Genomic DNA, 57671 nt, shown 5'->3' with positions numbered 1-57671 from the left:
CAGGATTGGAACTGTTTGGAGGGTATTCTCACCCAGACTATATTCCACTTGTAAAAGTGTTGGTGGATTGCTATGATAAACTGAATGATTACGACAGAGCTATTGAGTTGCAAAAACAAATATGTGAAAGAATTGAGCAAGAAGAACCAGAAGGAAAAGCAAGTGAGAATTACGGATATGAGTTGATAGAATTAGCCACACTCTATTTAGCCAATAAAGACACGATTCATACAGATTCATGTACACAGGAGTTACGAAAGAATCCTTATATGGAAAAACTTTTAAAAGAACATTAGGAGATTAAAAAATGAAATACTATATTCTCTTACTTGGGTTACTTCTATTTGCTTGTAATGATAATACACCTTTACAAACGTCAGTTACAGTAAATGTTTCAAAAGCAGGAACGTTAGATTCTTTATTGAGTAATTATAATAAAGATGCCATTGACACATTAATTGTAACAGGGATAATCAATGAAATAGATTTGATTACTATCAAGTATATGAGTAATCTTTCTTATATTGATTTAGAAGAAACAGAGTTATCTTTAAGTATATCAAAGAATCATATCTTAGTAAATGGTAATCGGAATCTAACTATAAAGTTACCTAATAATCAATCTTTATTCTATTCTTTGAATCCTTTAAATATTTATTCCGAGGATAATGAACCTTTAGATATAGATGGAGTTTTTTTAAAAAGTAAAGATGGATTATTTTTATATTCACGAGATCATCGAGATAGTATGTATATCGTATCTAAGTCCTCTAAAGATAGAAAATTCACTTATAAAGATTTGTCCATACATCGTGAAAGTTTTAAAGGAGTTGATTTACCTCGTATATTTATTAGTTATAACCAAAAAGTAAATGGATATAAAGTAAATGTGATGTGGTTTCCATCAGATAGTTATTACTTTGACCAAAGTCCAGCTATTTTGCATTTTCAGAATGACACCAGTGAGTTTTATATTTACAATCCATCATACCATGAATATGGTATATATGAAAAATATGGAGAAAAAACGACACCTAAAGATGGAGATACAATTTATGTAAACTACACTTCAAAAGAATCAAGTAAGTATGCAAAAGATTATGGATATTTAGCAAGTAATGAAATTCCATTTTTCTTTCAAGATGTTGATTTTGATGGAAAAGATGAGCTACTGGTTACCAATTGGCAATGTGGTTCAAGAGGTTCAAGTACGTATGATGTATATAAAGTGAACCAATATTATGAATATCGTCTTGATATGATTAAACTTACAGATGCTCCTTTCTACAAAATGGAAAATGGACAAACAGAATTTGATCCAAAAGAAGAAACTATCAAACTTCATTTGAATTTTAGTGCTTTTGAGTATGCTATACATACTTACAAAAAAGTTAAACAAGATAAAATAGAATGGACAGAACCAGAAGATTCTTATAAGTTTGAATTAGTAAGGGTTGATATTCATAATCAATACACAGATAGTAAAGAACATAAGGTATATATTAAAGATGGATATAAGTATAAATTAGTAAAAGATGAAAAAACACCAGTTAATCAAAAAGATAAATAGTATCATTATATTACTCTCACTTGGATTATGTTTGCTTGGTTGTAAAGACAATGTGCCTTTACAAATATCTGCGATAGGAAATGTTTCAGATACAACATCTTTAACTGTGAATTTAAAAAAGGCAGGAACATTAAAATTGGTATTGAAGAGGAAGAATATAGTTATTGATACATTGACATTAAAAGGTAATATCAATTATTTGGATATGTTCTATTTGAGTGAATTGGATATAGTTTTGCATTTAAATTTGAAAGACGCTTTTTATGAACAATATGATAGTTGTCACGAAGAATCTGTTAATTTTGAAGGATTATCCAGATGTTCTAAATTGGAAACTATACTTTTACCATCAAACATTAAGTCTGTATCTTTTAACGCTTTTGTGGATTGTATTAACCTTAAAGAAGTGCAAATTGTGGATTCTCTCAAATATACAGGACAAGATGCTGTTGAACTATTTAAAAATGAATTTACCAATCAGTTTTATAATGAATTTAGGCATATCAACTTTAGGTATAAACAACCTGTTAATGGATATACTATAAAAAGGACATTGGTTATCACAGATTATTGTCCTAAACTTTATTATAAAGAAGACGAATCTTCTGTTATGGGGTCTGTTGTTCTTGAATTATCTAAAAATGGAGAACAGTATTATATCACCCATTACCCTTTTTATTTAAATTCTTCTGCATTTTATGGATATAATGAGTTTATAAATGGAAGTTTTTTCTATTTAAATTATAATCATGATAGATGTTCATTCTACTTTGAAGATTTGGATTTTGATGGAGAAGAAGAGTTGATATTTAGTCATTATCATGAAGGACAAAGATTTAATTCAAGATTAGTTGCATATTCTCTTGAAAACAGGAATGGTACAGCTAAACAATTTTATCAAAGAACAGATTCTCCTTTCGATCAAATAGATGCTTTTACTACGTTCAATAAAAATAAGGAAGAGATTGTACTATTTTTTAGTGGTGGATCAACTAATTGGGAAAAAAGAATCTATAGAAAGTCTTTTAGAAATAAATATTATATAGAAAGTCCAAATAAATTCGATCTAATGGAAATAATAGAACTTAATGGAGATACTATTTCTTATTATACGAATAAAAGAGAATTTATAAAGAAAGAACGATTTCTTGAAGAATAGTTTTTGTTGTTTTCTTATTTAAGGCTCCCTTCCAGTAGCAAGGATATAATAAAAGTACAAGCAAAATGAAAGAAAGAAACAAATGGATTGAATTAATGGAAAATGTTCAAATTGGAAGATTTGAATTTGAGCATTGGAATATATATTATACGTCAGAAGGGGATATAGAAGAAGATACAAGCCCACTAGATGAAATATTTGAAGATGGTGGATTTGTAAATTTAGAAAATTATGGTAACGTTTATAAATACTACAATCCTTTTGCCTATGATACATTGTTTATCAGGCAGCGTTATATTTACAACAGGCTTGTAAGGGAATATCTTATTCCAGAAACACAAGCAATAAATATAATTGCATACTATACGAACAAGACAGGATTGTATGAGCAAGAATTACAAAAGTATTTTCAGCATGATATATGTCTAAACAATCAGATCAAATCAATGGCTACATCAAAAAATATCATTGATTTGAATGAAGAAGAATATGAAATTGCAACAGTGCTACGAAAGTTACTAAATGATCCAGACAAGTATTATTCGATATATACGGAAGAAGAGATTATTCAGATACTTCGTAACAAAACGGATTATGGTATAACACGTCTTTCATTTAATATGACAGACGATTATAATTGTCACTCTTTCATAGAAGAAGAACCAAAGATGCCTAAATTCACATAAAATAATCATTAAACACCATTCAAATGAAACAAAATGTATTAACTTAGCAATCAAATGAAACAGGATTATAGTTGTTTCATTAAATCTTTTCTGCAATTGAAAAGATCATATTTGTGGCTTATTCACAGCCATTTTAGAATAAAACAAAAACAATAATAAACGAAGTTCTTTAATATATTTGTATATTATTGTAAAATAGCACTTTACAAACAAAACGATGTTTTTTAAAGGAGTTTATAGCAAGTTACCCATAGTATGACCGACACGATGGGCCGTATGCACGGTGACGCTCAGTTCGCTGGTTCTTCATCTGTTCCTGCTCACGTAGAAATGATGGGATTCCTGGGTATGGGTAACAACCCGATGGTAGGTGCTACGGTTGCCGTAGCGGTTGCTATTGAGGAAGCTATGAAGAAGTAATCAACTAAACAATAAAATAATTGTTTATATAGACTCCTGTAATCTTGATGGTTGCAGGAGTTTTTATTTTACTTATCAAAAGGAGGAAAAGGATGACACTAAACATAGACCAAGAGAATTGCATCAAATGCGGGAAATGCGTACGGGTATGCCCTTCGGATATATTCACGCAAGAAAGGGCTGGAGAGACGATCAGGCTGGTACGTGTGGAAAGCTGCATCGTTTGCGGGCATTGCGTGGACGTATGTCCGACGGGCTCCGTGTCGCACAGCGAATTCCCGCCAGAGAAAACGCATACGATCGATTACAGCCAAATGCCTACGCCGGAGCAGGTGATGTTGCTGATCAAGTCACGCCGTTCCAACCGGACATTGACCTCGAAGCCCGTCCCCAAGGAGATGCTGGACAAGATCGTGGAGGCCGCTCATTCTGCGCCGACGGCGACAAACTCCCAAAGCCTTTCGTTCACCGTCGTCACCGATCCGCAAAAGCTACGGCAGGTGAGCGATTATACGATAGGTGTGTTCAACTCCTTGGCGAAGCTATTATTGAATCCCGTCGTGAAATGTGTGGTCAAGCCGTTTATGAAGGATGTCTATAAATACGTACCGGTATTCAATCGGTTGAAAGAGGAACACAAGGCGGGTAAAGATCTGATTCTCCGGAAAGCCACTGCCCTGCTACTGATCCATACACCGAAGTCCAACCGGTTCGGAAGTGAGGACGCTAACCTCGCTTATCAGAACGCCTCCTTGATGGCGCAATCGCTTGGGGTAAGCCAGATCTATATGGGCTTTGTGCTCACCGCCATCCGGCAGGAAGGAAAAGATACGCTCGCCAAGACGCTAGGGATCGACGGCAAGATACAAGCGATCATGGCGCTCGGCATACCGGCTTTCAAGTACCCGAAGTATACGGACCGGAAAGAGATCGTCAAGAACTATATCGAATGAGACTTGATGGAGACAACCTTGTCGACCGGGGTATGCGATCCATTGGATTACGCATCGTAAGTCAATGGATTACGATACGTAAGTCATTGACTTATAGTTCGAATCTCATAGGTTTACCGGGCTAGGATCACTCCCGATCACCAGAACTTATTATGCTCCGGGCTGTATTCAAAACCAGCGTCTTTAAGCTTTGTAAGAAGGGATTTCTTGTTCACTTGCAAATCCTCGCATAAATCGTCGAGGGAAGAATAATTGTCACGAAGTTTCATATTGATGAAGCTGAATAGCATCATCGGATCGTTTGGTAATGACATAATCTTACGAATAAAAATGTTATCTATGTTTTACAACACAAAGATAATGCTTTTTCGCCAGATGGAACCCAGACACGATCCTTATTATTTGAATATCGGTTCGCAACAAAACAATCCACAAACTGGTTTTAAATAACGAGAACTTATAATTCAATTGAATGACATGAAAAAATATGTATTAGTAGTAGCGGTAGCCGCAGCCCTATTCAGCTGTAGCGGCAACCCAAAGGCAGACGCCACACAAACAGACAAGAACAAGCTGGAAACTGCCCAAGTACCGGATATGCACAACGCAGAGACCTCCTTGGATTACTGGGGTGTTTACGAAGGGACATTACCAGCCGCCAGCTCGCCGGGTATTAAAACGGCCTTAACATTGAACAAGGATAAAACCTTTACCCTCCGCTCCGAATATATTGACGAGAAAGACGGTATTTTTAATGATAAGGGAACTTACACGCTGGACGGTAACGTCTTGACGGCGAAACAAGAAGGGGGAGACATCACGTATTATAAGGTAGAGGAAGGCCAACTGAAAATGCTGGACCAGCAAAAGCAACCCATCAGGGGCGACTTAGCCAAGTTCTATATCCTTAAGCAAACAAAGAAATTCTAGGATTTATCCCCATAAGTATATACTTTCAAGGGCAAAAGCATACCCTTTTGTACATGAAAGTATATACTCATTTGCCTAAACCCAAAACTATTCCTACCTTTGCGTTCCTATATAACTATATAATTACTCCAATGAGAATAGCCGTTTAATTTATCTCAAGATGTCGTTCTTTCCATCCGGAAAGCCCTCTATCCGTATAGGGCTAATTTCGTGACGACAGATTCGAGGCTATCGTGAAACCGATCATCATCGGTATTTCTTATCCATTTTAGTATCTCACATTTTAAATCAGTTCACACTATGAGTATCGTAGCGCAAAAAATCACGTATATACATCCGAACAATCAAGTCTTATTCAAGGGGATCGACTTAACGATCAACAAGGGGCAAAAGGTCGCCTTAGTCGGGAACAACGGATCGGGAAAATCTACCTTCCTCCGTATCTTGGCCAGGACCTTGCAAGCGCAAGAAGGGGAGATTATCTATCCGACCCCACCCTATTACGTACCCCAGCATTTCGGGCAATATGATAACCTGACGGTGGCCCAGGCCCTACGTATCGACGGGAAACTAGAAGCCTTGCGGGCGATTACCAAGGGCGACGTCTCCCTCTCTAATTTCAACACGCTGGCGGATGACTGGACGATCGAGGAACGGAGCCTCGCCGCCCTGCACGCTTGGGATTTGGAGCATATCCTCCTCTCCCAACCGATGCGCACATTAAGCGGCGGCGAGAAAACCAAGGTTTTCCTCTCCGGGATCGAGATCCACCAACCCTCGATCCTGCTATTGGATGAGCCGACCAACCATCTGGATAGGCGTAGCCGGGAGAAGTTATACGATTTCATCACGTCTTGCCGTATCACCTTGTTGGTCGTCAGCCACGATCGTACCTTATTGAACCTATTATCTTCCATAGCGGAATTATCCGTCGGGGGGATCACCCTTTACGGGGGTAATTATGATTTCTACAAGGAACAAAAAGAACAGGAACAGGCTTCCATGCAAGAGAAACTGGAAGCGAAGGAGAAAGAGCTTCGCAGGGTCAGGAAAACCGCCCGTGAGGTAGCCGAGCGAAAACAAAAGCATGAATCCCGGGGAAAGAAACAAAGCATCCAGAAAGGAATCCCCAAGATCATGATGGGTGCCTTGAAGGAGAACGCCGAGAAAAGCGCCTCCAAACTAAAAGAGGTTCACGAGGACAAGATGGAGAACCTTGCTAACGAGCTAAAGCAAATGCGCTCCTCCCTACCCAACCTTCAAGGCATGAAACTGGATTTCAGCGCATCCGGCTTACACGAAGGCAAGATATTGGTTACCGCCAAGGAGATCAATTTCGGTTACGCCGAGGCCGGCGATCTATGGCCCTCCCCGATGAGCTTCCAGATCAAGAGTGGGGAACGGTGGCTGATACAAGGCGATAACGGTTCCGGCAAGACGACTTTGCTAAAGTTGATTACCGGCCGGTTGTCGCCTCGTCGCGGTTCCTTGATCCGTGCGGATTTCTCCTCTATCTATATCGACCAAGAATACTCGATCGTCCGGAACGACCGGACGGTGTACGAGCAAGCGCAAGCCTTCAACGAGCGTCATTTCCAAGAGCACGAGATCAAGACATTGCTAAACCGTTTCCTCTTCCCGCACGACACGTGGGAGAAGAGCTGCGGGAAGCTGAGCGGAGGCGAGAAAATGAGGTTGGCATTCTGTTGCTTGATGATCAGTAACCAGGCTCCGGACCTGTTTATCCTAGATGAGCCGACCAATAATCTCGACATCCAAAGCATCGAGATTATCACCTCTATGGTCCGTGCGTACAGGGGCACGATCTTGCTGATCTCGCACGACGCTTATTTTATCCGGGAATTGGGTATCCACCAAATAATAACTACCTTCGCGGGTAGGTTAAAGACGAATTTATGAAGACGTTACTTGACGTGCATACCCATACGGTAGCCAGTGGGCATGCCTTTAGCACCCTGCAAGAAATGGCAGCGGCCGCCTCCGAGAAAGGATTGAAGTTACTAGGTATAACAGAGCATGCCCCCGGCATACCGGGGACGTGCTCCCCGATTTACTTCCGTAACCTGCACGTGGTTCCCCGCCGGATATACGGTGTCGAGTTATTGCTCGGGGCAGAATTGAACATCATCGATTATAAGGGTACGATCGATCTGGGCGAGGAGTACTTCCCTATGCTGGATATCCGGATAGCGGGTATCCACTCGCTTTGCTACAAACCGGGAACGGTCGAGCAGAACACGGAGGCGATGATCGGGGCGATCCGCAACCCGCATGTCCACATCATCAGTCACCCGGGAGACGGTACGGCAGAGGTGGATTTCGAGCCTATCGTATTAGCGTCCAAAGAGCATCACACGTTGCTGGAGATCAACAACAGCTCTCTCAACCCGGTCCGCAAAAAGCTCACCGCCAGAGATAATAACCTCACGATCTTGCGCCTATGCAAGAAATACGAGGTTCCTGTGATTTTAGGTAGCGACGCACATATATCTTTCGATATAGCCCGGTACGATCATATCTACGAGTTATTGCAAGAGACACGATTTCCGGAGGAATTGATATTGAACGACAAGGTAGAGGCGTTCAAGAAGTTCATAGGGAGATAAGCGGTGCCTTACAGCCGGGCAGATACACGTGCGTACCCGCCCAGTTGCACCTTTACTTACAATGTTCCTTTATTAATTTGTCCACGACAGGATCACCCAACTCCTTCGCCTTGTTGAAAGCCTCGCACGCTTCCGCCTTCTTACCCTGACGGACGTAGCAGATGCCTCGCAAACGATAGCAAGAGGCGAAATCCGGAGCGATCCGCAAGGCATTCTCCAAGCTCCTCAACGCCTGATCATAGTTTTCCATACGGATATATACGGACGCTTCCTCCGCCGGATAAGTCGGGTCGCCCGGATTCAAGCGGATAGCGGATTGGATATCGGCCAAGGCGCCGGGGAAATCGTTCATGTGGAACTTCGCTTGCTCGCGGTAATAGAAGAAACGGTCGCCGACCTGTCCTTTCAAGAGATCGTAGTATAAATCATAATCGTCCACGGCCTCCTTGTATTGCATCAGTTTCAAGCGGAGATCCACCCGTTCCAAGATATAGGGAGCGGCCTCATTCGTTGGCGGGTTCCCGCATTTGGCGATGGCGCTATCCAGCAAGGCGATGATATCCCCGAAGTTAGCGCCCCGGATATTCGCCTTCGCCTTCGCCGCCCAATACCAAGAGGTAGAAGATACCATATCACTATCATTCACCTTCATATAATCAGCGAATGCCTGCTCGAAATCTCCTTTATAAAAATGGATATCCCCTTCCAATTGGCGATAGACCGGCAAGTCCTCCTCCCCGATCGCCTTTTGTATCGCCTCGGTAGCGGCATCGACGGTCCACTGCTCCTTATTCAAGGTCGTATCCGCAGCGGCCACACCGTAGATCAACTTGGCTCGGTTGAACCAGATATCCCCTTTCCGCTCGCTGAAGCGGGAAGCCGTGTTTATATCTTCCAACGCCTTATCCAGATAAGCCGCCTGCTCGGCCTCCGTAGGAGCCAGATCCGCACGGTGGTAAGCGTAATGATTGGCACGGTTCAAATACCCGTCGGGAGAATCCGGGAAAGTGGCGATGAAATCATTCAAGGTAGCCAGATACGTCTTCGGGTCTTGCGAGCTTGCCATCAGGTATAAGGAGACCTGCGCTTGGCTTGCATCCGACGGCCACGCCTTCCGGATACCAATCCGGCTATAGGTGGAATTAAAGGCGTCCGCCGACTGAATCGTCAAGCTATTCGCGTATCCCGCCGAGACCGCATAGGAATCTTCCTTCTTCCCCGATGCGTCTTCCTGCGCCAAGCCGAACACCTCGCCGTCCGTCGTCAATACAGGAGCGTTTACCTGCCCGCTCTCCAGCGCCATCGACAATTTATAATAGCTGAACGGCTCCTTCAACTTACTGACCTCCGAGACCGGTCCTTCCCCGAACTTCGTGATCTTACCGGTCGAGTAAGGTATCAGATAAGCGGTAGCTCCTTGCCAGATCGGCTCACGGGCGATCGGCAAGAATACAGCTTTCTTCGGAACCTCTACCTTGAACTTGATCACGTCATATAATTCATCAGCCCCCAAGATGCGGCTTACCGGATATTCTTTTCCGTCAGCGTCGGTCACGGTCGCCCTCGCCGCATCCTTAAACAAGGAATAACCGGACAACGCCTCACCGGTCTCGGTAATGAAAAATCCCGTACCGGACGCTTTCTTCTGGTTATCTTTTCCATAAGTAGTGACGGTAACCACCGCCTTTCGTTGCTTATCCATCCATTTGGGCGCTTTCTTTTGCGCCGCCACCCAAAATACTTGGCAACAAATCGTAATCAACAGAACAATTCTTCTCATTTCGTTTTCATGTTATCAGAATATACGTCGCAAATGTAAATATTTATACCGGATAGGCGAACAAATTAGGGAATTAATCTATTATGATTATATTTGCGGAAACACTAAAAAAACCGCAAGATTATGAGACTAAAAACATGTATGCTTATGTGTAGTTTATTCATGGCGAGCTTAGCCTCTGCTAGTAACTTCGCCTCGGATTCTTTCAAGACCAAGAGCGGAAAAGAACTGACCATCACGTTCATCAAGCACGGCAGCCTGATGCTTACGTACGACAATCATTCGATACAGGTAGATCCTGTCTCCGAATACGCCGATTATACGACTTTCCCGAAAGCCGATATCATCTTGATCACCCACGAGCATGGCGACCATCTGGACCCGAAAGCGATACAAGCCGTCGAGAAAAGCGGTACGGAAATCATCGCCAACGAGAACAGCCAAAAGAAGTTGGGAAAAGGAAAGATCCTCAAAAACGGCGATACGGATACCTCCATCAGCTATATGAAGATAGAGGCCATCCCCGCCTATAACACCACACCCGGACGGGATAAATATCACCCCCGCCACCGGGATAATGGCTATATCCTCACGTTCGACGAACTAAGAGTCTATATAGCCGGCGATACGGAAGACATCCCGGAGATGAAAGACCTGAAAGACATCGATATCGCTTTCCTTCCCGTCAACCAGCCTTATACCATGACCGTCCCACAAGCGGCTAAAGCGGCCAAGATGTTCTCGCCTAAAATCCTATACCCTTACCATTACGGGGATACGAAGATAGGCGAATTGAAAGATGCCTTGAAAGGTTGCGGCATCAACGTCAGGATACGAGAGCTACAATGACGACAAGGCACGGCTCGCCTTTAAGATATTCCGCCGGTACACCCAACAAGCCAAGAGGAAATAAACAACGCATTGCAACCACAACGTCACGTACTCCACACCGACTTGCTCAATCGACGCTCCCATCGAGTTGAGCTGTATAGGCCAGCGTAGTGGGAGCCGCCGGAATGATATAATGGGTCATTTGCCAATACTAAGGCATCAATTCCAAGAGACAAGAGACTCCGGAAAAACACCAACATCTCCAGACGACGCTTGTCGTCTGGTACATGATCAACAGGGACTCATTCCCTCGTGCCACCCGGGTCTCGAAATCAGAGGGAAGATACAAAATACCTACAGCATCCCCCTCCTTCATCCACTTCTGCGCCTCAGCTTAATCCAAACCGTCGGCGAGCGGTCTTCGTAACCAATCCTAAAAGAGGCAGAAGCCACATATTATTATAAAATCATCCTTGAAAAGTGGATAAACCGCCAAGATAACGGATTGCAACGAATCATTCAAACAATGCGTAACGCTTAATGCCAGCAATACCAAGAATGCTGTTTTATTTACCGGCTGTTTTTTAGAAACCCGCTCTATAACTGTCCCTTTGTCTATTTTATCTCGTGCTCATTAACATTTCAAAAACCGTACAGAAAGTTAGCTAATTTCTAGAAAAACAAAACTTAAGAGACTATTTTAATCATAGTTAATACAACCATTCTTTCGGTTCTTTTCATTTCTTTATGTTAATCGGCTTAATCTTAATACCTATGATACTTGTTTTCTCAGTGATACTTCAGAGCTGTATCCTGAAGTGAGCATATATCTTATAACTCACTCCCAAAACAAACGTCAAAGTCCCTTACCTGCTATCATTCCGACTCGAAGTTAAAGATTGAAATCATCCACGGAAACAGCTCTGAAGTTTTTTATATTTACTCCTCTTCTTCTCCCTCGTTCGCAGAATGTAAGATAAAGGTAGTAGCGCCAATCGTCACGATCGTACCTTCCCCGATACGTACTTGTTCTTTTTTACCAACCAATACATTTTTCACGAAAGTCCCAGTCAAGCTGGGAAAGTCACGCACCATATAAATGAATCTGTCATTAGCATCTTTCCTCACATGGATCACACAATGCTTACGTCCCATACTCGGATCACTCGTGATAATAGGGACATCCACTCCTTCCGTATCCTTATTACGGCGACCGATCACATTATCTCCCATCACTAATGGAAGATCTTGCTTAAAGGCAAAAACATTCTCGATGACAGTAATATAACCACAAGAGAAATCCGGCTCCTTCACCTCTTTTTCCTCACCGGTAGCCGTCTTCACCACCTTTCGGCCCAATTTGATCTTAAATTGCGCTCCACACTGCGGACAAACGAAGGCTAATACCTTCCCTTCCGGATATTTGGTCTCATCAAAAGACAACTGATTATCACATTTTGGACAGAATACTCTTTTCATACACTTAAATACAGGATCTAGTATTACAAACGGAGCGCAAATTTACGAAAAAACCTTCAGCTACACTCCTAAAATCTCATGGTTATGATTTTTTGAAAAAAAAGGCTATCCGTCACGGACAGCCAATCTCAATTGTTAACCTTAAATCTAATACCATGAAAAACACAGTGCAAATATAGAGGTTTTATGTTATGTAGCATAATATTTTATTTGCAAATCTCATCTACTTAAACAGATTTAACAAAATCATGTTCTAGAACATAGTTATTAACAATAAAATCATTCGCTCAGACCTAATAACTTCCCCAAAAATCGTCAGGAGAACGGAGATCATTAGCAGGCATCAATTCTTTTTCAAACGAAGTATCCAACTGTTCCAGCAAACACTTCGCCAAACGCTCCTTTTCCTTAATCAAGGATTCCACGACACGATCCACTTTCGTCTGAACCGCATGTTGGTATTCCATCAAACATTCCATTATTATTTCATTCGCACATCTGCCCCCCACATCAATTTTTCCCGAAGCGTCTGATAAAAAGTATGGTTATAGCGCTTGATGACTTTCGTCGTATAATCGGCCTTGCTCATCTTTAATTCAATACCTGCCGGGAATATTTCCGAACGCCCATCCAATGAGATCAGAAAATATTTATTCCGGCTCTCTACCCGAAGCGTTATTACATCTGAATCCGGAATTACCAACGGACGCACGTTCAAGGAATGCGGAGCTACTGGGCTTAAGACGATGCTATTACTTTGCGGGACGATAATCGGTCCGTTTACGCTCATCGAATAGGCCGTGGAACCGGTAGGTGTAGCCACTACCAAACCATCCGCCTGATAAGAAGTCAGATATTCCTCATTCAAGAATGTGTGAATCGTAATCATCGAGGAACTATCACGCTTCAGCACGGCGATCTCATTCAAGGCATAATTATATCCGCGAAACGCACGATCTTCCGTATATAAACGCAAAAGGGTTCGTTCCTCTACCTTATAGTAATTCTTAAAAATCTCATCCAAGGTATCCTCAACCTCATTACTGCTGACATCCGCAAGGAAACCCAGCCGGCCGGTATTAATACCTAAAATAGGAATATCCTGTTTATTTACCCGAGCCGCCGTACGAAGGAACGTACCATCCCCTCCCACGCTAAGCGCTATATCCAGATCAAACTCATCACCCTCTAATAACCCACTCACCATAGGCTCGAAACCAAAAGCATCGGTAAGGAATGTATAAAAAGGACTGTCCACATAAATATCAGCCTCTTGTTCACGCAGTTTCTCGAACAGGCGTTTAATCAAATTCTGTCTCTCGATCTGATATTCACTTCCAAATATTCCAACTTTCATTCTACGCTCCTTACTTTACATATTCATATAATGTAATAACTCATTCATCCGCTGCTGCAACATATCATCCACCATCCCCTTCTCCATAAAATGATAAAGAACCGTATAATTGAAACGTTCAAGACTACGGATCACGGGAGAGGCATCTTCCAAATCTATCTTAAGGGTTATAAGCAGACGACCCGTATCATTATCTTGATGAGATAGCAAATTAAGGACATGAGCATTATTCGCCTCTACCAAACGGGCGATATCCGTTAAAGAATAATCCTGTGGCATCATTTCCAATACGATCACGCTTCCGGCGGCCTCTGCGTTGCATAACTCGGATAAAACATCCACCAAACAATCCCGGGTAATCACCCCCAAATAAGTTCCGTCCACAGAAACCACAGGCAACAGACTCAACCCATACCGCGTTATCATTGCCAACGCCTCATGTAAATGTCCGTTTTCCGAAATCACCGGAGCGAATAAAAACGGTTCACCGATCATAGCCGAAAGATCCGGCATCGCCAATAAGTCCTTCTCCGACACTAAACACTCGTATGCGCTATCACTCAATAACGGAAGATGCTTGAGCTTAAAATCCTCCATTAACGCCAACGCATATTCCGCTGTGTCAAAATTTTTTAACACCGGAATTTCCTTTGTTATGAAATCTTTCACCAACATTATTCTGTTAATTCCCTAAATCCTGCTAAATTTGCCGATACTTTTGTGCAAATGTAATGAAAGAAAAAAGATATACGATATACAATGACAAATTTAAGTGTAAACATTAACAAGGTCGCTACTATTCGTAACGCAAGAGGTGGCAATATGCCAAACGTGCTGAAAGTAGCGCAAGACTGTGAATTATTCGGGGCACAAGGAATTACGGTTCATCCCCGTCCGGATGAACGACACATCCGCTATAGCGATGTTTATGGACTAAAACCTCTTATCCGGACAGAATTTAACATAGAAGGCTATCCTTGTGATAAATTCATCGACTTGGTATTGAAGGTAAAACCGACCCAAGTCACATTGGTTCCGGATGCTCCGGATGCCATCACGTCGAACGCCGGTTGGAACGTAAAGGATCATTTCAATTTTCTAAGCGAACTGGCGGACGCCTTTACCTCACAAGGAATCCGTACATCCATCTTCGTCGGAACAGACTTGGCGAATATAGAACTAGCGGCAAAAACAGGTACGGACCGTATCGAATTATATACGGAACCTTATGCGACCTATTATCCGAAAGATCGTGACAAAGCGATCGCTCCTTTTGTAGAGGCCGCTCAATTAGCAAAAAACTTAGGATTAGGCGTAAATGCAGGACACGATTTGAGTCTGGAGAACCTTGCTTTCTTCAACAAAAATATCCCTTGGCTGGAGGAGGTTTCTATCGGCCATGCCTTGATCTGTGACGCACTCTATCATGGTTTGCATGAAACGATCGCTTTATACAAAGCATGCTTAAATAATTGAGAATGGAAAAGAATTGAATATTGAAAATTATAACCTATAATTCGAAACGATGAGTATTTTACTTTCACTACAGGCCGTAGGCTCTCAAGCGGCAGATCAAATGCCGGACTTAACGGCAGTTACCGTTCCCACAGAAACGGAAATCAATGTGATAGACCTTGCCTTTAAGGGAGGTTGGATTATGGTGGTATTGTTACTGCTATCTCTGATGGCTATTTATATTTTTGTTCAACGTCTGATCATCATTCGTCGTGCGGGAAAAGAAGACGAAACGTTCATGAATCGTATCAAAGACTATATTCATGAAGGAAAAGTAGACTCGGCTCTCAATTTATGCAGGAGCACCAACACGCCCTCTGCCCGTATGATCGAGAAAGGTATTACCCGTTTGGGCCGTCCGATGAACGATGTACTTGTAGCGATTGAGAATGTAGGAAATCTAGAGATCGCTAAACTGGAAAAAGGTTTCCCCCTGATCGCAACGACTGCCGCAGGCGCTCCCATGCTCGGTTTCCTTGGAACAGTAACCGGTATGGTACGTGCTTTCTTCGATATGGCAAACGCAGGCACCAATGTTGATGTCTCCCTATTATCCGGTGGTATCTATGAGGCCTTGGTAACAACCGTTGGTGGTCTGGTAGTTGGTATTATTACATTGTTCGCATACAACTATCTGGTATCCCAAGTAGATAATGTCGTGAACAAGATGGAGGCCCGTACGATGGAATTCATGGATTTATTAAATGAACCGGCTGATTAAATATTATGGCTCTAAAAAGAAGAACAAAGGTAAACGAAGCGTTCAGCATGGCCTCTATGACCGATGTCATATTCCTCTTGCTGATCTTCTTCATGGTTACCTCTACCGTCGTAATCCCAAACGCCATCAAGGTCACCTTGCCGCAAGCGCAAAAGCAGACAGCGGCGAAACCTCTTACGAGAGTAACGATAGACGCAAACTTGAATTACTACGTGGCATTTGGAAAGCAAAAAGAGGTGCAGGTTTCATTTGATGAGATCACTCCATTCTTGCAAGACAGTTATGCGAAAGAACCGGAGATGTTCGTCGCTTTATATGCAGACGAGACTGTGCCTTACAAAGAAATCGTAAAGATACTGAATATAGCGAACGAGAATAAATTCAAGATGGTGCTTGCCACCCGTCCGCAGAAATAATAGATATGAGACTGAATAAGGATGACATATACAGTTTGATCGGTACCGTTGCTTTTCACGGTGTCATTCTGCTGATACTTTGGTTTACCGTATTGAAAACCGAGGTACCGGATGATGACGGGGGTGTACTCGTTAATTTCGGGAATGTAGATGCCGCCGCCGGAATGTTCGAGCCCAAGTATACCGGGCAAGAACTTCCTCAGGAAACAACTGCCCCACCTCCTCCCGTGCCGAAGCCGCAAGTGGAAACGCCCAAGCAGGAACTCATCACTCAGGATATCGAGGAAAGCGTAGCCCTTGAAGACGCTAAAAAGAAGAAAGAGGAAGAGAAACGCAAGAAACAAGAGGCCGAGAAGAAACGGAAAGAAGAGGAGGAGAAACAACGTATCCAACGGGAAGAAGCCGAGAAGAAACGTTTGGCTGAGGAGCGCCGCAAGAAGGAACAAGCCATCAGCAACAAAGTGGCCGGAGCTTTTGGCATGGGAAACGCCGAGGGTAACAGCCAAGGTGACGCAGAAAGCGGAACCGGTAACCAAGGAAGTCCGTTCGGCAACTCTGATCACGGAGCGAACGAGGGCGTAGGCGGTTACGGATCATTCAATCTGAATGGTCGTTCCATTGGTGCCGGAGGTCTCCCTCGTCCCGCTTACACGATCCAAGAGGAAGGTCGTATTGTTATCAATATAACCGTAAATCCGAAAGGTAACGTTATATTTGCCGAGGTAGGCCGGGGAACTAATATCGACAACGCCTCCATGCGTAAAAGCGCTTTGGATGCGGCTCGAAAGGCGAAGTTCAACAGTATCAGCGGCGCTAATAACCAAAGTGGTACTATCACTTACGTGTACAAATTTAAATAATTGAATCTTATGAAGAAAGCGATCGTATTCTTAGCGAATGGCTTCGAGGAAATGGAAGCCACGGGAACCGTAGACATTTTGCGTCGCGGAGGTATAGACACGAAAACAGTCTCCATCACAGACGACCGTAAAGTGGTGGGTGCCCATCATATGGAATATATGGCAGATGCCTTACTTTCCGAGACCGACTTCTCTGGTATAGATGCCCTGATCTTACCAGGAGGCATGCCCGGAGCATCCAACCTAAACGAGTCTGAGGCGGTAAAAGAGGCCTTATTGCAACAATATCGCCAAGGAGGTGTCGTAGCCGCTATCTGCGCCGCCCCGATGGTATTGGGTGGTCTTGGCTTATTAAAAGGCCGTAAAGCGACTTGCTACCCCGGGTTCGAACCGAAATTAATTGGTGCCACCGTAACAGGTGAGGCTGTCGAGGTCGATGGAAATGTGGTAACAGGTAGAGGACCGGGCTTGATATTCAATTTTGGCCTAGCTTTAGTATCTATACTAAAAGGTGATGCGGTCGCGGAAGAAGTTGCGGCCGGATTACTATTATAAGATTTAGATTATCAGTCGAAACCCAATAGGATAGGAGGCGTAATCCATTGAGTTATGCTTCTTATTCTATTGGGTTTTATTACCTATCCTATTGACTTACGAGGTATACCCCAAAGAGATCCCGGCTCTATTCTATTTTAATCGTTTCAACTGCTTGTTGCTTTGTACCATCCATAGGTACCGCATGATAACGAACCGTGGAGAAATCAATGGATCGTAAATCGATACTCCGAATAACGCTATTGTACATCGTACGGTAGTAAATCACATGGTTTCGCATATCCGTAGCCGAAGTCCATTGAGTAGCACTCGGTATATCGCAAGGCACTTGCCCTAATGGGAATTCGATTCCTACGGGAATATCAAAATTATTCAATATATGGAAACACTGGAAGACCGTTTCTAACGCGTTTTCTTGTTGTGGAGCCGAAGCTTGGTAAAAAGCCGCACGAACGAAACGCGACGGTGGTGTTACATCGCCCGGCATCCCGAGGAAACCACTTCCCGCACCAAATGAAGACAACTCGATATTTCCCAATTGTTGATCAGGAGCCGTACCCGGTAAAAGATTAACATAATTATTCAAGTTCGTCAGATGCCATTCAAAGCCGGGAGAATTAGTCAAAACTCCTAACGTATTCTCATAGAAGTGTAGCTCACCCTTAATAATCTCAAGAACCAGTTGACGTCCCGACGGCTCGGCAAACCGCCAATGCACAGTAGACGCACGGGGATCGATATTGATAACATGCACTTTCTTAACCGCTTCCTTCACCTCCTCTATATTTGAACATTCCCCCAACAACCAAGACACTAATTGCAGATCAGAGATACTTTTATCCCGGACTGTGGCATTATACTTCTCATACTCTCCATACTTTGGAAAATAAAACAATCCAGCCGATAACCCAACCTCATTGAGTCCTTCGGCGATAAATTCCTTTTGCTCTACAGCCAAGCCCACATATCCATAACGTGCCTTGAAAGTCATACCATCAACTCCATCCGGGGTATACGATTGTTCGGTATATCCTCTTGGAACCACGACATACTGGCTGTTCAAATTACTTCCACCCCACTCTATCGTACGTGCTACAATAGTCGTACTGTCCTTGCTTTTTAAAGTAATACCGGTACAAGCCTCCGTAGCGGAAGGATTAATAAGTAAGCCGGCAATTGCAAATAAAATAAAGAAATGTCTCATAAATATCATTTTTGATATAAACAAACGACAGAAAAAGGATGTTTTCAAAAAAAGAAATTTTAGATAGACAAACTTTTTCATAATAGAGAGTGTTTAAACTATAAATAATAATATATACAATGAATAGATTTAATGGACAAACAGCACTTATTACCGGTGGAGCAAGCGGTATCGGGCATGCTACAGTAGAAAGACTAGCTGCAGAAGGCGCAAATGTAGCCATAGCGGATTATAATTTAGAAGAAGCGGAGAAACTGGCAAAACAGCTTCAAATAAAAGGTTATAATGTCAGAGCCATTTACTACAACGCAACAGATATGAACAGTGGCACTGAAGCAGTAACAAAAACCGTTGATTGGTCAGGAAGTATAGATTGCCTAATAAATAATGTAGGAGGAAGCGACCTAAAGCGTGATCTTGATATCAAGAATCTCGACATGGATTATTTTGATGATGTTTTTCACCTAAACTTGAAAAGCATGTTAGCGACCATACGTGCGGCCTTACCTTCAATGACCGCAAAAGGAAAAGGAAGCATCGTAAACGTAGCCTCCATCGGAGGATTGACAGGAGATTTCCGAGGAACCCTCTATGGCATAAGCAAAGCTGGTGTCATCAATTTAACCCGTTACGTAGCCACGCAGTACGGAAAGAATGGAATACGATGTAATGGCGTAGCTCCGGGGCTTGTACTTACCCCCGCCGCTATCCGTAACCTTCCAGATGCTGTTCAAGACATCTTCCTGAAATATAATACGGTTCCCTATCTCGGACAGGCTGCGGATATAGCCGCTACCATCGCTTTTCTAGCCTCAGACGACGCTCGTTACATTTCTGGACAGACCATCATCGCTGATGGAGGCATGACTTGCCATAATCCAACGATAGAGGATATTTCGCATTGATGAAAATTTCTTATTTACTTTATTAGCAAGAAAGCTATTCCTTCTCTTTATACATTTAGCATATAATGCCACAAAAATAGCAGGGATATTTTAATCCCATGTTATTTCAAGACTTTTTTGTATGTTTGCGGTCATTTTATCAAAAAGTATAATATGAATAATAATCTAAAAGGTTTCGCTTATGGAATAGCGACTTCTGTTACATTCGGTTTAATTCCTTTGTTTACATTGCCCCTTATGGAGAAAGGTATGCGGTTTGATTCGATCTTGTTCTATCGTTTCTTATTCGCGGCCATCGCCTTATCGGGTATGCTTCTAGCGAAAAAGGAATCCTTCAAGACAGAAATGCGAAACCTACCGGTATTGATCGTATTGGGCGCTTTCTATACAGGTTCGGCCATGTTCCTATTTTGGGGATATAATTTTATGGCGGCAGGAATCGCGACAACCCTACATTTCACATATCCCATATTTGTAACCCTTTTCATGCTCTTTGCATTTAAAGAAAGAGTATCATGGATTACGCTTTTGGCGATCGGGCTCGCTATTTGTGGAGTAGCCCGCCTATCAATCGATGGAGGCGAGATGCAATTAAACGGGTTAGGCGTGATCATCGTATTACTCTCTGCGATCGCTTATGCCCTCTATATCGTAACCGTCAATAAATCTAGGGTACATGATATGCCGGGACGAAAACTTACGTTCTATGTATTTATCGTCAGTACCTCTTTATTTTTCATAAAAGCGCAGACTGGAACAGGGATCCAACCCATTCCAGACCTGTCCTCTTTTATCAATCTTGTCTTATTAGCCATCTTGCCAACCGTAGTGTCTAACATTACATTGGTACAAGCCGTACACCATATCGGTTCCACTCTCACTTCCGTACTGGGAGCCACAGAACCCGTGACAGCCGTCTGCGTAGGTGTTTTAGTCTTTGGAGAGCCTTTCACCTCTCACCTCGCTTTGGGAATCTTATTGATTATCGTAGCGGTTACATTGATTATTCTGTCCAAATACATACAGAAAAGTCTCCATGAGACCAAGCGATTGTTCAAAGCACGGCACATCTTAAGAACCAAATAACAATACAACTGAAAGCAATACGGCATAGATAAATACATTCCGTGCCGTATGCCCTAAAGTTCTATTAAGCTCACGGCCTTGATACTGTTTCATCTCCAGCCATGTGGCGGCAAACAGCACGCTAAAAGCCACAAATAAACAAACAAGCCAAGGTGAGGCATCCATCAATAAAGGAAGAGTAATCAAAACGGCCAATATACCGTTCAGCAAATAAGTTACCAACCCGAACGTACGTCCGAATAACACAATCGTAGTCCGTTTACGAGCCGCCTTATCTTGCTCATAATCCCGATAATTATTCACGATCAAAATATTAGCGGACAACAGCCCCAATGACAGCGAAAGCAAGAAAGATAATAAAGAAAATGACAATGCTTGTACATAATACGTAAAGCAAACCGGAATAATCCCGTAAAATAACACGACACACACATCCCCCAGCCCGTTATAAGCTAAAGGATACGGCCCCGCCGAATAAGCCAAGACACAAATAGCGATAGCAACTCCAACAGCAATGAGCTCCCATCCGGCAAAGAACAACAAGAAACAGCCACATAGACAAGAGAGCCCCAACGTGATAAAAGTCCCCCATAGCATTGCCTTAGGAGTTATCCAACCGGAAGCCACCGCGCGCTCCGGACCTAACCGGTCCTCCTTATCCGCCCCCTTCTTAAAATCAAAATAGTCATTGGCAAAATTACTGGCTATCTGGGCAAGTAAAGCCACCAAAACACAAAGGATCGTCGGAGCCAATTTAAATACACCATCCCTGTAAGCCAGCGCACATCCAACTAGTACCGGACTAAATGATGCCGGCAACGTCTTCGGACGGGCCGCCTCTAACCAAGCATGAATTCTCGATTTGTTATTTTCCATTCTATTGTTTTATTCTTAAAATATCCACAAAAATAAAAAACAAATAACATATACTATTGTTATTATCTAAAGAAATACTTGTATATTTGCGCCATGAAGAATTTTTTATTCATATTAGGTCTGTTGATTAGCTTCATGCTGTTTGCCTCCGAAGAAGGGACAGAGAGTATGGATGAAGTTATGTCCGCAACTAAAGAGGCCGTTATGAAAGAAAAAAACACGGCAGATGCCCAACGTCATTTCGAAGTATTAAGCAATGAACTGAAAAGTAGCAATTGCTTAACTCCCCGCAGGATTTCGCAAACGGCAAACAACCCTATCGAAATACGAATATGGAAAAATATGGAGAAATCTCTTCAAGACATGCGTTTGAGAGGAGTAAATCAACTTCATAGAGTATCTCAACATATATCCACTTATCAGATCGTAAATCTATCCACACTTCTGTGCCGTATGGGAGAGCATATCTTTACCCTTCGGAAACTCATTATTTAGTTTTTAATTGTTTCATATTTGCATCTTTCGACAAGTCTTTAGTATGTCTTGTCTGTAGGAATATTGTGTTTATTAAATCAATATTCCCGGGGAATTATACCCTATTTACATTATTATAAACAATTAAAAATTACAATTATGGCAACTAATAAATCAGGTAAAATACGTATATATCTTTATGTTCTTCTAACAATCGCAGGTTGTGTATTCGCATGCAGCTCCATCATCCCTAACGACTATATTAAATTAGTAGTAGTTATGGGCACTTTATGTGTTGGTCTATATGGCATAATGAAAGGACTGAGTAGTACCGGGACGTCATCGGAAGAAGAAGTCTTGGAAAAAGAATAATAAATACAACAATTATCGAACCCTAAAAAATCAAGAAGATCATGAAAATAAATAAAGACTTGGTAGATGCGGTCATGATGGTTTCATTTATCGTATTGGTATTAGTAGGAACCACGACATTTGACAATGAGGTTGCTAAAGATGTAACCATGGGATCCCTTGGTGTGATTACGGTAGCGATGTTAGTTCTTCGCGTCATAGGATCACGCCAAAAGGAAGAAGAAGAAGCCTTTTAGTAATTAAGTCCATGGTTTCCTGTTGTTGTCCCGGGGTGACCCGGGATTATCTGAGATACGTTTTTCTACCTACATTATAATAACTTGCTGTTTGCTTGGGTATAGCGTTTTTACGCTTGACAACAGGAAACCGGACTTATATATCTTACACTTTTCGACTGAACTTTTTCTCTTTAACAAGACAAACCGCAGCGGCGGCGAAAAACAAGAAAATACCACCCGTCAACAAAGCGAATACGGCATGCCCATGATAAACATTACGTACAATCCATCCATGAATGATTCCATTCGTAATTTGAGGAATTGTTATAAAGAAATTAAATATACCCATGTAAGTACCCATCTTATCAGCGGGAAGACTATCGGAAAGAATAGCATAAGGCATCGCCAATATACTTGCCCACGCTATACCGATGCCAATCATAGAAAAGACCATCATTCCTGTATTATTCAACAAATAGAGAGAAACCAACCCTGCCCCTCCTAGGCATAAACAGAGGGCATGAGTCATTTTCCGACCGAAATGACGGGCTATCGGAATCAACAATAAAGCGAATAACATCGCCACAAAATTATAGATACTAAATAACTCACCTACCTTATCGCCAGCCATCGCATATTCGGCAGAAGCAGGATCGGTCGTCCCGTATACATGTTCAGCGATAGCAGGCGTAGAATAGACCCACATGGAATACAAGGCAAACCAAGCGAAAAACTGACATAAACCTAACTGTAACATTATTTTAGGCATATGAAAGATATCATGCATGATCTCCATAAAGCCATTACTATCCCGCCTTTTTTCGATGACCTCGCCACCGGAAAGCCGAAACTCAGCCATCTCTTCCGGGGAATATTCCTTTGTCCTAAAGATCGTCCATAATACGCTCGCTAATAAAATCGCCGCACCTGCATAAAAGGCAAATTTAACATTATCGGCAACTTCACCGGCAACCGCCGTATTAGATAAGCCAAATACCTTATTCATAATACTCGGCAACAAGGAGCCAACGACAGCACCGATACCGATCAAGAAAGTCTGGATCGAGAACCCGGTCGTATGCTGCTCATCGGGTAGCATATCCCCTACCAAGGCACGGAAAGGCTCCATCGTTACATTGATGGAAGCATCCATGATCATCAACATACCCGCACCAATCAATACGGGAGATAAAATAGCGGTCTCTGTGCCGGGTGACAAGAACAATCCCGCATTCGGCATCAATATCAAGGCGATGGTCGTTAAGATAGCTCCTACCAGAAAAAACGGACGCCGACGTCCTAAATGACACCAAGTTTGGTCGGAATAATGGCCAATGATAGATTGTATGATCATACCTGTCAGCGGAGCCGCTAACCAAAATAAGGATAGTTGCTCTACATCCGCTCCATAGGTTTGAAGTATTCTACTTGAATTTGCGTTCTGAAGGGCGAAACCGAATTGAATGCCCAAGAAACCGAAAGTTAGATTCCAAATTTGCCAAAAGCTCAAAAATGGTTTTGTTTTCATGAGAATTATGTTTTTTAAGGTATTTATTTTTTTGGAGACAAACATACGGAATTATTCCGAAACAGGACGTCATCCCGATTCAAATTCACGCGAAGAAGTAAAGCAAACGTTTTCGGAAGCAGCTTTTTTTAACGGGTAGTCTGTCTCACCACCAGATTTGTCTTGATAATCTTACTCACGATACGGTCCCCGTCACGCACGCCGTTCAAACGTTCTATCAGTAAACGCATAGCGATAGCTCCCAACTCATAACCATGTTGATCCACAGAGGTCAGCAGGGGATCACTAACTTCCGCCAAGCTATTATTCGTAAATCCACAAATCGAAACCTCATCGGGAATCCTCAATCCCTTGGCCTTGACAACATTCAGCACCCCTATAGCGGTCTCATCATTTACGGCGAAGAACGCATCCGGACGATTGGGCGATGACAATAATTCCGGGGTCAACCGAAGCGCCTCGGTATAATTATCACAAATCTTGATTAACTCTTTATCTACCGGTAATCCATTTTTACGCAAAGCATCCTCATACCCCATCCTACGATTATTAGAGATCGCTAAATGAGAAGGAGATCCGAAAAAGGCGATTCGCCGACAACCGGTACGAATCAGGTACTCAACAGCGGAGCAAACCCCGGCATAATCATCAACGACCACCCGGTCTGTCAAGATCCCCGTGCATATACGATCGAAAAACACCATGGGTATACCGCTATCGATTAGTTCTTGGAAATGGTTGTAGATCGTCGTTGTTTTCGCGACAGAAGCCAAGACACCGCAAACACGTGCTTCCAATAAAGCTCGCGCACCTTTTACTTCTTTCTCATAATTCTCATTACTTTGACAAATAATAACACGATACCCTCCCTTTTCCGCCTCATCCTCTATACCGGATAAAACGGAAGAAAAGAAATAATGTACGATCTGCGGTAAAATAACACCGATTGTTTTCGTATTATTTGTCCGTAAACTCAAGGCTAAGGCATTGGGTTTATATTTATGTTCACGAGCGTAAGCATTCACTATATTCTTGGTCTCTTGACTGATATCCGGATGATCAGCCAAAGAACGAGAGACTGTTGACGGAGAAATATGCAAGGCCTTCGCTATATCCTTTATCGTGATTGGACGCTTTTTCATGGTTATCTTTTTTATAAAATCAAAGATATATATTTACATCATACAATGCAAACGTTTGCGAGAACGTTTGGAGGACGATTATTGATAAAAGCGATACTTACACGGATGAAACATGTTCCAAAAGATATGTTTTAGAGCATACTTTTGTTAAATCACGTTAAGTATATGAGATTTCCAAACTATTTATTATGCTATATAACATAATATATCTACATTTGCACTGTGTTTTTCATGGTATTAGATTTAAGGTTAACAATTAAGATTGGCTGTCCGTGATGGATAGCCTTTTTTGTTTCCTCTTTCCTACGATTAGTAGTCATATGTAAAGCTCGCCCTTAAATTTTACGGAATCAATATCCATTCTTTCGTTTCTATGTTCTATTTTTATTATCTTGAATAATAAGTATTTATTAATTCCTATATTTGAGACGAATTACCGATTAGATATGGAAAAGGAAATGCTCACATTCGATATCACGAACGATTTTATCGTCGGAGATCGTATCACAAAAGAGACGCTAAACAAATACAGCAAGCTGCCTCATAAAATAAAGGCAGGATTGTTTCTCCTTTGTGTAGAAGGTTCCGTGCAAGCTTCTATCAATCTAGCGAAGTATACGATTAACAAATATGATTTCGTGACCTTAGTGCCCAGTAATTTTATCCAGTTCCATGAAATATCGGACGACGCACGTTTCTATTTCGCCGGATTCTCTTCGGAGTTTATGACAAACATCAATTTTATTAAATCAACCATGAGCTTTCTTCCCGTTATCACGGAACATCCGATCATGCCACTCGAAGAATCTGTAGCTCAGTTATATATTGACGGATACCGTTTATTGATACGTGCGCAATCCTTATCCCCGTCTTATTCCATGGTAAATAAAAACCTAGTCATCGCTTATCTCACGATATTCATGCAAGGGACGGCTGAGTTATATAAAAATCATAGCCATTGGACAAATGGAATCCGTACGCGTACCAATGAGATTTACCGTAAGTTTATCCAACTTGTCGTAGAGCATTATACCACCGAGCACAGCGTTTCTTTTTACTCCGCTCAATTAAATTTGTCGTTACCTCATTTCTGCACGACTATTAAGAAAGCGATCGGACTTACTCCCTTAGAAATCATTTCCTCCATTATCACGATGGATGCCAAGGCACAATTAAGATCGACAGACTTAACCGTAAAAGAGATCGCTTTCTCTTTAGGCTTTAACAACCTGTCTTTTTTCAACAAATATTTCAGGCAGCATACGGGAATGACACCTCAAGAATACAGAAGGATGAAAATACCCTCAAGCACCTAAAAAAAAGGAAGTATGCTTTTTCACACAACATACTTCCCTCATTTATATAAAACCTGTATTCGGATTACCAAATAACTACCCGATCCGCCGGAGCCATAAACATCGGATCACCCTCTTTAATGTCAAAAGCGGCATAGAACGGGGCAATATTACGCAAGGCGGCGTTCACACGCCATTTTCCCAATGAGTGCGGGTCGATCTTGGTAAGACGGCGGATTTCCTCGGGACGGATATTTTGTCCCCACAACGTCGCATATCCCAAGAAGAAACGTTGCTCATTCGTAAAGCCATCGATCGGGGCCGGAGTCTCTTTACCCTTCAAGCTATTCAAATAAGCTTGGTGAGCGACCAGCAAACCTCCGTGGTCGGCGATATTCTCACCCAACGTAAAGCGTCCGTTGGCATGAAGCGTATCTATTACGATAATCTGGTCATATTGATCCACCAATTTATCAGCACGCTCCGTGAAACGGACAGCATCCTCGGCAGTCCACCAATCGATCAAATTACCATCCTTATCGTAGTTACGTCCCTGATCATCGAATCCATGCGTCATCTCATGGCCGATTACCACACCGATAGCGCCATAGTTCACCGCATCATCGGCATCCGGATTAAAGAATGGAGGCTGAAGGATCGCGGCCGGGAAACAGATCTCATTGGTTGTCGGATTGTAATAAGCGTTCACGGTCTGCGGATTCATATGCCAACGAGACTTATCGACCGGCTTGCCCACGTCCGCCAATTGATAGTCCATATCGAAGATGTTAGAACGGCGGACATTCGCCCAATAAGAATCGTCCTTGATCTCCAAGCCACTATAATCACGCCATTTGTCCGGATAACCTATTTTCACCGTAAAAGCGGCCAATTTCTCCTGCGCTTTCGCCTTAGTCGTATCGCTCATCCATTCCAAGCCGTTGATCCGCTCACTCAAAGCAGTCTGCAAATTCCCCACCAGCGTCAACATCTTTTCCTTGGAAGAAGCCGGGAAGTATTTCTCTACATACATTTCGCCGACAGCCTCGCCCAACGCACCGTTTACCGTATTCAACGAACGCTTCCAACGAGGTTGTTGCTCCTGCTTTCCGGACATTACCTTTCCATAGAACTCAAAATCAGCGTCTACAAAATCATCACTTAGGTATGGAGCCGCCGCGCTCAATAAATTAAACGCCAAATAATATTTCTGCTCATCGACCGTCGTATTCCGCAAAGCCTCACTCATATCCTTATAGAAGTTGATTTGCTTTGCGTCCAACTCTTTCAGCCCGGCTAATCCCATGGACTCAAAATACACATCCCAATCCAACGGGGATTCTATTTTCTTGAAATCCTCGTAAGCCAATTTATTATAGTTCTTCTGGGAGTCACGCAAATCCTCACGACCATAAGAGATCTCAGCGATAGCTTTCTCTACTTTCATCACGGCATCCACCGCCGCATCCGCTTGCTCCGGACTTGAGCCGGCCAATGTAAATAATTTATTTATATAAGCCCTGTAAGCGTCACGCATCTTAGCGGAACCTTCATCTTCCAATAAATAATAATCCCGATCGCCCATTCCGATACCAGCCTGATACAGCTGGACGATATTCATGGCACTATTCTTCTCGTCAGCGCCCACGAACAAAGCGAAGAACGGAGCCATACCTTCCTTATGAAGCGTAGCTACCATCTTAGAGACATCCGATTTCGTCGCCAGCGCATTGATAGCGGCCAGTTCCTCCTTGATAGGAGCCACTCCATCGGCATTCAACTTCGTGCTATCCAATCCCATCGCATACAAAGCGCCGATCTTCCCGGCGACACTACCCGCCTCATGGGGCGTAGCGCTAAGTTCCTCGATCAATACCCGGAGCTGCTCTTGGTTATTCTCCAGTAGTTGGTCGAAAGTTCCGAAACGAGCGTATTCCGGTTTCAATGGATTATTCTTTATCCATCCACCACAAGCGTATTCATAAAAATCCGAGCCTGCGGCAACCGTGGTATCCATATTCGCAGGATTAATAGCAGCGATCTTCACTACCTCTTTCTGAGGAGTGTTACAACTCGCTAAAGCGACTATCCCAGCCGCTAAAAACGGAAACATTTTTCTCTTTCTCATTTTGTTTAGTCTTTTGCCTTAAAACCTTACAAAGATACGATAAATACGCAAAAGAAAAACATGTACGTGTTTTTTATAAAGTATGTACGACTTTTTCCGAAAACACGCACGTATTTTTCGAACGATAAAGGGAAAGTTAAGCGTCAGCCTGCCTCCCATGTCGATCGTCGTATTAGAATATTGTATAAAAAGACAGACAATAACATGGCAATGTTTCTATAATTATTAACTTTGCCCGAAGAATTAAAAAACACATAAAAGAAACGCATTATGAAACCTACATTATTTGTATTGGCAGCCGGAATGGGTAGTCGTTATGGAGGATTAAAACAATTGGACGGCCTAGGTCCCAATGGCGAGACCATCATGGATTATTCTATTTTCGACGCTATCCGTGGCGGGTTCGGTAAACTTGTATTCGTTATCCGCAAATCTTTCGAGAAAGACTTCCGCGAGAAAATCATATCCAAATATGAGAACCATATCCCGGTCGAAGTCGTATTCCAAGATTTGAACGATCTTCCGGAGGGCTTCACCTGCCCGGAGGGACGTGAGAAACCGTGGGGAACCAACCATGCCGTATTGATGGGCAAGAAGGTTATCAACGAGCCTTTCGCCGTAATCAACGCCGATGATTTCTACGGACGTGATAGCTTCGCCGTATTAGGCAAGCAATTGTCTGAGATGGATGGAAAGAAGAATGATTATTGCATGGTAGGCTACCGTGTAGGTAATACGTTGAGCGAGAGCGGTTCCGTGGCACGTGGTGTTTGCGCCACGAACGAGGAAAGTTATCTGACAGGCGTCGTGGAGCGTACCGCTATCGAACGGATCGACGGAGATATCCAGTTTGTAGACGAGAACGGAAAGAAGGTCGTATTGGAAGAAAACACGCCGGTCTCCATGAATATGTGGGGCTTCACTCCCGATTACTTCGAGTATTCCGAGGAATATTTCAAGGAGTTCCTAAAAGCCAATATGGGTAATTTAAAGAGCGAGTATTTCATCCCGTTGATGGTAAATAAATTGATCACGGAAGGAACAGCCCGTGTGAAAGTATTGGATACGACCTCTAAATGGTTTGGCGTAACTTACGCGGCGGATCGTCAAGGCGTAGTGGATAAGATCCAAGCCTTAGTAGACGCAGGCGAGTATCCAAGCAAATTATTCTGATCATAAGGCCCTTGTAGCTGATACCTCAGCCGGAAGTAACAGCCGTGACCTAAGACTTTTATCGTATCACCCTTATGAAGCGATCTTTTCACCTCTGTGAAATGATCTTTTCACGGGGGTGATACGATCTTTTCACAGAGGTGAAAAGATCAATACCTCCTTACCCTAGCGATATTTTAGACGTATCTTTCAACTAAAAGCCCCGGACAAGCATTCTAATCAGCATACTCCTCATCCGTCACAGCCCGTAGTTGTTCGGCATGATTCTCGATCGCATGCTCCGTAACGGTCATACACACGATAGAGCTACCCGGTGTCGCCCCATTCCAATGCCGTACATTAGGAGGTGTCACGATCACATCGCCTTTCCGGATCACACGTTTCTCTCCTCCTTCCTCTTGATAATATCCTTCTCCATCAAGCACCAACAAGGTTTGTTCGGCATCCGGATGGTAATGCCAGAAATTACGGCTGTTAGGTTCGAATATAAAATGCGCGATCATCGTATTACCAGACTCCTTCAACAAGGAAACATAGACATCCCCCGTGTTATACTCCGACGAAGCCTTTGCGTCAGCAGGGAAAATCAAGGTTTCGGCCACTTTTACGCCTTGCTCCTTTTTCCCCTCCAAGCACGAGCTAAAAGAGAATAACACAACAGACATCACGATCACGAAACCAAAGAACCGGCTATAGGATTTATCATTCATACCATTACTTAAATTTGCCTCCATCATTTTACTTTTTTATTTATGTGACAAAGTTACTTATAGATACCATAGCTTCTGTATATATATTACAGATGTTTGTAACGCTATTACGGTTTCCTACCAAAGAAATCATGTTTAGACCTATTCCTTTGATCATAGATATCGATATTTATTCTTATTTTTGTCCATCTAAAACTAATAGAAATAAATATGAGACGGATTCTTACGATGTTGTTTGTTTCGGTATTTATGCTTTCGCTATGCCCGCTGCATGCGCAAGAGACTGAGACATTGGTGCTGATTGATACGGATATGGGTAAGATTAAGGTGAAACTGTTCAATGACACGCCGTTGCACAGGGATAATTTTATCAAGAACGTAAAAGAACACCGTTACGATGGATTATTGTTCCACCGGGTTATCAAGCAATTCATGATACAAGGAGGCGATATCAACTCGAAAGACGCTCCCTTGGACACGCATTTGGGCGACGGAGATCCAGGTTACACCATCCCCGCCGAGTTCGTGTATCCGAAATATTTCCATAAGCGGGGAATGCTCTGTGCCGCACGTACCCCGGATGAGGAAAATCCCGAGAAGGCCTCATCTGCGACTCAATTCTATATCGTGACCGGAAAGTTCTTTACGGAGATGGAGCTAGATAAGATGACCAAGGAGAAAAGCATCAAGTTTACGCCGGAGCAAAAAGAAGCCTACATGCTGGAAGGCGGAACGCCTCATCTGGACGGGAACTATACGGTGTTCGGGGAGGTTATACAAGGCATGAAAGTCGTGGATAAGATACAGTTCGTCGAGACGAACGCCGAAGACAGGCCCACGAAGAACATAAAGATCAAGTCAATGAAACTCATAGAAAAATAAGTATAAAATGGAAAATCAAACAACTGAGACAAGGGTGCTTATGCACACCAGCAAAGGAGATATAAAGCTGAAATTATATAACGACACGCCATTACATCGTGATAACTTTATCAAGTTGGTAAAAGAAGGGCAATATAACGGCTTGCTGTTCCACCGTGTGATCAAGGATTTCATGATACAAGGAGGTGACGTAACTTCCAAGGATGCCCCGATGAACAAGCAACTGGGAGCGGGCGATCTGGGCTATACCGTTCCCGCCGAATTCCGTTACCCGAAATATTTCCATAAGAAAGGAGCCCTTTGCGCCGCACGTACCGGAGACGAGGTGAACCCGGAAAAGGCCTCTTCCGCCTCACAATTCTATATCGTAACGGGCAAAAAGTATTCGGAACAAGAGTTGAACCAGATGGAAAAACAATTGGAAGGCCGTCTGAAACAAGAGATATTCGCCCGCCTGCAAAACGAGAACAAGCCTAAGATCATGGAATTCTATCGCAGTGGAAACAAGGAAGAACTGGCGATCCTCCGTGATACCTTGATCGGCAAGACCGAGCTGGAGGCCGAGAAGCGGAAAGACGAGGTAAAGTTAAGCCCGGAACTCCGTGAGGCTTACAAGAATGTAGGTGGCGTACCGTTCCTCGACAATCAGTACACGGTTTACGGCGAAGTGGTAGAAGGCATGGATATCGTAGAGGCCATACAGTCCTCCAAGACCAACAAGCAAGATCGTCCGACCGAGAATATCGTCATCAATTCCGTAGAGATCTTATAATGCGGCTATCGGCTTCATAAACCGACGAAGGGGCTTATCGCGAATAGCAGTAATAAAAGAGCTATCTTGAGAAAGATCATACATATCGATATGGATGCCTTTTATGCCTCGGTGGAACAACGAGACCATCCGGAGTTGCGAGGAAAGCCCCTAGCGGTCGGGCATGCGGAGCAGCGAGGCGTAGTAGCCGCCGCCAGCTACGAGGCACGGAAATATGGGGTACGTTCCGCCATGGCGTCTCAAAAAGCCAAACGTTTATGCCCGGACCTGATATTCGTACACGGAAGGATGGACGTATATAAATCCGTCTCACGCCAGATCCACGAGATCTTCCACGATTATACGGATATCATAGAACCCCTTTCCTTGGATGAAGCCTTCTTGGATGTCACCGATAACAAACAAGGCATCTCTCTCGCTGTAGATATCGCCAAGGAGATCAAGAAACGGATCTGGGAAAACTTGAACCTGATAGCGTCAGCGGGAGTCTCCTACAACAAATTTCTAGCGAAAATAGCCTCGGATTATCGGAAGCCCAATGGCTTATGTACCATTCACCCAAGCCAAGCTCTCGATTTCATAGCACGTCTTCCCATTGAGTCCTTTTGGGGAGTAGGCCCCGTAACAGCCCGAAAAATGCATACACTCGGTATCCACAACGGGCTGCAATTACGGGAATGCTCGGGGGAGATGCTTACCCGCCAGTTCGGAAAGGCGGGAATGCTTTATTATGAGTTTGCCAGAGGTATAGACAACCGTCCCGTAGAAGCGGTACGAATCCGGAAGTCGGTAGGTTGCGAGCATACGCTAGAAAAAGATATCTCCCGCAAATCCTCTGTTATCATCGAGCTTTATCACGTAGCGACCGAACTTATCGGCAGGCTGGAACGTTCCGGATTCAAGGGAAATACACTGACCTTAAAGGTCAAGTTCCACGATTTCAACCAGATCACGAGAAGCCTCACCCGTCCGGAAGAGTTAACAACCTTAGATAAGGTCCTTCCCCTGGCCAAGGAATTACTGAAAGAAGTGGAATACACCGAGCATCCCATCCGACTGATCGGCCTATCCGTATCAAACCCCGTAAAAGAGGAGCCTCATACGAAAGACCGTTGGGAACAATTGAGCTTTGAGTTCAGCGACTGGAAATAACACTTGCCCTAGAAGGATAGCTTCATCATAAATCGTATACCTTTTGTCTGGATACCCGGATGATCCTTATAAGTCAAACGCCATACATAATCCAAACGCAAGAACTTAAAGATATTCTCGATACCGACACCCGCCTCCATATAAGGAGTAGACGGGTCCATCAGGTAAGAGCCCTGCGGGAATAAGAACAAGCCCTCATTCTGCTCACTGATATACGGATTATTCTTATCCGTCAAGTGTCCGAACATACCTCGGAAAGAAAAGACCTCTCTCCATTTTAACTTCTTGATAAGCGGAATACGGTTCAATAAGGCTCCGTTCATGAAATAAGTAATATCCCACGAAGCGTACTCATCGTTGATGAACTCCATCGCGTTCATATTCGTATAAGATTCCGGTTGCACCAAATACGACAAGTTTGCGTTCGGCAAGATCAACAAAGGATAAGGGGCCTTTGTCCAAACTTTACCTGCTTTAGCGAGAATATCCACATAACCGAAAGCAGAGAACCAGAAGCGTTTCTGGATACCGAGCTCCGTCTTCTGATAATCATACGAACTACCTAATACGTCTTGGAAAGCCATCGTATGGTTCAAGGTGAATACCGGTGCGTCAAGCGTAATCGGATAACGGTAATTACGAGTCTGGTAGAATTTCTCATTCGGGGCAAAACGGAACTTAAACTCCACTTCCGACATCCGGTAGGAATCGGTAGCCGTGATCTGGCCATCCGGACCGATACGGTCGAACGCGGCGTAACCGGTTGAGTATTCCTTAAAATTCCGAAGTACCGCTCCATAAGCCCAGCCGTTATAATGTTCACGGTAATAGGTCAGTTCCATATTCCTTAAATAGGTGGCACGTGTATCCTTCTGCCGCTTCAAGGCCAAGAACATATTATCCTTGTTGGTATACATATACTGCTGGCCTAACTGGTTGATATCATATAGGTACTCGAAGCGAATAGAATGCACGGGAAATTCTTTCCGATAATCCTTCTTATCGATAAAGGAATATTCTACGATACCATCATATTTCAACTTGCGGTCTTTCGATCCATAAGCCAGATAACCATCCAAGAAAAGACGCTTACTGAATGCCGTTGTCGTGGTTCCACCGACACGGAAGCGGGCCCCCTCAATCGCGTTACCACTGATATAGGTGTTCATCGGACCAAACTCGAACTTGCTCTTCTCCTTCACCTTATTCGTCTGGATATAGCCGGATGTCAAGATAGACACCACCTTCTCTGTCACATAGAAAATAGGGACGGAACGCAGTTTCGCCATCAGCAACTCCACGTTATTTTGCTTGCGGGTTCCCACCTCGGAAGGACGATTATCGGCCCAATATTCGGCCGAACGGCGATATGCCTCTACCGGAACGATGACAGGAGCGCTCTCCTCAAATACCTGAGGATCGTCCGGCTCCTTAAACGCTTGATTCGAATAGATATTCAAACGGCGGGCATACATTCCTTTCGATTTCTCCGTCAATTTGAAATCCACATGAATATCGTCCTTGGTTATCATCCGGGTCCCGTCCGGGGCGCGGTCGAAGGTTTGCTCGATAGACATCCCTCCCACGAAATTCAAATTGATCTTCTTCGGGACATTCAACTTAACCTTTTGCACGAAATAAGTAGAATCCAACGTGATAAAAAGATGTCCCGTAAAGCCGAATGTCTCCGGAGTAAACGGAGCGAAACCCAAATCCACGCACTTCTGTCCGGCGACCTCCACCGTGTCCAGTAAATAATATTTATAGAAGTTAGGTCCCATCGTAGACATAGGGCTAACGAAACGGTTCAAGAACAAAGGAATATCATTCTGGAAGATATTCACTTCCCGGAATACCTCATTCAAGAACTGTTGCATACCGTCTCGTGAGAAGACCTCATCCACACCAGCCGCTTTCGTAGCCTGAACGACCCTCTTTTCCGTCTTCGGGTCTTTACGGTAATAAACGGTCTGGATTTTCTCACGTTCGGACACCGGCAAGATCGTCTTTCCCACCTCCAACGTATCGATAAACTCAGTCAAGAAGTCAAACTTTCCCGCCTTTCCATCCTTTTTCGGTTTCGGTTGGTAATCGTTCATAGCGAAGACCATCTTCTCGTATTGATCATACCGAAAATAATCATGGTTACGAGGATCGTTGCTCTCCCGACGTGCGATAGCGTTTTTGATAAAGGTAACCGCAGGATTATCCTTCTTCCGATATCTTTCCTTTCCCGGCTTGATGATCACCTCCGACAAATTAATACTTGTCGGAGCCAGCTGAATCTTCAAATGTTCCGCTTTACCCGGAACGAATTTCAATTCTTTCTCCGTATAACCCAGATAAGAGACCTGTAAAGTACGTACCTTAGATGAGGAGGAGAGCGTAAAAGCCCCGTCCAGATCGGTCGTAGCACCTATCGTAGTTCCCTTCAAAATCACAGCCACATAAGGCAAAGGTTCTCCCGTAATGGAATCTGTCACGATTCCTTTTATCATGTAGTTCTGGCTCTTCGCTACCCAAGCGAACGCCAATAAAAGCCATATAAAAACAATTCTCTTCCCCATCAGACCTGGCACCTCATTAAACTCCGCAAAAGTACAACAGGATCATTTATATAAATGTTCCAAAACACATACAATATATTCCAATTAGCAACAAAACAGGCAAAAATACGCACGTATATACGCGACGCCTCTCAGCAGTATAGGCATAGGCCTGTATCTATACCAGCGTAAGCCAACGCCTATACTGGCGTGTGCCCTCGCCTATACCGGCGTGGCACGAACCTACGAACGACTAATCTGAAGCCCCTTATTCGACAAGCTCATCTCCACGAACCGGGCGTTCGAATTGGGCGGAGAAAGAGTCAATATCTTTCGGATTTGCAGGGCCGCACCCGGGTCTTTCGCTACGATATATAAGTAACCACCACCGCCTGCTCCCGGAAGTTTATATCCCAAGGCATAAGCCTGTATCTTGGAGATAATAGCTTCCACCGCCGCCGGATTCGTTCCGGAATCGAGTGCCTTATTTTGCTCCCAAGTCTTTCCGACCAATTTACCATAAGTCACAAAGTCTCCGCGTTGGATCGCCTCGTACATATCAAGCGCATGGGCTTTCATCTCAGACAAAAGACCTAAATGCGCCTCGCTATTCAAAAACATACCTCGTACGATTTCCGACAAAATATCTTTCGCCGTACGAGTAATTCCCGTATAATAAAGAAGATGACAAGGCCGGTATTCCGGATCAGTAAACAAGTATTCCGGCAGCCAACGTACCAAAGGACTCTGATTAAAACCCTCGTTCGTTTGCAAGAGTTTCAAACCGTGCAATACGCCACCGTATTGATCTTGCCATCCCCCGCCGGTAGTCAGTAATTGTTCTAAGATCAAGGTGCGGTTTCCGATCTCATCCTTATCCCAAGCCAAGCCACAAAAATCAGAGATAGCGCCCAGCACGGTAGCCGCGAGGATCGAGCTAGTGCCTAAACCGGAACCCGCCGGTATCGCCGCCAACAAGGTAATCTCCAGCCCGCTACCAAAAGCTTCCAACTGGGCTTCTAAAGAAGCATAAGCCTCCACCGAGAATTCCGGGATAAATCCCGCCAAGGCCAAAGCCGCTTTCGGGATGGAAAACGGTGATCCTACCTTATTATAATCACGAAGCTCGTCCCATGAAGAGATAACCTCCATCGCTCCCAGATCGATCGAGCGAAGGATAATCTTACGGGTATCGGAAGGCTTGATATAGACTTGTAGCGGTGGTTGCCCGTTTAACTCGATCGCCACGTTCACCACGTTTCCACCCGCATATAAGCAATAGGGCGGCGTATCTGTCCATCCACCTGCCAAATCGATACGTACCGGACTACGTCCCCATACGATCTGGTCCCGATAGACATTCAAACACGGCTGCTGCTTACTTCCGAGGACGGAACCGACCAGCCCCTCCCGCAACAAAGCGAAAGCCTTTTGCTCCTCCTCCTTATACGTTTCCCCCAAGATCTTCATCACCTGAGAGCGGAACATATGATTATGTATCCTTTTCATCAACGGATTATCCTCGGAAAGAGCTTTCGGTAAGACAATCTTGTCTTTGGCGAAGCTTTCCGCCGCATCCGAAAGATCCAATTGATAGAATACACTTTTCTCATGATTAGCGGCCAATAATGACCAGTCTTTTTTACGGAAAACTTCTCGCTGAGCTACCAAACGGCATAAATTCGCCTGATCGGACAAATCATTCGCCGATAATTTTCGGGCGGAAAGCCAAATATGCTTTCCCTCTTCCCTATCCGGCTCCGTAATCATCCAGCGCAGCATTTTTCCCAGCTCATCCACTGTTTGGCAAACAGGGAACAAAGGTGCGTTTTGTATATCCTCGTCCCCACTCAAGGTGATCCCTCGCTCCATCGCCCAAGCCAAGATAGGTTTTCCCATAAACAAGGTAGACGTATCAGACAAGGCCCCTTTAAACAAGTCATTAAAACCATAAGGTCTTGTAGCCCAATTGGTTTCCCCTATCGGGACAACATCTACACAGATACCTTCCGGAAGAGATAAGTTCCAATTATTCTCCGGAACACCCGTTATAATTTGCTGGCTACGCAACGTCCAATTCTCACCGATATAACTATTCTCTATCCATAATTCCGAATTCTCTGCGGTCAATTTCTGGTGTAACACCGCATTCTGCACGAACATGGCGGGATGCGGTTTCACCTTACGCTGCATGATCGCACGTTGATCCCTAACCAAGTTCTGTACTGCCAATGTAGAGGAAATCAACTCACGGCTGGTTCCATAATGATAGAATTCCCCACCCGGAAGTGGCAAAATCGCTACAGAAAGCTGATTCAACTCCGAGTCCGTGATACGTGGATTCTTCCCCAAGGCCAACCCGAACTCTGCATATAAATCATATGCCTTCATCGCCTCGCCGTCTTCGGTATAGGAATGTTTCCTTAATAACCGCACCGCCTTGTCGCTTAACAGCCAGATACCGATATCCATCAAGAATAAATGACTACCCGCCAATTCCCCCAAAGTTTCCAACGAAGGCTTCTGTAGCATGAAGTCCAGAATGTCCGGAGATTTACGACTTGATACAAAAACCCCGTGATTCTTAGCCAACGAAGGCTCGACCCATAAACCGTAACAAACCACGTCTACCTCAGGAATCTCCTGCAAAGGCTGGTTTGCACGGATATATACGTCACCGCTAGCGATCAAGGTATGAAGCGACTCCGGTGCCTTTTGCATGATCCGTTCATAAAGAGGTAACTGCAAGGACAATAAATTCTGGGATAGCCTCTGCCCTCTTGCCCAGCGAAACACAGGGATCGGAGTCAAGATTTTCCCGGATGGCGCATATCCGGGCAAACGACGGCTTTGTCCTCCGGCATGCAACAAGATACGCTTTTCCTGTCCCAGCCACTCCTCCATGGATACACCAGGGGCCTCATTTCGTCGGGAGGCTTCCAACAACCACGTCGTTCCTCCCCCGGACCCCAAGCGGGCACCTACCGGATCTGAGGCGCAAAAAAATTCCTCTGCACTTACATGCTCTATCGCATGAAAACTATCTACCAAATTTGGAGGTAAAGACAATAACTTTTTCATACCCATGATCATTACTAAGATCCCATCTTATTTTTCGAAAGCAAAAGTAACTTAAATTTTCTATACAGGCATCCATTAACCCTTTTTATTACAATTTGTATGAAGTTCAAAAACACCGAACTTCTTTAACACACCCATAAAAAAGTTTGTTTTTACTAAAACGCACTATCAATCAACTCGTTTCCAGTATCTTGGTTGTTGTTTAATTAAATATTAAGACATATGGTATACGGTTATGTAAGAGTCAGTACAGACAAACAAACTACTGAAAACCAGCGATTCGAGATTGAGAAATTCACAAAATCGAGGAACATGAGAATCGACAGGTGGGTAGATGAGACGATCAGCGGGACAAAAGTAATCGCCGATCGCCAACTTGGTAAACTATTAAAGCAAATACGTAAAGGAGACATCCTGATCACGACGGAACTGTCACGTCTCGGACGTAATCTTATGCAGGTTATGAGCTTCCTTCATCAATGTATGGAAAGAGACATCATTGTATTTACGGTAAAGGAGGGTTACGAACTCGGAAATAACATAAACAGTAAAATATTGGCATTCGCATTTAGCCTAAGCGCCGAAATTGAACGTAACCTGATTTCGCAACGAACGAAAGAGGCGTTGGCTCGGAAAAAAGTACAAGGTGCCAAATTGGGTCGCCCGAAAGGAGATCGACCGGAAGCCTGTAAGTTGAAAGGTAAGGAAGAGATGATCTTGCAGTATATTAAAGAACATAAGACTAAAGTATATATTAGCAAGAAACTAGGTGTAAACCGGCAGACCTTGAGGGAATTCCTCAAGACCCATCCGGAAATTCCACGGAAATGGAAAAGAATACAGAAGGATTAACAACTCAAACAATAATTAACGTGTGTTAAATTAGCTTAGTTTAGCAGACTTATCGCCCATTTATTTGTTTATTCCCATTAACTTGCGAAGTCATAAGATAGAAATATACTTGAAACGTCCTAAAAAACATTTCAACCGATATTCATCTATCATTCATAAAACGCCGCAAGGTTAACATATATTCAAGACATCAAACATTTGTTTAATCTTTTAATATAAATCTTATGGAAAAAACATTGGTTATTTTAAAGCCTTGTACCGTTCAGCGAGGACTGATCGGTGAAATCGTAACCCGTTTCGAGAAAAAGGGGCTCCGTCTGGCCGGCATGAAGATGGTTTGGCTGACAGACGAGATCTTGAGTGAGCACTACGCCCACCTGAAAGAAAAGCCTTTCTTCCAACGAATCAAGGACGCGATGAGTGTATGCCCGGTGATCGTGTGTTGCTGGGAAGGGGTAGATGCCATACATGTAGTAAGAACCTTGGCCGGCGCTACTAATGGCAGAAACGCCGCTCCCGGTACGATACGGGGAGATTATAGTATGAGCGTACAAGAGAATATCGTACACGCATCAGACTCACCGGAGACAGCCGAGATCGAATTGAAACGCTTCTTCAAGGATGACGAGATATTCGATTATGAGCTGAAAAACCTATTGAGTCTTTACGCCAATGACGAGTTTTAAATAAAAAAGAATAGCCGGAAACGAGAGAAATCATTCTCACCTTTCCGGCTTTCATATTTATAAACCAACATCCTATTCTCCCGAACTGAATGAACAACCTAATTACTAATCTAAAAATCTAATACCATGAAAAACACACTACTATATCTATAACAGAGCATCCCGGCAAAATGTTTTAGAGATTTCATCCTGAAATTAGAAAGTTGATAAAAAACGTTTGTACGTCTCCAGCTGTCTTTCAAAACAGAAAGTTGTCTGAGATACTCTTAAACAGTTCGCTTTTAGTTGTTGATACTCCTCATCCGGTAAGTTGCTCATGGTTTGTATATTTTTAGAAAGTCGCTCATAATCTCCGGGAACCGAGACAAGGCCCAGCTGATTTTCTTTTACAATCTCCTCGCCCTCACCGCCTCCGCAAAACAAGATAGGAACACCTAACGGCAACAAATCAAATAATTTAGAAGGGACGGCCCCTCTTATACGAACCGTCAACGGGATAATGGAGGCATGGTAACGTATAAGCTCCTCACGCATCCGTTCTTTGGGTAGAGAGCCATGATAAAAGACCCCTTTATCATGCGTCCTCACATAATCCTCTATCTCCAAGGCTTGATTGCCCCCTCCAAATAAATGAAGCTCCGCTTCCATCCCTTTAAAATCGACACGCTCTATCAACTCCAGTATATTCTGTGCCACGCCCAGCAAACCGGCATAGACGATCTTGAAAGGCTTCCGAGAAGAAGAGGGGTGATTCGGTAAAACAAAACGATGTTGTAAATTCCGATACAAGAACAAGGCCTTGCCCGGTTCATACTGTTTTATATAATCCACGATCTCCTTACTCTGCCCTTGGCAGGCCGTGGCCTTACGATAAAGGAACCGCTCGATACGCCCCATCACCCTATGATAAATACCCCCCTCTTTCATGGCTCCCAGCTCCACGGCCGACAATGGCCAAAGGTCTGAGACGTTCAGTACCACCTTTTTCCGGTAGCAACAACGAAAAAGCAACATGGCCGAGGCCGCCGCCAAAACAGGAGGGGTCTGGATAATCACCTTATCATAAGATTTTATGCGCTTACGCTTGAGAGCGAAACACCAAAGGGTCGTAGCGAAAGCGCACATACTCACAAGACGGACCAACGGTTTCTTCGAGATCGAGGCATACGTCCAGTACCTGAACACCGTTATCCCGTTCACATCCTCTTTCTTGGAAAAAGTCCCCCTATATCCATCAAAGATACGTCCCTTGGGATAATTGGGTAAACAAGTCAACACATCCACTTTTATCCCTAAGCCAGACAGTCCCTCCGCCATGTTCGTAATGCGTGAGGGTGCCGCACCGATCTCTGGAAGATAAGAGGGAGAAACGATCAAGACTCTCATTCCTTTCGGTTCAAAAATTCCACGATCCTTCCGCAAGCCAATCCATCACCATAGGGATTAACCGCTTGGCTCATCGTATCGTAATAAACCGCATCATCAAGTAACGCCGATACCTCGTTCACGATCTTATCATAATCCGTACCGACCAGTTTCACCGTTCCTGCCGCAAGAGCCTCCGGACGCTCGGTCGTATCACGCATCACCAACACGGGTTTGCCCAAGCCGGGGGCCTCCTCTTGGATACCGCCGCTATCGGTCAGCACTATCGTTGATTTCTCCATCAGATAAACAAATGACAGATATTCCAATGGCTCAATGAAGAACATATTACCCAGATCCGATAGATCCTCGCCGAATACCTCATGAATCGGCTTGCGCACATTGGGATTCAAATGCATCGGATAGACAAAATCCACGCCGGGATACTTCTTCGTCAAGTCCTTGATAGCGGTACACATATGGATGAATCCATCACCAAAGTTCTCCCGGCGATGCCCCGTGATCAACACCAGTCTCTTGCCTCCAGCCAGACGGTTCACGTCATACCCCGAACGTAAAAGCACGCCTTCCAGCTCCTTGTCCAGCTCAGCGTCCGTCTTTATCTTAGTCACCACTTGACGCAAGGCGTCTATCACCGTATTGCCGGTAACCAAGATTGAGTCCGGGTTCACGCTCTCCCTCATCAAGTTCTGTTTGCTCAACCGCGTGGGTGCGAAATTATACGTGGCGATACGCCCCGTGACCTGCCGGTTCATCTCCTCCGGCCACGGGCTATAAATATTGTGGGTACGAAGGCCGGCCTCTATATGACCTACAGGTATCTGTTGGTAGAAAGCGGCCAAGGCGGCTGCCGTGCTCGTGGTGGTATCCCCATGCACCAGCACGACATCGGGTGTCGCCTCACGCAACACGTCACGCATACCGGTAAGGACACGGGCAGTCACGTCATATAAGTCCTGACCCTGCCTCATGATATTCAAATCATAATCCGGCGTGATCTCGAACAATTTTAACACTTGATCCAACATTTCCCGATGCTGTCCGGTAACGCACACGATGGTCTCGAACGACTCCGGATGTTTTTGGAACTCCTTCACCAGCGGAGCCATCTTGATCGCCTCGGGACGGGTCCCGAAGACTAACATTATTTTCCTCATTACAGCGTATTCTTCTATTTAACGAACGATTATTTCTTGAATGTCCCGCAAAAGTCCAGCACCTCCACGTCATCCCGATAATTCAACTCCGCAAACTCCCTATGATTCACCAAGAAAACCACGATATCGGCTTTCGCATAGGCCTCCTTATAAGGAGTCAACTTAAACAACTTATGCTCCGAAACGTTCGGCTCCACCACCATGATGTCAGCATTGTTGCACGATTGCAACACCTTCGTCGTTATTCCCTTGGCCGGAGACTCGCGCAAGTCATCGATATTAGGCTTGAAAGCCAAGCCCATCATTGCCACCGCCGGCTTACGCCCATGCTTCAACTCAAACCGCAGCATGGCGTTCTTCACTTTCTCCGCACACCAAAATGCCTTGTAATTATTCGTCTCACGAGCCGTCGAGATCATACGGCTCTCCATAGGAAACTCCGCCGTGATGAAGTAAGGGTCCACCGCTATGCAATGACCACCAACACCGCAACCCGGCTGTAAGATATTCACACGGGGATGCCTGTTCGCCAAATCGATCAGCTCCCACACATTGATTCCCGCTTTATCGCAGATAAACGACAGTTCATTGGCGAAAGCGATCTGTACGTCCCGGCTTGAGTTCTCGGTCAATTTACACATCTCAGCCGTCTTGCTATTCGTTGGGTGAAGCGTACCCTTCACGAACTGGCCGTAGAACTCCATCGCCTTACAGGTAGAAGCCTCGTCCATGCCGCCGATGACCCGGTCGTTATGCACCAACTCATAGATCACGTTACCCGGAAGCACCCGCTCCGGACAATAAGCGATATAGATCTTGCCCTCCAGCTCCGGCCGTTCGGAGAAAATCAAACTAGCCATCCGCTCGGTCGTTCCCACCGGCGATGTAGACTCGATCACGTACAAATCCCCCTCTTTCAACAAAGGAAGCACCATACGGGTAGCCGACTCCACGAACGATACGTCCGGCTCATGATCCCCCTTGAAAGGAGTGGGTACCACCATGAAATAAGCGTCGCTCACCTGAGGCTCGGTGTACGCCTTGAAATGTCCGGAGGCCAGTACCTCCCGCAACATCTCCTCCATACCCGGCTCGATGATATGCAATTTCCCTTGGTTGGTAACCTCCACCACCTGAGCGTTGATATCCACGCCGGCGATCTCCACCCCGTGCTTTGCGGCAATAATAGCCGTGGGCAGGCCAATATAGCCCAACCCCATGAAACATGCTTTCATAAGAAATATGTGTTAATATGATTATGTGTTATTTTCGAGATTCGGTCATTTCAAGATTCAGACCGATAAGAATAAAAAGAAGTATAGTTCTGGTAATATGCAACAAGGCTAGAAAACCGAAAGAAATGTTTGCAAATATTCTCCTCAATTTTCTATTTCATTTCTTGATAGAGAACAAATTTCCTAAGTCATTTATTAACATTGATACACAAATTTGATAAAATTATCACTTCATGTTCTCCTGTATTCTTCATAAAGTACCTATCACTTTTACCTGCACTTTTTTTTATATTTTCATATATATCTTTCAAACAAAACGAATCTAGTTCTTCATTTGAAATAAAACCCACTCCATCAACATTATCAAAAACCTCATGACATACAGGTATATCCGAAGTGATCAACGGCATCCCAAAAGCAACCATTTCACACATCATAACCCCTTGTGCGTCAGTCCGGGTTGGCATCAATGCACATTTAGCAGAATTAAGTATTGCTATCATTTCTTCATGATTCAATCTACAATCCAACCATGTCAGATTATCTGCTTTTTCATAGTATTTAAAAAATTCACCTTTTCCTATTAACAAAAAACTCAAATCAGGATTCCGTTTTGCTAATTCATTTACAATATCCACACAATATTTCGATCCATCCAAATTAGCCCTAATTGTCACAAAATCATATTGCTTTTGAGAAGAAACATCATATTCTCCTTTCTCAAACATACTCCCAACACAATTGTATGTTACAAAGTTACGACCCTCCAAACACTTTATACTTGGGTGCACCCAATAGAGAAACTCCTCCTTCATCCATCTACTCACAAAAACAAATGCTAATTTCTTATAATTTTTCTCTATATATCTACGCCATACAAAAAATTTGCATTCATCATACAAATCCCGAACATTCTCTAACAATTTATTACGTTTTACAAACGGATAAGGCACAGAATAAACCTTATTAACCTTCAACACTTCATGCCCATGAAAGAAAAGGATGATCTTTTTAAAGTAACAATCATATTTTTCAATAAAAAAATAGTGATTTCTAATATTAGGAGCATGACAAATAAGTAAATCATACTTATTTTCATTTATTATTTTATCAAAATTTTTCAAGCAAAAGACATGAATACCATCAATACTATAATCTTCATTTGCTGAAAAATTAAGTACTTCAACCTCCATACCACGTTCTTTATAATAGACATTCCTTGTTCGCACATAAGCCAAAGCCAAACCTCCTTGCAAATTTGGATAGTCAGTCACAACTACTAATACTTTCATATATATTTATAAATTCACTATTAACAAAAATAAAAGAAATTATTTATAGTAGAATAAAATTAATTTACAAAAATCACATCGAATTGTAATTAATAATACGCAAATTACGCTGTTGGAAATTTACAAGATATTTCTATTTCACCATATATAAAGATATCAATTCTTTTATTCTAAATAATATCTTTCATACAGTAACGATGTATGAAAGATATCAAATTGTTTAAATGTCTCCATACACTTTTGTCTCATACGATGAATGGTTTCATCATCAATTTCCAATGATCTTTTCAATGCTATATAATAATCCTCTTCATTACATGTTCTAGATAAAAAACCATTTACCCCATCTGTCACAGCTTCTGGAATACCTCCAACCGGAGTACATACAGGGATGCATCCAACCGACAAAGATTCCAATAAAGACATAGGCATTCCCTCCCAAATCGAAGACAGGCAAAAAATATCACTTGCACTTAAGAGATCAAGCACATCATTTCTCTCTCCTAAATACTTTATCCTATCACTAAAATATCTTTGTAAATCTGTATATATCGTCTCTTTTTGTTTCTCTCCAGCTAATAACAACACGATATCATATCCCTCCTGTTGTAATCGATAGCATACATTACAAAGCATCTGTTGATTTTTTGCTTCTGTTATTCGCCCAGGATGAAATAAGATTTTCGTATTCGATGTAATACGATATTTATCCATAGAAAAAGGCTTGACACTCGGCTTTGAAGTACCATTATAAATCAAATTACTAGGTACTCCATAAAGATCAGTAAAAGATCTTTGAGACTCTTTTGAAATCGTAATAGGTTTAATCCATCCCTTTTTAAAAAAATAACGCTTCAGTTTAAAAAGTTTCCTATCCCAACGCCCATTCTCCATCCTTGCATCAGAATGAACCGTGTAAAAGAATCTAGTCTTATTGTGTAATAAACAGATCGCTATCAGATAATAATATAAATAACCATGCATGTTTACTACATCATAATTACCTTTTACTATTACACGATAAACTTTCCATAAATATTTCAAATTTACTCCAGGCGATTTTTTATGAGTGGAACAAGTTAATACACGACTATCTAAACGATGAAAAAAGATATCTTCCTCACGAGGTTCATAAATGGAGCAAAAAGACACCTTATGTCTCTTTACCATCTCATTAGAAAGCCCCACTACAACAGCTTCTATTCCCCCACTTCTCAATGCCATATGTATTTGTAATATATTCATATATTTAATATAACAATTTATCAATTAACATAACAATAGAACTATCATACAAAAAATCAAAATCTAAGACATTCGAATAATGCATTACAAGACGTTTCCACAGCAAATAAAAAGATGCGACAATTAAATACATATATATAAACGACTTATATTTATATAATCCAAAAACTCTAAACCATAACAACGGTAATAAGATTTCAACAAAACCTAGATAACGAATTCCTAAATGCGGAACAACCAGTGTAAAATTAGCAAATGAATACACTACTAATATGAAAGCAAGCAAATATCTGTCCTGTCTCTCTAATATCATATACTTGTGCTTTATAATCCAACAAGTCATCACTAAATAATAAGTATTCAGAATTATATCAAACATTTCAGACACCCAAAACCAACCTGTTCCTTGTCGATTAAACTCCTCTATATGATCCTCGCCCATATAAGACAGAGCGACCCTCTCTAAGGATGTAGGAAGTATATCCATTCCAATCACATCTGAGACAAAAGACATCGACAAATAAGAAAAAGGATAAGACAGAAAAAATATTATCACAAGCAGTTTTTCACTCAATCTAGCGACAAAAGTTAGTGTTACTAAAAACACATAAATCCAGTATGTTACATGAATGAAAGGGGTCAATAGCAATATCAAGAAATACTTATAATTATTGTGAATAAATATTTGCAAGGAACAAAAAATAGCAAGCCATCCTGCTGTCCAAAATCTTAAACCTGTCACCGAAAATATAGGTTGAGGCATTGTAAACATTAGTACTATCATAAATCCCATAAAGCAGGATTTAAAACGCTTATCATCAAGAATAAAAGACAGTGATTTTAAATAAAAAAACGCATAGATCATCGAAGCTATCATCCAAAACACATGTTCATTGGACGAAATCTGATTCACACACCAATATAAAATATGTTCGTATAAATCTCTAAATCCAACTCCATTTATAGAATCCATTATTATTCCTTTCAACTCTACAAAACTCATATTTTTATACGAAAGGAAATTATCCGCAATGCGACTCATATCCAACTCTTCATTCTTACATTCAATACACAAGCCAAAAGCTATACAAATCAAGAAGAAGATTACCCGAGAACTTTTTGACTGAATATTTCTTAACGAATAAATAAAGGCACCAAAAGGCCAAAAGAAAAAAAGCAGATATTTGATTTTTCTATCTCTATCACTATTATTGACAAAAAAGCTCTTGTACATCATTCAAACAATTAAAAATTAACTCAACATACAAAACTTTTTTATCTTTAAATAAGCAAGTACTATTTTACCGGCCATTCTCATTCCCAAGAAGGATGAGAAGCATAAAATCCGTAAAGAGTTCATATTCAAATTTCTAATTTCAACTTTCGCTTCACGATAAACAGAATCGAGGATACCTGCTTGCCCATTGTTAAGAAGTAACAACTCGACATAAAAATTAGTGATCATCCTATCAACCTGTGGCTTAAACAATCGATTGCGTTTTCCGAATTCAAGCAAAGCCCTTGAAGACTTTACCATATCCTCCTCACAAGAATTATGAGTAGCACTAGCCAAATTCTGAAAATAGTTATAATAAATTTCTTTTGTCTGAGCAATGCGGGTAGATAAACTCATCACCCTCATAATAAAAAGCTGATCTTCTGCCAGATGAAGAGCCTCATCAAAACGTAATCGATAGGTTTTGACAATTGAAGATCGAATAAAATTCCCCCCCACACACACGATATAATGGTCTGTCCGGACAAACTCTCTCCATCCCAAGGGAACACATTCATAATTGCGCACACTAATCACGCAACCATCTTGTTCACGGATCATTTTATAAGAATATTGTAAAATATCAAGGTCATCCCTGTCCATAATACAAACGCCATTCTCAAAGCAATCCACATCAATCCAATCATCCGCATCAATAAACGTGAGAATATTACCTCTAACATTCTCCAATCCTAGGTTACGAGCACTCGATACGCCACCATTTTCTTTATGAAAAACACGTATACGAGTGTCTTTACAAGCGTATTCATCGCATATATCACCAGATTTATCTGGACTCCCATCATCAATTAACAGTAGCTCAAAATCCACAAAAGTTTGCGCCAATATACTATCTATACAGCGTACCAAATATTTCTCAACTTTATAAACAGGTACTATTACCGACAATTTAGGGTTATAATTACTTTCTTCTGTTATTACTTTCTTTAATGTAGTCATATATTTTATCTACAATCTCTGATTTACCCGAATTAAATTTCCTAGCGAATATATTATTAGACTTTTTCAAATATTCAAAATCTCCATTATCCCAGATATATGGATTGCCCCGATCCCAATCAATTTCACGCACACACATATTATGTTCCCCTGCTTCTTTGGGAATATATAAACAGTCCTTAAATCCAGAATTATACAGTAATGTTTGAATAAACATCTCATCCGCACAATAGGTATAGCAAAACATTTGCTTTATTATTTCCCGATTACTTAATATATATTCCACAAAGCTCTGTGTAACACTCACCCAATTAGCCCCTTTCTTAAAAATCACATCCTTATTCCTATTAATTCCTACCATTTTTTGAAATTTAACAGAGATTTTATTCAGCCAAACGATAAAACGCCCCCACTTGCGTCTCTCGTAGCGTACAAAGAAATAATAGTAACAGACCCTTTTATAGCATATAAAACAAGATTGCTCATCCATTATTCCAACAAACTCTTTTCCCTTGTTTTGATCAAAAAAATCATGGATATAATCATTCGATTTCAAAGGGAGATCAACCCCCGATAACAAATGATAGTAATCAAACGGCCCCTTTTTATAAGCCTCATTGAACAAGAACATTTCACATTCTATCTGACTATCCTCTCCCCAGCCTACATCCACCTTCTTAAACACATGTATATTTGAATATTTTAACTCAATAGGGGGGGTAATTTGCATTTTTTATCATAATGGATAAATATATCATTACGTTCATCATCAAGGAGCAATAACAATTTATTTAAAATATCGTACTCATTATGAGCCATAATTAAAAACGCATGTTTGGACATATTTAAAACAATTTTATATTAACCTTACGAATCAAACCAAAAACTTGACTCTTTTCTTGATCATTCATATTTATAATAAAATTTATCAATACATAAATCGCAGAGAACGCCAATATGCTGACACACAAATCAAACACAGAAATAATAGAAATATAAAATTTCAAACAAAAACAAAACGCAATTACAAACAAGGGAAACAAAGACATCCTCATCACCTGTTTCCAATACATAACAACATCAATTTCAGCTATTTTATAAAAAACAAAGTTAGAAACTAAAACATTCGACACAAAAATTGAGATAGATATTGCACATGCACATCCATAGATTCCAAAATAATTGGCAAATGGAAAAGTCAACATCAAACCTATTAATGAAATCATAATCATAGGAGCAGACCTGTATTTTAATTTATCTTTCGCCTGCAACACTACAATTCCCACATTACTAATCAAATCAAAGAAAAATGGTATCATTATGATTAGAGTAATGTAATAAGTTTGTACATAATCTTCTCCTCCCCAAAGTATAATGAATTCCTTCCCAAAAGTGATAAAACCAACAAGTATAAATGACATCACAAAATATTGCAAACGCCCCACCCGAATAAACAAATCAGAGATCTCATTTTCCGTCCCTTCTCGTGCAGCCAACGCAGTAACTTTGGGCAACAGAACACTGTTTAATGCCGTCGAGAAAGAAGTAAACAGAGACTTCAACTGAATGGCCAGCGCATAAATAGCCACTGTTGTCGCACCTCTGTAAATACCCAACACGATCTGTCCTACGCTGCTATAAAAATGAGAAACGATAGAATCCAAAAAAATCCAAAACGAATAAACTGATATTTCCCGCAAGAATCCCCAACGAAAATGTCCGAAACAAACCTTGATCCTAATCCTATAAAAACAATACCAAGCATTCACGCTTAATGTCAGCACATTGAACAAAGTAGTAACAACCACCATTGCAACAGCTTTATACCCTACGCTTAGCAATACTACCATCACTAGGGGATTCAACACTATACGAACTATATTGACCAATTTCTGAAAAACAAAATTCTCATAAGCGGTGATAACGGCTCCCCAAATACTCATCGGAAAAGTAAAAGCCAAATTAAAACACATCAACAGCATCATCACACGGATCTTCTCCAAATCCTCCGCTGTCATAGACATATCAAACAAGTGGTCTACATTGGCATAGATTCCTAATCCTATGGAAAAAGCAACAATCCCAATAAAAGAATAAAGGACAAGAAACATTCCAAACATCTCATATTGTTCCTTAACCTTCCCATCAGCCCTAAATTTAGCGGTATAACGAACAATCGCGTTTGCGAAACCTAAATCCAATATCGTCAGATAAGCGACTACGGATGCTACTAGAGAATACAAGCCATACTCATTTTGCCCCAACATCCGTAACATATATGGAGTATAAAGCAAGCCGACTATATTGTTCAGCCCAATAGAAATATAAGATAAAAAAGCTCCCGCTTTAAGTTGATTTATTGCCATAAAGGTAGTACACAAAACACTTCCATCCCGCCGACAAACCACAGGACAAAAAACGAGTGTCTTTATTTAAAATGAGTTTAAACTATATTTATCGTGATAAATTACCAAGACAAATCGCTCAGCATAATACAAATAGTAAAGTACGAATTTAAAAACTCGTATAATTTCACGTGCTTAGCTTATCAAAACACCTACCCCTCCCCCAGCACATACTTCACGATCGCCCGCCGGATATTGCGCAAGCTCTTGCCTTGCTTGAAGGGGAGCAGGGGGATGATGGCGTTGATGAATTCCTTGCTCTTGATAAGCTTGGCCGGTTCTACGCAGTCGCAAAAGACCTCGTTGAAAAGGTCGGTCAGCACCGTTTGGCAGAGGGTGGCCACATCCGGGCATTGGGCGATCCGCTTTACGAAGTCGTGACGCACCTCCTCGTCTTGGATATAGGAGGCTAATAAATCACACGGCTCAGGATCCGGCCTCACGTCTTTTTCCGAAACGACCTCCGGCTTTTCTCCCGGGTCCAAGCAAATATATTGAATGGCAAACATGGCGTTGGGCAACACCTGTATGTTCTCGCCATGGATGTGCAGCACACACGGGCTCGCTTTCTCTTCACTCATATCTTCTTCTTTTTCCTGTCACCGAATTACTTTTATGCGCAAATAACTTACCGATAGGTGCAAATAACTTACCGATAGGTGCAAATAACTTACCGGACCGTTTTTTCTCACTCTTTTACCTTTCCTTTACCAGCCTGAACTTTAAATCAAACGAGTTAATGAAAGAATGTATCATGTCCTTTTTCAACGCCCCCATCTCCAATCAAGTGCCGAGCGGCGTGACCAGTGTCAAACAGTTGCATACCTATATCACCTCCAACGAGTGGCTGAAAAAACGGACGCTCAGCGTACAGGACGCTTTGAGCGACGAGAAACGGTTCCGCAAACTGAAGCAAAACTTACTGCCATACGTCACACCGGCCGGGGTCTTCTCCTATCGCAAGGAAGACCGCCTGTTATTCCTCTCCGGAGAGTTTGTCATCGATATCGACCATCTCCCTTCACCGGAGGAGACCCTCCACTGGCGAGACACCTTGTTCGCCGATAATAAACTGAGACCGGACCTGGCTTTCGTCAGCCCAAGCACCACGGGCGTGAAACTGCTCGTCCCCTACCGGATCTCACCCAAGGCTCCCCTAGAGGAATCTTTTGATAAGGCACGGCTATCGGCATGGGAATACCTGAAATGGAAATACGGATTGAACGCGGATGCCTCAAACGCCGATCTCTCACGGGCGTGCTTCCTCTGCCATGACCCCTCCGCCAAGCTGCGGAACGGTTGAGTTGACAGTAGACAGTTGACAGTTATAATTTATAATTCATAATTCATAATTTATCATGAACCCATTAGCAGATCTAGAGCGGCTTGTCGCCGCCATCGAACACCAAGGGGCGAACATCGCTCCCACTTACCAAGAGTATATGCCGATCGCCTTCGCCACCGCCAACGATTGCGGGGAGGCGGGAAGGACGTTCTTCCATCGCATCTGCCGCCTGTCCGAGAAATACGTCTACGAAGAAGCGGACAAGCTATACGACCACGCCCTCAAAGCGGGCAACGGACGCAACGGATTAGGCTCCGTCTTTCATTGGGCCGAGATTGCCGGCGTAAAAACAGACAAGCAACTGGCCGACACCTTCCGCCAATATCCGAGGGAGAACAAACTTGCGTCTTCCAAGGAGGCGGCAAAAGAACCGGTTCCCTCATTTCCCTCAAATCCTTCAAACCTTCAAGGGGCTCTCACACCCACACACGCGCATACGTACGCACGAGAGAACTTGCCACCCGCTTTCCCGGATTATCCGTGGCCCCCGTTCATCAAGCAGATGATCGACTGCGGGAACTCCATCGCCCAGCGCGACATACTCCTGCTGGGAGTATTCACCGTACTCGGGGCCACCTTGAACAAGCGGGTACGGGTGTCATACGGACAAAAATACATGTATCCATGCCTACAAACCTTCATCGTGGCGCCTCCCGCCTCCGGAAAAGGAGCCTTGACATGGGTCAGGCGCCTAGCCGAGCCCATTCACGAGGAGATGATGGGCCACTACAAAGAGCGGATGAAGAACTACAAGGAGGAGAAGAACCGCTGGGACTCCCTCGGCAAGAAACGCTCCGAGACCCCCGAGCCGGAACAACCGCCCCTCAAGATGTTCCTTATAACCGGCGATAACTCGGGTACCGGTATCTTGGAGAACCTCATAGAGGCCGACGGCGTGGGGCTGATCTGCGAGACCGAGGCGGATACCGTGAGTACCGCCATCGGAGCGGATCACGGCCATTGGAGCGATACCTTGCGCAAATGCCACGACCATGAGCGACTGGCTTTCAACCGGCGTACCAATCATGAGTACCGGGAATGCGACGAATCCTATCTCAGCGTATTGCTGAGCGGAACCCCGGCCCAAGTGAAACCGCTGATCCCCTCGGCGGAGAACGGCCTGTTCTCTCGCCAGTTATTCTATTTCATGCCACCCATCGACGAGTGGATGGACCAATTCGATTCGGACAACGAGGATTACGGCGTACGCTTCGCCACATGGGGAACACAATGGAAACAAGTGCTGGACATGATCAACAGCTCGGTCCAAACGATCCAGCTAAAGCTATCCGATAAGCAAAAAGAGCTGTTCAACCAACGGTTCGCCCAGTTATTCTCCCACGCCGGTTACGCCTATGGAGGTTCCATGCGGAGCGCCGTGGCCCGTATCGCCATCAATACCTGCCGGATCTTGAGCATAGTAGCCCTGCTGAGAGCATTGGGGGAACTCCTCTCGCCCCAACAAAAATTTTTCAATTCTCAATTTTCCGTTTTCAATTCCCCCGGTCTCTCCCCCGCCCCGGAGATCCCCGCCGAGAACGTCAAGGACGGTATCATCCCAAAACTGGACCTACGGGTTACCGACGAGGACTTCCAAGCCGTACTCACGCTCATCGAGCCTCTATACCGCCATTCGAGCTACGTGCTGGGCTTCCTTCCGCCCATCGAGGCCCAACTCCTACAGACCACCCCCGAGCAGGCGCTTTTCAACGCTCTCCCCATGACATTCAGCCGACGGCAAGCCGTGGAGGAGGCGGCGAAGAACGGTATACCCGAGAAAACCATCGACTCCTCGCTCAAACGGATGCTGGAGAAGGGGACGCTGGTCAAGATCGCACGCGGAGAGTACGCTTTCTCCTCACGCGTGTGTGTGCGTGAGAAAGGCCCGAAGGAATGAAGGAATGAAGGAAACGCCTATACTGCCATCGCCCGTAAGCACTACCGCCGTTGCCCCGCGCCAGTATCGGCGCGGCCCGATGGCAGTACAGGCATCGCCAAACGGCTATATCGACACGGGGCGGCATCTCCTGTCAAGGACGGCCCAGATAGCGGAAGATCAGCTCCACTTGCAGCGAGGTAAAGACGCGTTGCCTCGGCCGGTAGCCTGTATTAGCAAGCTCACGGAGTAGCCTGTCGTTATATCGCATCCACTCCGCTAGCCGGTTCAGGGCCGAGACGGGGCTGATATCGGGAGCGTAGGCCACGGCCAGTTCCCGTTTGGAATAGGGCCGCACGGGCCACTCGTCGATTCGTCTGTCTTCTGTTTGCATATCGTTCGCTATTTTATTTTATCTTATTGGTATAAAGATACTTAAAATACACGAGACGAGCAACTATACATACGCTTATTATTCCGTATATTTCCTCTTTTATCACCCTTATTCATTCACCGTCGGCGGTATTCATTTCGAAAGAAACCGAATGTCGTACATTCGTTATCGAAAACAGATCGATCTCACTTTCAATTTTCAATTATCAATTTTTAATTATCAAATTTATGGCTTTAAATTACAGCGTGTCCCTTCGGACCAACCCTATCAAGAAAGACGAGCCGGCGAAAGCGTACGCCACGGCACAGATCAATGGCGAACTGTCACTCAAGCAACTGAGCCGCCGGGTATCCATGCAAACCACCGTCAGCCGCGCGGATGTGGTGGCGGTATTGATCTCCACCGTCGAGAACCTGCTCGATGCCCTCCAAGAAGGGAAACAGGTGGATTTCGGCGAGTTGGGCAAGTTCCGGCTCCAAATTCTCTCGGAAGCGGCGGAGTCGCTTGATAAATTCACATCCACCAACATCACCGGGGTCAATATCCAGTATATACCGGGCGAGGACCTGAAGAATGTCTTCGCCGGGCTGGAGTTCCAGCCCGTGGCTACCCGCAAGGCGCAGCAAGCGGTGCTACGTGCGGAGAAGGCGGGGGAGACTACCGTGGATATCTCGAAGAAGCCGGCTGCCGGGGGCGGGGATTCGGAGTCGCCTGATGAGATCTGACGTGTTACTTTTGGCTTGACCCAAATCGGTATGTCACTTTTGGCTTGACCCAAAAGTAACCAAAAGGTCAAGGCTGACGCTGACGGGCTACTTCGAGACCTACGCTCGCTGTCGCATCCCAACTCGCTGCGCTCAGACAGGGATGCTCCGGACGCTCGCTACGGTCTCTCCGCTTGACGCCCGTCCGCTGAGGCCGTCCGAAGGAAAGCGAAGCTTTCCTCTTATATCAGCCGGGATATTTTCATGTCCCAACTTATTAAATCATAATTCATAAATCTAAAATCATAAATCAATGAAAAAGTCCGTATGGAGTACCATTATCAAAGTGATCATCGCAGTAGCTACCGCCATCGCGGGGGCACTTGGCATCCAATCCTGTATTCTCTAATTTTCAATTATCAATCTTCAATCATCATGGGTAAGGCTTATTGTTTCTACCAGAATTACAGGGAGGTTCGCCTCCTTGTAATTCATTGCTCGGCTACACGCTATGACAGGGATTTTCCTGTGGAGGCGCTCCGTTCATCGCACAAGGCACGGGGATTCGCCGATATCGGGTATCATTTCTATATCACACGGGACGGGGAGCTACATCGTTGCCGACCGGTCAACCAGATCGGGGCGCACGCGGCCGGATGGAACGACCACAGTGTCGGAATCTGCTACGAGGGAGGGCTCGACGAACAGGGCCGGCCGGCAGATACCCGGACCTACGCCCAGCGGTGTACCTTGATGGACCTGTTACGGCAATTACGAAGGGATTACCCGGAGGCACGCATACTAGGGCATTACCAGCTTAGCCCCTATATCCTGAAGGCTTGCCCAGGCTTTGACGCCGGGGAGGAGTATAGGGAGCTATAATTGATGTACGATAACATCCCTGACTCCCATCACATTTTTCCAAGGTATCTCAGGGTAATTAGAGAGAAATTCTCGCTTAGTTATCTTATCCAAATTCTTTACGCTCTCGCCGACAGCCGATAATTTCATGCAAATGCTGTCCAGCAAGATCACCCCCTCATTCGAGGAGAGGAAGTCATCCGCAAACCGTATCCTCTCGCTTCGCTGGATGATTTCCTCCAACGATTCTTTCAGCAATTCGAGTATATGATAAGCTATTAGTCGTTCAAACATAGATTCCTTCACTTAATATGCGATCCTTGAAAAAGGTATCCATTCTTTCCCGTAGACGGACAATGTCAACCGGACATCCCAAGAGCTCTTCCAAATCAGCCTTTATTCCAGACAACGCAAAGAAACCATGGAGATTTCCCTCCACGTAAACATCGATATCACTCTGCTCCGTGTTCTCACCACGGGCGACAGAGCCAAATATAAGCTTTATTTGTCATCCTTACAAGAAAACAGGTAAAGAGCTGTCAGAATTTCTTACCGGACGCTTCCTCCCTCTCTCTCCGCTCCCGATTCCGGGAG

General features: G+C 43.4%; 58 protein-coding genes and 3 pseudogenes (1 of these 61 running past the window's edge). 32 read left to right on the top strand and 29 right to left on the bottom strand.

What is annotated here, in order from left to right:
• From E5342_RS09125 to E5342_RS09100, 6 genes and pseudogenes are all read left to right on the top strand, one after another.
• A protein-coding gene (locus E5342_RS09125; RefSeq protein WP_135959243.1) for a hypothetical protein crosses the window boundary here: on the top strand, positions 1 to 296 show its 3' portion. Its footprint begins 544 nt before the window's first position; only the last 296 of its 840 coding nucleotides appear in the window; its start codon lies off the left edge, out of view; the stop codon is at positions 294 to 296.
• 11 nt (positions 297 to 307) lie between these two features.
• On the top strand, positions 308 to 1570 hold the full coding sequence (locus E5342_RS09120; protein ID WP_135959242.1) for a hypothetical protein: 1263 nt from the start codon (positions 308 to 310) through the stop codon (positions 1568 to 1570).
• Positions 1536 to 2729, top strand: coding sequence for a leucine-rich repeat protein (locus tag E5342_RS09115; RefSeq protein ID WP_135959241.1), 1194 nt, complete (start codon positions 1536 to 1538; stop codon positions 2727 to 2729). The genes E5342_RS09120 and E5342_RS09115 overlap by 35 nt, the downstream gene beginning before the upstream one ends.
• Before the next feature lie 65 nt (positions 2730 to 2794).
• Entirely contained in the window at positions 2795 to 3415 is a 621-nt protein-coding gene (locus tag E5342_RS09110; RefSeq protein WP_135959240.1) for a hypothetical protein, read from the top strand.
• A 246-nt stretch (positions 3416 to 3661) separates the two neighbouring features.
• Positions 3662 to 3835 (top strand): annotated as a pseudogene (locus E5342_RS09105) (GGGtGRT protein); the annotation flags it as partial.
• A 92-nt stretch (positions 3836 to 3927) separates the two neighbouring features.
• On the top strand, positions 3928 to 4788 hold the full coding sequence (locus tag E5342_RS09100) for a nitroreductase family protein (protein WP_135959239.1): 861 nt from the start codon (positions 3928 to 3930) through the stop codon (positions 4786 to 4788).
• A gap of 137 nt (positions 4789 to 4925) precedes the next feature.
• Here E5342_RS09100 and E5342_RS09095 read toward each other — a convergent pair whose 3' ends face one another.
• Positions 4926 to 5102, bottom strand: a complete 177-nt coding sequence (locus E5342_RS09095; protein WP_005855899.1) for a DUF4250 domain-containing protein — start codon at positions 5100 to 5102, stop codon at positions 4926 to 4928.
• A 163-nt stretch (positions 5103 to 5265) separates the two neighbouring features.
• Here E5342_RS09095 and E5342_RS09090 point away from each other — a divergent pair, with 163 nt between their 5' ends.
• The 3 genes from E5342_RS09090 to E5342_RS09080 all read left to right on the top strand — a co-directional run bounded on the left by E5342_RS09090 (position 5266) and on the right by E5342_RS09080 (position 8345).
• Positions 5266 to 5718 (top strand): copper resistance protein NlpE, encoded by a 453-nt coding sequence (locus E5342_RS09090; RefSeq protein ID WP_121736658.1) that lies wholly within the window; start codon positions 5266 to 5268, stop codon positions 5716 to 5718.
• Between the two features lie 300 nt (positions 5719 to 6018).
• Positions 6019 to 7638: a ribosomal protection-like ABC-F family protein gene (gene abc-f / locus E5342_RS09085; RefSeq protein WP_135959238.1), complete on the top strand. Its 1620-nt coding sequence runs from the start codon at positions 6019 to 6021 to the stop codon at positions 7636 to 7638.
• On the top strand, positions 7635 to 8345 hold the full coding sequence (locus E5342_RS09080; protein ID WP_005868026.1) for a phosphatase: 711 nt from the start codon (positions 7635 to 7637) through the stop codon (positions 8343 to 8345). Before abc-f ends, E5342_RS09080 begins: the two co-directional genes overlap by 4 nt.
• 52 nt (positions 8346 to 8397) lie before the next feature.
• Here the strand turns inward: E5342_RS09080 and E5342_RS09075 are convergent, their stop codons facing one another.
• Complete coding sequence (locus E5342_RS09075; RefSeq protein WP_135959237.1) at positions 8398 to 10125, bottom strand: tetratricopeptide repeat-containing S1 family peptidase; 1728 nt, start codon at positions 10123 to 10125, stop codon at positions 8398 to 8400.
• A 123-nt stretch (positions 10126 to 10248) separates the two neighbouring features.
• On the opposite strand from E5342_RS09075, the gene E5342_RS09070 reads away from it, so the two are divergent.
• Positions 10249 to 10974: an MBL fold metallo-hydrolase gene (locus E5342_RS09070; RefSeq protein ID WP_121736656.1), complete on the top strand. Its 726-nt coding sequence runs from the start codon at positions 10249 to 10251 to the stop codon at positions 10972 to 10974.
• Here E5342_RS09070 and E5342_RS20315 read toward each other — a convergent pair.
• The 6 genes and pseudogenes from E5342_RS20315 to E5342_RS09045 all read right to left on the bottom strand — a co-directional run bounded on the left by E5342_RS20315 (position 10966) and on the right by E5342_RS09045 (position 14467).
• Entirely contained in the window at positions 10966 to 11100 is a 135-nt protein-coding gene (locus E5342_RS20315) for a hypothetical protein (RefSeq protein WP_259463436.1), read from the bottom strand. The genes E5342_RS09070 and E5342_RS20315 overlap by 9 nt on opposite strands.
• Before the next feature lie 322 nt (positions 11101 to 11422).
• Positions 11423 to 11557, bottom strand: a pseudogene (locus E5342_RS20155) (MFS transporter); the annotation flags it as partial.
• Positions 11558 to 11895: 338 nt separating this feature from the next.
• On the bottom strand, positions 11896 to 12435 hold the full coding sequence (locus tag E5342_RS09055; protein WP_135959236.1) for an FHA domain-containing protein: 540 nt from the start codon (positions 12433 to 12435) through the stop codon (positions 11896 to 11898).
• 293 nt (positions 12436 to 12728) lie between these two features.
• On the bottom strand, positions 12729 to 12902 hold the full coding sequence (locus tag E5342_RS19340; RefSeq protein ID WP_160217498.1) for a hypothetical protein: 174 nt from the start codon (positions 12900 to 12902) through the stop codon (positions 12729 to 12731).
• 14 nt (positions 12903 to 12916) lie between these two features.
• Positions 12917 to 13792, bottom strand: coding sequence for an NAD kinase (locus E5342_RS09050; RefSeq protein ID WP_121736653.1), 876 nt, complete (start codon positions 13790 to 13792; stop codon positions 12917 to 12919).
• A gap of 15 nt (positions 13793 to 13807) precedes the next feature.
• Entirely contained in the window at positions 13808 to 14467 is a 660-nt protein-coding gene (locus tag E5342_RS09045) for a CBS domain-containing protein (RefSeq protein WP_121736652.1), read from the bottom strand.
• 84 nt (positions 14468 to 14551) lie between these two features.
• Between E5342_RS09045 and E5342_RS09040 the strand changes: the two genes are divergently transcribed.
• Genes E5342_RS09040 through E5342_RS09020 form a run of 5 tightly spaced genes read left to right on the top strand, consistent with a single transcriptional unit; the run spans position 14552 to position 17859 of the window.
• A complete protein-coding gene (locus E5342_RS09040; RefSeq protein WP_121736651.1) occupies positions 14552 to 15268 on the top strand; it encodes a pyridoxine 5'-phosphate synthase in 717 nt (238 codons plus the stop codon).
• Positions 15269 to 15317: 49 nt separating this feature from the next.
• Positions 15318 to 16028, top strand: a complete 711-nt coding sequence (locus tag E5342_RS09035) for a MotA/TolQ/ExbB proton channel family protein (RefSeq protein ID WP_121736650.1) — start codon at positions 15318 to 15320, stop codon at positions 16026 to 16028.
• Between the two features lie 5 nt (positions 16029 to 16033).
• Positions 16034 to 16444: an ExbD/TolR family protein gene (locus tag E5342_RS09030; RefSeq protein WP_005855860.1), complete on the top strand. Its 411-nt coding sequence runs from the start codon at positions 16034 to 16036 to the stop codon at positions 16442 to 16444.
• Positions 16445 to 16449: 5 nt separating this feature from the next.
• Positions 16450 to 17304 (top strand): energy transducer TonB family protein, encoded by an 855-nt coding sequence (locus E5342_RS09025; protein ID WP_135959235.1) that lies wholly within the window; start codon positions 16450 to 16452, stop codon positions 17302 to 17304.
• A 9-nt stretch (positions 17305 to 17313) separates the two neighbouring features.
• On the top strand, positions 17314 to 17859 hold the full coding sequence (locus E5342_RS09020) for a DJ-1 family glyoxalase III (protein ID WP_121736648.1): 546 nt from the start codon (positions 17314 to 17316) through the stop codon (positions 17857 to 17859).
• A gap of 127 nt (positions 17860 to 17986) precedes the next feature.
• Here the strand turns inward: E5342_RS09020 and E5342_RS09015 are convergent, their stop codons facing one another.
• Positions 17987 to 19063 (bottom strand): linear amide C-N hydrolase, encoded by a 1077-nt coding sequence (locus E5342_RS09015; RefSeq protein ID WP_135959234.1) that lies wholly within the window; start codon positions 19061 to 19063, stop codon positions 17987 to 17989.
• A 119-nt stretch (positions 19064 to 19182) separates the two neighbouring features.
• Here E5342_RS09015 and E5342_RS09010 point away from each other — a divergent pair, with 119 nt between their 5' ends.
• Both E5342_RS09010 and E5342_RS09005 read left to right on the top strand, forming a co-directional pair.
• Positions 19183 to 19968: an SDR family NAD(P)-dependent oxidoreductase gene (locus E5342_RS09010; protein WP_121736646.1), complete on the top strand. Its 786-nt coding sequence runs from the start codon at positions 19183 to 19185 to the stop codon at positions 19966 to 19968.
• A 153-nt stretch (positions 19969 to 20121) separates the two neighbouring features.
• Positions 20122 to 21054 (top strand): DMT family transporter, encoded by a 933-nt coding sequence (locus E5342_RS09005; protein WP_121736645.1) that lies wholly within the window; start codon positions 20122 to 20124, stop codon positions 21052 to 21054.
• On the opposite strand, the gene E5342_RS09000 is transcribed toward E5342_RS09005, so the two are convergent.
• Positions 21040 to 21930, bottom strand: a complete 891-nt coding sequence (locus tag E5342_RS09000; RefSeq protein ID WP_135959233.1) for a 1,4-dihydroxy-2-naphthoate polyprenyltransferase — start codon at positions 21928 to 21930, stop codon at positions 21040 to 21042. The genes E5342_RS09005 and E5342_RS09000 overlap by 15 nt on opposite strands.
• A gap of 93 nt (positions 21931 to 22023) precedes the next feature.
• Here E5342_RS09000 and E5342_RS08995 point away from each other — a divergent pair, with 93 nt between their 5' ends.
• From E5342_RS08995 to E5342_RS08985, 3 genes are all read left to right on the top strand, one after another.
• The gene (locus E5342_RS08995; protein ID WP_135959232.1) at positions 22024 to 22425 is read left to right on the top strand and encodes a hypothetical protein; all 402 of its coding nucleotides are present in this window, start codon (positions 22024 to 22026) and stop codon (positions 22423 to 22425) included.
• 138 nt (positions 22426 to 22563) lie between these two features.
• Positions 22564 to 22776: a hypothetical protein gene (locus E5342_RS08990; RefSeq protein WP_036613678.1), complete on the top strand. Its 213-nt coding sequence runs from the start codon at positions 22564 to 22566 to the stop codon at positions 22774 to 22776.
• A gap of 41 nt (positions 22777 to 22817) precedes the next feature.
• Positions 22818 to 23012, top strand: a complete 195-nt coding sequence (locus tag E5342_RS08985) for a hypothetical protein (RefSeq protein WP_008771760.1) — start codon at positions 22818 to 22820, stop codon at positions 23010 to 23012.
• Positions 23013 to 23157: 145 nt separating this feature from the next.
• On the opposite strand, the gene E5342_RS08980 is transcribed toward E5342_RS08985, so the two are convergent.
• Entirely contained in the window at positions 23158 to 24522 is a 1365-nt protein-coding gene (locus E5342_RS08980) for an MFS transporter (RefSeq protein ID WP_135959231.1), read from the bottom strand.
• 128 nt (positions 24523 to 24650) lie between these two features.
• Positions 24651 to 25664: a LacI family DNA-binding transcriptional regulator gene (locus E5342_RS08975; protein ID WP_135959230.1), complete on the bottom strand. Its 1014-nt coding sequence runs from the start codon at positions 25662 to 25664 to the stop codon at positions 24651 to 24653.
• Between the two features lie 446 nt (positions 25665 to 26110).
• Between E5342_RS08975 and E5342_RS08970 the strand changes: the two genes are divergently transcribed.
• Positions 26111 to 26980, top strand: coding sequence for a helix-turn-helix domain-containing protein (locus E5342_RS08970; protein ID WP_008771757.1), 870 nt, complete (start codon positions 26111 to 26113; stop codon positions 26978 to 26980).
• Between the two features lie 64 nt (positions 26981 to 27044).
• Here E5342_RS08970 and E5342_RS08965 read toward each other — a convergent pair whose 3' ends face one another.
• A complete protein-coding gene (locus E5342_RS08965; RefSeq protein WP_135959229.1) occupies positions 27045 to 29087 on the bottom strand; it encodes a M13 family metallopeptidase in 2043 nt (680 codons plus the stop codon).
• A 270-nt stretch (positions 29088 to 29357) separates the two neighbouring features.
• Between E5342_RS08965 and E5342_RS08960 the strand changes: the two genes are divergently transcribed.
• Positions 29358 to 30260, top strand: a complete 903-nt coding sequence (locus tag E5342_RS08960) for a nucleotidyltransferase (protein ID WP_121736638.1) — start codon at positions 29358 to 29360, stop codon at positions 30258 to 30260.
• 215 nt (positions 30261 to 30475) lie between these two features.
• Here the strand turns inward: E5342_RS08960 and E5342_RS08955 are convergent, their stop codons facing one another.
• Positions 30476 to 30997, bottom strand: coding sequence for a cupin domain-containing protein (locus E5342_RS08955; RefSeq protein ID WP_135959228.1), 522 nt, complete (start codon positions 30995 to 30997; stop codon positions 30476 to 30478).
• Positions 30998 to 31180: 183 nt separating this feature from the next.
• Here E5342_RS08955 and E5342_RS08950 point away from each other — a divergent pair, with 183 nt between their 5' ends.
• The 3 genes from E5342_RS08950 (at position 31181) to dinB (ending at position 33776) form a co-directional block, all read left to right on the top strand.
• The gene (locus E5342_RS08950) at positions 31181 to 31852 is read left to right on the top strand and encodes a peptidylprolyl isomerase (RefSeq protein ID WP_135959227.1); all 672 of its coding nucleotides are present in this window, start codon (positions 31181 to 31183) and stop codon (positions 31850 to 31852) included.
• A gap of 7 nt (positions 31853 to 31859) precedes the next feature.
• Positions 31860 to 32624, top strand: coding sequence for a peptidylprolyl isomerase (locus E5342_RS08945; RefSeq protein WP_121736635.1), 765 nt, complete (start codon positions 31860 to 31862; stop codon positions 32622 to 32624).
• Positions 32625 to 32690: 66 nt separating this feature from the next.
• A complete protein-coding gene (dinB, locus tag E5342_RS08940; RefSeq protein WP_121736634.1) occupies positions 32691 to 33776 on the top strand; it encodes a DNA polymerase IV in 1086 nt (361 codons plus the stop codon).
• A gap of 8 nt (positions 33777 to 33784) precedes the next feature.
• Here the strand turns inward: dinB and E5342_RS08935 are convergent, their stop codons facing one another.
• Together E5342_RS08935 and E5342_RS08930 are read right to left on the bottom strand one after the other, a co-directional pair.
• Positions 33785 to 36343, bottom strand: coding sequence for a DUF5686 and carboxypeptidase-like regulatory domain-containing protein (locus E5342_RS08935; protein WP_121736633.1), 2559 nt, complete (start codon positions 36341 to 36343; stop codon positions 33785 to 33787).
• A 222-nt stretch (positions 36344 to 36565) separates the two neighbouring features.
• The gene (locus tag E5342_RS08930) at positions 36566 to 39403 is read right to left on the bottom strand and encodes a bifunctional fucokinase/fucose-1-phosphate guanylyltransferase (protein WP_168354471.1); all 2838 of its coding nucleotides are present in this window, start codon (positions 39401 to 39403) and stop codon (positions 36566 to 36568) included.
• A 222-nt stretch (positions 39404 to 39625) separates the two neighbouring features.
• Here E5342_RS08930 and E5342_RS08925 point away from each other — a divergent pair, with 222 nt between their 5' ends.
• Both E5342_RS08925 and ndk read left to right on the top strand, forming a co-directional pair.
• The gene (locus E5342_RS08925) at positions 39626 to 40255 is read left to right on the top strand and encodes a master DNA invertase Mpi family serine-type recombinase (RefSeq protein ID WP_121736631.1); all 630 of its coding nucleotides are present in this window, start codon (positions 39626 to 39628) and stop codon (positions 40253 to 40255) included.
• Between the two features lie 224 nt (positions 40256 to 40479).
• Positions 40480 to 40941, top strand: a complete 462-nt coding sequence (ndk, locus tag E5342_RS08920) for a nucleoside-diphosphate kinase (protein ID WP_005867972.1) — start codon at positions 40480 to 40482, stop codon at positions 40939 to 40941.
• 195 nt (positions 40942 to 41136) lie between these two features.
• On the opposite strand, the gene E5342_RS08915 is transcribed toward ndk, so the two are convergent.
• The 10 genes from E5342_RS08915 to E5342_RS08870 all read right to left on the bottom strand — a co-directional run bounded on the left by E5342_RS08915 (position 41137) and on the right by E5342_RS08870 (position 52478).
• A complete protein-coding gene (locus E5342_RS08915) occupies positions 41137 to 42327 on the bottom strand; it encodes a glycosyltransferase family 4 protein (RefSeq protein ID WP_135959225.1) in 1191 nt (396 codons plus the stop codon).
• Positions 42324 to 43484, bottom strand: coding sequence for a non-hydrolyzing UDP-N-acetylglucosamine 2-epimerase (gene wecB / locus E5342_RS08910; RefSeq protein ID WP_135959224.1), 1161 nt, complete (start codon positions 43482 to 43484; stop codon positions 42324 to 42326). Before wecB ends, E5342_RS08915 begins: the two co-directional genes overlap by 4 nt.
• Positions 43485 to 43513: 29 nt before the next feature.
• On the bottom strand, positions 43514 to 44719 hold the full coding sequence (gene wecC, locus E5342_RS08905) for a UDP-N-acetyl-D-mannosamine dehydrogenase (protein WP_121736628.1): 1206 nt from the start codon (positions 44717 to 44719) through the stop codon (positions 43514 to 43516).
• 188 nt (positions 44720 to 44907) lie between these two features.
• Positions 44908 to 46011: a glycosyltransferase family 4 protein gene (locus E5342_RS08900; RefSeq protein ID WP_057326618.1), complete on the bottom strand. Its 1104-nt coding sequence runs from the start codon at positions 46009 to 46011 to the stop codon at positions 44908 to 44910.
• 165 nt (positions 46012 to 46176) lie between these two features.
• On the bottom strand, positions 46177 to 47235 hold the full coding sequence (locus E5342_RS08895) for a glycosyltransferase family 4 protein (RefSeq protein WP_158593858.1): 1059 nt from the start codon (positions 47233 to 47235) through the stop codon (positions 46177 to 46179).
• Positions 47236 to 47260: 25 nt separating this feature from the next.
• Positions 47261 to 48493 carry a hypothetical protein gene (locus tag E5342_RS08890; protein ID WP_057326616.1) on the bottom strand — a complete coding sequence of 411 codons (1233 nt, stop codon included), beginning with the start codon at positions 48491 to 48493 and terminating at the stop codon, positions 47261 to 47263.
• A gap of 15 nt (positions 48494 to 48508) precedes the next feature.
• Entirely contained in the window at positions 48509 to 49492 is a 984-nt protein-coding gene (locus E5342_RS08885; protein WP_057326615.1) for a glycosyltransferase family 2 protein, read from the bottom strand.
• Positions 49455 to 50177 (bottom strand): beta-1,6-N-acetylglucosaminyltransferase, encoded by a 723-nt coding sequence (locus E5342_RS08880; RefSeq protein WP_158593857.1) that lies wholly within the window; start codon positions 50175 to 50177, stop codon positions 49455 to 49457. Before E5342_RS08880 ends, E5342_RS08885 begins: the two co-directional genes overlap by 38 nt.
• Positions 50178 to 50337: 160 nt before the next feature.
• The gene (locus E5342_RS08875; protein WP_135959222.1) at positions 50338 to 51858 is read right to left on the bottom strand and encodes a lipopolysaccharide biosynthesis protein; all 1521 of its coding nucleotides are present in this window, start codon (positions 51856 to 51858) and stop codon (positions 50338 to 50340) included.
• 191 nt (positions 51859 to 52049) lie between these two features.
• Positions 52050 to 52478, bottom strand: a complete 429-nt coding sequence (locus tag E5342_RS08870) for a hypothetical protein (protein WP_005855752.1) — start codon at positions 52476 to 52478, stop codon at positions 52050 to 52052.
• A gap of 158 nt (positions 52479 to 52636) precedes the next feature.
• Between E5342_RS08870 and E5342_RS08865 the strand changes: the two genes are divergently transcribed.
• On the top strand, positions 52637 to 53200 hold the full coding sequence (locus E5342_RS08865) for a BT4734/BF3469 family protein (protein ID WP_121736618.1): 564 nt from the start codon (positions 52637 to 52639) through the stop codon (positions 53198 to 53200).
• A gap of 55 nt (positions 53201 to 53255) precedes the next feature.
• Positions 53256 to 55139, top strand: a complete 1884-nt coding sequence (locus E5342_RS08860; protein ID WP_135959221.1) for a DUF3987 domain-containing protein — start codon at positions 53256 to 53258, stop codon at positions 55137 to 55139.
• 133 nt (positions 55140 to 55272) lie between these two features.
• On the opposite strand, the gene E5342_RS08855 is transcribed toward E5342_RS08860, so the two are convergent.
• Positions 55273 to 55512 (bottom strand): DUF4248 domain-containing protein, encoded by a 240-nt coding sequence (locus E5342_RS08855; RefSeq protein WP_121736616.1) that lies wholly within the window; start codon positions 55510 to 55512, stop codon positions 55273 to 55275.
• Between the two features lie 227 nt (positions 55513 to 55739).
• On the opposite strand from E5342_RS08855, the gene E5342_RS08850 reads away from it, so the two are divergent.
• The 3 genes from E5342_RS08850 (at position 55740) to E5342_RS08840 (ending at position 57098) form a co-directional block, all read left to right on the top strand.
• On the top strand, positions 55740 to 56237 hold the full coding sequence (locus E5342_RS08850; protein ID WP_121736615.1) for an HU family DNA-binding protein: 498 nt from the start codon (positions 55740 to 55742) through the stop codon (positions 56235 to 56237).
• 292 nt (positions 56238 to 56529) lie between these two features.
• Positions 56530 to 56625, top strand: a complete 96-nt coding sequence (locus E5342_RS19335; protein WP_005855736.1) for a smalltalk protein — start codon at positions 56530 to 56532, stop codon at positions 56623 to 56625.
• 26 nt (positions 56626 to 56651) lie between these two features.
• Complete coding sequence (locus E5342_RS08840; RefSeq protein ID WP_121737546.1) at positions 56652 to 57098, top strand: N-acetylmuramoyl-L-alanine amidase; 447 nt, start codon at positions 56652 to 56654, stop codon at positions 57096 to 57098.
• On the opposite strand, the gene E5342_RS08835 is transcribed toward E5342_RS08840, so the two are convergent.
• Both E5342_RS08835 and E5342_RS08830 read right to left on the bottom strand, forming a co-directional pair.
• On the bottom strand, positions 57093 to 57371 hold the full coding sequence (locus E5342_RS08835) for a HepT-like ribonuclease domain-containing protein (RefSeq protein ID WP_135959220.1): 279 nt from the start codon (positions 57369 to 57371) through the stop codon (positions 57093 to 57095). The two genes, E5342_RS08840 and E5342_RS08835, sit on opposite strands and share 6 nt — an antisense overlap.
• Positions 57364 to 57573, bottom strand: a pseudogene (locus E5342_RS08830) (nucleotidyltransferase family protein); the annotation flags it as partial. The pseudogene E5342_RS08830 and the gene E5342_RS08835, both read right to left, overlap by 8 nt.
• Positions 57574 to 57671 lie beyond the last annotated feature (98 nt).

This window comes from Parabacteroides distasonis, assembly GCF_004793765.1.
Taxonomy (GTDB): Bacteria; Bacteroidota; Bacteroidia; order Bacteroidales; family Tannerellaceae; genus Parabacteroides; species Parabacteroides distasonis_A.
This window is presented reverse-complemented; position numbering and strand designations above follow the sequence as displayed.

What these genes read in the sequence shown, in the direction of transcription:
- E5342_RS09115 (WP_135959241.1), top strand. Translation starts at nt 1,536, where the DNA reads ATGAAAAAACACCAGTTAATCAAAAAGATAAATAGTATCATTATATTA.
- E5342_RS09040 (WP_121736651.1), top strand. Translation starts at nt 14,552, where the DNA reads ATGACAAATTTAAGTGTAAACATTAACAAGGTCGCTACTATTCGTAAC.
- E5342_RS08925 (WP_121736631.1), top strand. Translation starts at nt 39,626, where the DNA reads ATGGTATACGGTTATGTAAGAGTCAGTACAGACAAACAAACTACTGAA.
- E5342_RS09030 (WP_005855860.1), top strand. Translation starts at nt 16,034, where the DNA reads ATGGCTCTAAAAAGAAGAACAAAGGTAAACGAAGCGTTCAGCATGGCC.
- E5342_RS09010 (WP_121736646.1), top strand. Translation starts at nt 19,183, where the DNA reads ATGAATAGATTTAATGGACAAACAGCACTTATTACCGGTGGAGCAAGC.
- E5342_RS09080 (WP_005868026.1), top strand. Translation starts at nt 7,635, where the DNA reads ATGAAGACGTTACTTGACGTGCATACCCATACGGTAGCCAGTGGGCAT.
- E5342_RS09110 (WP_135959240.1), top strand. Translation starts at nt 2,795, where the DNA reads ATGAAAGAAAGAAACAAATGGATTGAATTAATGGAAAATGTTCAAATT.
- abc-f (WP_135959238.1), top strand. Translation starts at nt 6,019, where the DNA reads ATGAGTATCGTAGCGCAAAAAATCACGTATATACATCCGAACAATCAA.
- E5342_RS09070 (WP_121736656.1), top strand. Translation starts at nt 10,249, where the DNA reads ATGAGACTAAAAACATGTATGCTTATGTGTAGTTTATTCATGGCGAGC.
- E5342_RS19335 (WP_005855736.1), top strand. Translation starts at nt 56,530, where the DNA reads ATGAAAAAGTCCGTATGGAGTACCATTATCAAAGTGATCATCGCAGTA.
- E5342_RS09095 (WP_005855899.1), bottom strand. Translation starts at nt 5,102, where the DNA reads ATGTCATTACCAAACGATCCGATGATGCTATTCAGCTTCATCAATATG.
- E5342_RS08945 (WP_121736635.1), top strand. Translation starts at nt 31,860, where the DNA reads ATGGAAAATCAAACAACTGAGACAAGGGTGCTTATGCACACCAGCAAA.
- wecB (WP_135959224.1), bottom strand. Translation starts at nt 43,484, where the DNA reads ATGAGGAAAATAATGTTAGTCTTCGGGACCCGTCCCGAGGCGATCAAG.
- E5342_RS08855 (WP_121736616.1), bottom strand. Translation starts at nt 55,512, where the DNA reads ATGCAAACAGAAGACAGACGAATCGACGAGTGGCCCGTGCGGCCCTAT.
- wecC (WP_121736628.1), bottom strand. Translation starts at nt 44,719, where the DNA reads ATGAAAGCATGTTTCATGGGGTTGGGCTATATTGGCCTGCCCACGGCT.
- E5342_RS09055 (WP_135959236.1), bottom strand. Translation starts at nt 12,435, where the DNA reads ATGAAAAGAGTATTCTGTCCAAAATGTGATAATCAGTTGTCTTTTGAT.
- E5342_RS09050 (WP_121736653.1), bottom strand. Translation starts at nt 13,792, where the DNA reads ATGAAAGTTGGAATATTTGGAAGTGAATATCAGATCGAGAGACAGAAT.
- E5342_RS08955 (WP_135959228.1), bottom strand. Translation starts at nt 30,997, where the DNA reads ATGATGGAGGCAAATTTAAGTAATGGTATGAATGATAAATCCTATAGC.
- E5342_RS08875 (WP_135959222.1), bottom strand. Translation starts at nt 51,858, where the DNA reads ATGGCAATAAATCAACTTAAAGCGGGAGCTTTTTTATCTTATATTTCT.
- E5342_RS08900 (WP_057326618.1), bottom strand. Translation starts at nt 46,011, where the DNA reads ATGAAAGTATTAGTAGTTGTGACTGACTATCCAAATTTGCAAGGAGGT.
- E5342_RS08885 (WP_057326615.1), bottom strand. Translation starts at nt 49,492, where the DNA reads ATGACTACATTAAAGAAAGTAATAACAGAAGAAAGTAATTATAACCCT.
- E5342_RS08850 (WP_121736615.1), top strand. Translation starts at nt 55,740, where the DNA reads ATGGCTTTAAATTACAGCGTGTCCCTTCGGACCAACCCTATCAAGAAA.
- E5342_RS08895 (WP_158593858.1), bottom strand. Translation starts at nt 47,235, where the DNA reads ATGGCATTGAGAAGTGGGGGAATAGAAGCTGTTGTAGTGGGGCTTTCT.
- E5342_RS09075 (WP_135959237.1), bottom strand. Translation starts at nt 10,125, where the DNA reads ATGAGAAGAATTGTTCTGTTGATTACGATTTGTTGCCAAGTATTTTGG.
- E5342_RS08985 (WP_008771760.1), top strand. Translation starts at nt 22,818, where the DNA reads ATGAAAATAAATAAAGACTTGGTAGATGCGGTCATGATGGTTTCATTT.
- E5342_RS08935 (WP_121736633.1), bottom strand. Translation starts at nt 36,343, where the DNA reads ATGGGGAAGAGAATTGTTTTTATATGGCTTTTATTGGCGTTCGCTTGG.
- E5342_RS08890 (WP_057326616.1), bottom strand. Translation starts at nt 48,493, where the DNA reads ATGATGTACAAGAGCTTTTTTGTCAATAATAGTGATAGAGATAGAAAA.
- E5342_RS08835 (WP_135959220.1), bottom strand. Translation starts at nt 57,371, where the DNA reads ATGTTTGAACGACTAATAGCTTATCATATACTCGAATTGCTGAAAGAA.
- E5342_RS09025 (WP_135959235.1), top strand. Translation starts at nt 16,450, where the DNA reads ATGAGACTGAATAAGGATGACATATACAGTTTGATCGGTACCGTTGCT.
- E5342_RS09000 (WP_135959233.1), bottom strand. Translation starts at nt 21,930, where the DNA reads ATGGAAAATAACAAATCGAGAATTCATGCTTGGTTAGAGGCGGCCCGT.
- E5342_RS08975 (WP_135959230.1), bottom strand. Translation starts at nt 25,664, where the DNA reads ATGAAAAAGCGTCCAATCACGATAAAGGATATAGCGAAGGCCTTGCAT.
- E5342_RS08980 (WP_135959231.1), bottom strand. Translation starts at nt 24,522, where the DNA reads ATGAAAACAAAACCATTTTTGAGCTTTTGGCAAATTTGGAATCTAACT.
- E5342_RS08915 (WP_135959225.1), bottom strand. Translation starts at nt 42,327, where the DNA reads ATGAGAGTCTTGATCGTTTCTCCCTCTTATCTTCCAGAGATCGGTGCG.
- E5342_RS20315 (WP_259463436.1), bottom strand. Translation starts at nt 11,100, where the DNA reads ATGGGAGCGTCGATTGAGCAAGTCGGTGTGGAGTACGTGACGTTGTGG.
- E5342_RS09045 (WP_121736652.1), bottom strand. Translation starts at nt 14,467, where the DNA reads ATGTTGGTGAAAGATTTCATAACAAAGGAAATTCCGGTGTTAAAAAAT.
- E5342_RS08995 (WP_135959232.1), top strand. Translation starts at nt 22,024, where the DNA reads ATGAAGAATTTTTTATTCATATTAGGTCTGTTGATTAGCTTCATGCTG.
- E5342_RS08930 (WP_168354471.1), bottom strand. Translation starts at nt 39,403, where the DNA reads ATGAAAAAGTTATTGTCTTTACCTCCAAATTTGGTAGATAGTTTTCAT.
- E5342_RS08990 (WP_036613678.1), top strand. Translation starts at nt 22,564, where the DNA reads ATGGCAACTAATAAATCAGGTAAAATACGTATATATCTTTATGTTCTT.
- E5342_RS08865 (WP_121736618.1), top strand. Translation starts at nt 52,637, where the DNA reads ATGAAAGAATGTATCATGTCCTTTTTCAACGCCCCCATCTCCAATCAA.
- E5342_RS09020 (WP_121736648.1), top strand. Translation starts at nt 17,314, where the DNA reads ATGAAGAAAGCGATCGTATTCTTAGCGAATGGCTTCGAGGAAATGGAA.
- E5342_RS09100 (WP_135959239.1), top strand. Translation starts at nt 3,928, where the DNA reads ATGACACTAAACATAGACCAAGAGAATTGCATCAAATGCGGGAAATGC.
- E5342_RS09120 (WP_135959242.1), top strand. Translation starts at nt 308, where the DNA reads ATGAAATACTATATTCTCTTACTTGGGTTACTTCTATTTGCTTGTAAT.
- E5342_RS08870 (WP_005855752.1), bottom strand. Translation starts at nt 52,478, where the DNA reads ATGAGTGAAGAGAAAGCGAGCCCGTGTGTGCTGCACATCCATGGCGAG.
- E5342_RS09005 (WP_121736645.1), top strand. Translation starts at nt 20,122, where the DNA reads ATGAATAATAATCTAAAAGGTTTCGCTTATGGAATAGCGACTTCTGTT.
- E5342_RS08960 (WP_121736638.1), top strand. Translation starts at nt 29,358, where the DNA reads ATGAAACCTACATTATTTGTATTGGCAGCCGGAATGGGTAGTCGTTAT.
- E5342_RS08965 (WP_135959229.1), bottom strand. Translation starts at nt 29,087, where the DNA reads ATGAGAAAGAGAAAAATGTTTCCGTTTTTAGCGGCTGGGATAGTCGCT.
- E5342_RS19340 (WP_160217498.1), bottom strand. Translation starts at nt 12,902, where the DNA reads ATGGAATACCAACATGCGGTTCAGACGAAAGTGGATCGTGTCGTGGAA.
- E5342_RS08970 (WP_008771757.1), top strand. Translation starts at nt 26,111, where the DNA reads ATGGAAAAGGAAATGCTCACATTCGATATCACGAACGATTTTATCGTC.
- E5342_RS08860 (WP_135959221.1), top strand. Translation starts at nt 53,256, where the DNA reads ATGAACCCATTAGCAGATCTAGAGCGGCTTGTCGCCGCCATCGAACAC.
- E5342_RS08840 (WP_121737546.1), top strand. Translation starts at nt 56,652, where the DNA reads ATGGGTAAGGCTTATTGTTTCTACCAGAATTACAGGGAGGTTCGCCTC.
- E5342_RS09035 (WP_121736650.1), top strand. Translation starts at nt 15,318, where the DNA reads ATGAGTATTTTACTTTCACTACAGGCCGTAGGCTCTCAAGCGGCAGAT.
- ndk (WP_005867972.1), top strand. Translation starts at nt 40,480, where the DNA reads ATGGAAAAAACATTGGTTATTTTAAAGCCTTGTACCGTTCAGCGAGGA.
- E5342_RS09090 (WP_121736658.1), top strand. Translation starts at nt 5,266, where the DNA reads ATGAAAAAATATGTATTAGTAGTAGCGGTAGCCGCAGCCCTATTCAGC.
- E5342_RS08950 (WP_135959227.1), top strand. Translation starts at nt 31,181, where the DNA reads ATGAGACGGATTCTTACGATGTTGTTTGTTTCGGTATTTATGCTTTCG.
- E5342_RS09015 (WP_135959234.1), bottom strand. Translation starts at nt 19,063, where the DNA reads ATGAGACATTTCTTTATTTTATTTGCAATTGCCGGCTTACTTATTAAT.